Source organism: Vibrio sp. Y42_MX_L11 (assembly GCF_024181785.1).
GTDB classification, from domain to species: domain Bacteria; phylum Pseudomonadota; class Gammaproteobacteria; order Enterobacterales; family Vibrionaceae; genus Vibrio; species Vibrio diabolicus.
In genome coordinates this window covers 1-57,671 of sequence record NZ_JAMZAP010000001.1, presented here as the reverse complement: position 1 = coordinate 57,671, position 57,671 = coordinate 1, and the positions used below count along the sequence as shown (strand labels likewise).

Here is a 57,671-nt window from a genome sequence, read left to right as displayed (position 1 = left end):
ATGGCGACTGGGACACAACGCACACCACCTGTAGTCTGAATAACAGGTAGGGTAAAGTCCATTGCTGTTGCACCTGCATAACCAATTGCTGTGCACGGATAGCTGCGAATAAAGAGAGGAATGGCTACCAGCGCGACCAGCTCTCTCATCAATTCGATCAGGAAAGATGCTCCCCCAAACACGGGGCCAAAAGCGTCTCCCATCAAAATTCCTGCGAGTGAATACCAGCCAAAGCCTGAAGCCATCGCGAGGGCTTGATAGAGAGGAAGGTCCAAAAGTATCGCTGCAATAACGCCACCAAGCATACATGTTGCGATCACAACTGCCGCAATGGCCATACCCTGTTTATTTAATAGAATTTGGCGAAGAGTAAGACCACTATTGCGAAGCTGAATACCAATAAAAAATAGGAGCAGGAAGAGTATCCATTCGCTCGCTGTATCCACCCAACTTAAATCGATGGGTAACAGCAGACCAACTACTAGCCCGCCACCAACGACAACAATCAGCTTTACTGATTCTAAAGCCATCGAGGATAATGGCAGCTTCTTTTGATTCTGATTGGTCTGGAGAGGAATAATCCTATCGATAATAGGCAGCGCCAACAGATTACAGGTACTTAAACATAAAAAGAAAGTACTCGCATAGAGGAGAATACTCTGTAAGTTGCTACTTAAGTTATCGAGCGCTGCTAGGCTAAGTCCCATCAACGACAAAATGACGTAAATAAGGTAGGACGTTGATTGATTGATCTTCTCCAGTAACGAGGCTCGAGATATAGGAATTAGATACCCCACAACAAGTGGAGCGAAAATAAATAGCATCCCTGAGAACATAAAGCTCTATGATTCCTTTTTTGAGATAATACCAACACACATAAATCAAATTATTTATCGGTTGAAATTAGAGAGATATTTTACCAAATACCAAACGCTGCTCAGCCTTGAGCGAATCGTTTATCGCGAATTAGGTGTGAGAAAACGATAAATTACAAGCCGCTAGCACTTAGCACTGCACGTATTTGGTCATTGAAGTCAGTATCACTCATATTGCTGAGTTCATACAAGACCTCTGCACCTGTTAAGTTGAATTCAACTTCGTGTTCATCAATGCGCTCATCATGATTGCGGAACATCAATAAGTGATGCGCGATTCTTGCAATGTCTAAATAACTTACTTCCGGTCGCGTTTGCTCGTACTTCTCGTTTGAGGAGACCTCTCTAAAGTCATTGTCAAATCCCCAGCGCTCGAGCACCAGTTTGCTTGTTGCTGAACAACGAGTTTGGAAGATTTGCAACGCAATTTCAGGATCTAGGTAATTGCCTCTATCTAAGTACAGGTGGTACTCGTTAATTAGACAAAACAAACCGATATCGGCTAGCAGACCAACCAGCAATGCTTTTTCTTGCTCCAAGTGCCCATAAGTACCTGGCTCGTGTTTACGAAACGCTTGAACCAATATCACCATGACGGCACCGAGTTCTCGGGATACCGCTGCACTTTTCACCAAGATAGCATTACATTCTTTGGTTAAATTTACTGAATGTTTAAGTTGTTCAATCGCTTGTGCGGTAACAATATCACGCACGCGCAGTATACCAAGGCGAGATACCGCGGTGGTTAAGTCGTTGCAGGTAATGTTTCTGCGATTGAAAATTACAGAGTTTGCTACTCGCAGAACGACCGCCGCCAAGCCGGGATCTTCTAACAAACAGTTAGCAACATCTGAAATAGTGGTGTGTTCTTCGACACATAACTGCTGAATTTTAAGCACGACATCAGGAATAGGGGGTAATGAAATCTTACCCGTTGAGATGGACTGTTCTACCAGCTGAGCAAACTCGGATTCCAGTGCGTTTATAAGCTTATCTTTATTATTTGGCAGCCAAAAAAATGATAAATGTTCCATTGTGACGCTGTACTTGAGATCTTTCGTACAGTGTACCCTTACAGCGTATTCTTTATCAATTAAATGCGTATCACGTGCTCGTAATTGCCAGCGAGATCATAATGATGGCGTGTTTTGGGCATGCCGTGCGTCAAAAAAATATCACCACATGAATAATAAGTGTGAAACTAATCACGTATGCTGAATATATACTTTTTTATATGTGACCTATGTCCTAACTTATTTTTCAACGTTAAGTATGATTAAGCAAGTTGGTGAGCACAACTCACAAAAATATCGCCAACAAATCGACATTTATAATTCGCTATAAGCTGCTGTTTATCTGGTGACATCGCTAATCGGGGTAATTTATTCAGATTAAAGAGGTCAATGGACATGACAGACCAAGCTTTTTTTAAATATGTACGCAACTTTAGTGAGTATCAAAAACGTTCTATGTTCGGTGGTATCGGTTTATTCACCGATGATGCTATGTTTGCGCTTGTCAGCAATGATTGCTGCTACTTACGTGGTGGTAATGGATTGGACGAAGTGTTTACTCAACTGAATTGCGAAAAATATAAGCACGTCAAAAAACAGACGACGGCAACCGTAAATTATTATGACGTAACAGATTTGTTTGAATCCGGATATGCAGGACTCGATGAACTGGTACAAAAATCAATTGAATACTCAATTAAGGAACGAAAATATCAAAAGTCTTCTGCCAGTAGACGTTTGAGAGATCTGCCAAATATGCAGTTAACTCTTGAGCGAATGGTCAAGAAAGCAGGTGTTGATGACGTAGAAACCTTTTTAGAACTTGGACCTGTAAAAGTCTTCAACAAAGTTAAAGTGGCTTATGGCAATGACGTTGATGTTAAGTTGCTTTGGAAATTCGCTGGTGCCACTGACGGTGTTCATTGGAAACTGATTCAAGAGCCGCGTAAAAAGCAGTTACTGGCGCTGTGTGAGTAAGCAAGCTGAACGCACGATGATTGACTCGTTTTGATGGAGTTAGCGGGTCGTAAAGGCAAGTGTTGAAAGCGGAAAAAGGACATTGAAGTTTTTGACCACTTCATTGAGTTAGTCATTAGATTAGACAAAAAACCGAGGCATGGGCCTCGGTTTTTGTTTTTTAATTTGCTCTTTTATTAAAGCAAAAATCTTAAAACTTAAAACGCGTAGTGAACATTACCTGATCACCATAAAAGTCGTTGATACGCGCTTCAGCACCTAGAGAGAAAAGCTCAGTTGAGTGGAAACGAGCGTATGCTGCACCGGTCCAGTCGTCATCGTTATCAATAGAAACGTAGCCGACTTTGCCGCCTACTTCTAATTGAGGACCTAACCATTGACGAACACCTAAGTTCAGTTCCATACCTACGTCAGTGCTGCTATCGCTTGAAGGTTGTACAACGCGCATTAGCATTTCACCTGTAAGGTCAGCCCAGTTGTTTAGTGGCGAATGAAAGCCAAAACCAGCGGCTGAGTCAAAATCACTTTCAAACTCAGAGTCGATACGAGCAATAACATGTGCGTTAGGGTGAATTGATTTGCTGAATCCAGCACCAAATGTCACAGGACTTGCGCCAATACGTGCTTCGAAATAGTCGTAGCTAAAGTTGCTCATAGTTGCTGGCGCATTGCGGTCGTTTGCGGCTAGGGCATGGCTTGATGCCACTAGTAAGGCAGCGGCTAATAGTGTTTTACGCATAACTAACGATAAACCTTGTTCATTATTTCCATGGATTCAAGCAACCACTTGAACCGTAATCTGATTTGTCCGACATCATAATAAAAAGGAAGGTCCACGACCAACAAAAATGTGTCGATGTTTTGTCAATTAACTTAATAGTTAGTGGGTTTAAGCAAAAACTACGCCATATACATAACGTCTAAGAGCATCAATCGGATAAATAGTGATGCTTTTCCATACTCGCGCTATTGCGCGAAATAACGTGGATCAGCTGGTTTTGGTGACATTCAAGCTAGAGCCACGCATATTACTCCCCGAAGCTTGCTCTGCGTTCAGCCATGGCATTGAGGATCGCCTCAGAATCAAGGACTTGAGTCCAAGATAGTAAGTTATCATCATTTGCAATCATAAAAGCAGTAAGCTGAGACACGATTGCTTTTCTCAATTCTTCACCTCTCCATGGTTTGGCAATGTAATAGTCCAGACTTGCGTTATTGACGGCCTCAACGGTGTCTTCTAAGCCGGCTTGTCCTGTAAGTAAGACTTTGCGGGCTGCTTTTGTGTCACCATTTTGACTGAGTTCGATTAAGAAGCTAATCCCAGTTTGCTCCGGCATAATGTGGTCGCATAAAACGAGCGCAAGCTGAACTTCCTCTTCCGCCATCTCCTCGATCACTTGCCTTGCTTCAGTGACTGATTCCGCTCCCTCGACAATAAAATGTTCCTCAAAGGGAGCGAGATCCTGGAGCACGCTATCCAAGACTTCTCGTTCGTCATCGACACATAAAATTAAATACTTGGTCATATTTCATCTCCTTTTTCGATGACTGGTAACCAGACTGTCATTCGTGTGAACTTGTCGAGTTCTGATTCGACGTCAATCCATCCCTTATGTGCTGTCACGATTTGCTGGCAGATGGACAGCCCAATGCCTAAACCAAAGTTGCCTTCTTTTTTCGTCGTGAAGTTGAGCTCGAAAATGGCTTCTCTTTGCGATTCAGGAATGCCACACCCATTATCTTCAAACGAGATAACGGCGTAATGTGTATGATCTTTTTCTGCAAGACGTGTTTGTATTTTTAAAACGCCTTTTTCCGGAAATGCATCAATGGCGTTAGAGACCAAATTCGTCCATACCTGTTGGAGTGCGATTGGTTGACAAAGGATGGGAGGTAAATCCGCATAATCAGTGGAAACCTGATGCATTTTTAGTTTGTTTTCGAAGATCACCAAGGTGTCTTCAATACCTTCATGAATATCAGCATAGTGCTGGATCTCATCATCTGAGCGTGCGTAACCTTTAAGGCTTTTCACCATATCTGCAATTCGCGCAGCACAGACGTTAATTGAGCGAAGAGTAGAACCAGCTTTGTGGTATTGCTCAAGAGTATCGAGAACATGAGAAGATACTTGCTGTTTTTTCGTTAGTTGAGTGAGTAACTCGTGATCTGACTCTAGCCCAAGGTTCACCACTTTCTTAGCCAGTGTTCGGTCTGGAAGGGCATGATTAAGTGCTTTAACGCGTGATCTGAGCTCTGCGGTTGAAGCGGGTTTTGCGGTTTGAGCTTTGCTCAGTAACTCAATGCCTTTGATTTGTATATCGGAACTGGGTACTTCGTTAAGTAATCGTGCAAGCGTATGCGTTAAATTCTCTACGCCCCTCAATATCGCTGCTATCGGATTATTTAGTTCATGCGCCACGCCCGCAACCAACTGGCCGAGCATCGCCATTTTTTCTCTTTCAATGAGTTGCTGGTGGGCAGACTCCAGCGATTCGAGCGTTTTTTGAAGTTGCAACTTGGTATTGATGCTTCTTTGTAATCGGCGGTTGAAGTGGCGTAAGAGCAAGTTTGTAAAAAGAGGCAGCAAGTTTGAGTCGCTTTGCATCACTTTATTGAATACGTTGCGATCGAGTTTTATGACCTCTGTCTTTGTCAGCGTTAGGGCTGTCGAGAAAGAACATTCTCCAGTAACAAACGACATGCCTCCGACAATATTACCTTTGTTATGGCGTACAACCTCTCGCTGCATGCCTTGCTCATCGCGCTTGTACAGAGCCACTTCACCATCGGTGATAAACCACAAGAAGCTATTTGGCTCGCCTTCTACAGTTAATAGGTGTTCAGTTGAATAGGTGCGGCAGGCTCTTGTTTCGTCATTGTCTTTAAAAAACTGTTGGAGAGCTGAGATCACTTGCTCGGCTAACTCAGCATCAGACATCGAGTGGTAGTCGTGTAAAAAGCCCGCTTGATAATGGCTCATCTGATTATTGATGTGCGCTCGCAACAAGCTGTGATGATCCAATATCTGACTGTAACTTAGCAGGTCTTCTTTGCCATTTCGCAATATAAATTGGGTCAGCTCTTTTTGCACTGTGTTAAATAAGACGTGATCTGGCAAAGGTTTAGTGAGGCAGTGGTCGAGCCTGCCCTCATTAACGGCAGTGAGAATTGCCTCTATATCAGACGAGCAGCTAATAAGAATTTTTCTTGCTTGCTCGGTATGCGGCATCCGGTCTAAACCAATAAGAAAATCCACGCCATTAAAATGAGCGTGATGGCTCGCTATAACTAAAGCAACAGTCTGCTCTCTTTCTTCCAGATACTCTAAAGCGCTTTGAGCCTCTTCTATCGATTCGACAGAAAAAATATCAAACTTACTTGAGAAGGCAGACAGCTCCAATCGAAACTGTTCAGCACTGATTGGGTTGTTGTCGAGACACAACACAGCATAACGATTCACAGATGTTTTAGCTCCGGTTAAAACTTCGCCACGCAAACTTTAACAATAAAAGGACATGATGAGTGGGAGCCAAGTATGATTCCTGATTAATGGACTAGAATAAGCATCAATAGTCTGATTTGTCTCAATGTTTTCTCCGCAGAAGGTTTGGGGTAGACTGACCGAAAATACCTAATAAGTGACGTTATGCAAAATCTTAAAAAAATCGGCGCCATTGGTGGTGCTATCTCATTAGCGCTGTGTTGGCCATTGGCTGTCGGACAAATTGGTCAGTCCATCATTGAAGATGGTATTACCAATATGAATGATGAAATGATTAAAGGCGAAGTGGTCGAGTATCAGCGTGGCTATTTGTCTTCAGTCGTGCTGACTCGTTATTCAGTTGTTGATCCTGAGCTTAAAACGCAGCTAGAGCGTGATGGTATGCCAACGACGTTTGACGTAACCAGTGATGTTAGCCACGGTCTAACAAGCCTAACAGCAGATTCAAAATTGGTGGACAATGACTTTTTGCCTCTCACGATGCATAGTCAGACTCAACTAAATGGCAACACGGCATTCACCCTTGACCTAGACAGTTGGCATTATCGTAACGAAGCGCAAGGTGTTTCTGTTTCTACAAGCCCTGCAAAAGTGACAGGGGATGTGACGGTATTGGGTGATCTCAATTACCAAGTTTCTGTTCCTTCTGTTCAAGTGGATTTTGAAAACGGTGAAGAGCTTCATCTGAATGCATTGACAGGTCAGGGTAAAGGTAAGCAAGCAAAAGGCTATTGGCTGGGTGAGCAATCTTTTTCTCTAGAGAAGCTGGATGTGGTTGATTCGAACTTAACGCCTGTCTTTTTGATTGAGAATGCAAGTTACCGCGGCAACACTACGATGAATGAGTCTGGTGATAAGCTGAACAGTCAGCTGAACCTAGATGCTAAGAAACTGCGTTTAACTGATGGTACGGATGTCGATAACTTTAAGTTGGATTTCTCAATTGCAGATGTGGATAGCCAGTCATTTGACCAAATTATGTCTATCTATCAAAGTTCTCCAATGTTAGACGAGCAGGAAATGGCGAGCTTATTGCCGCATGTTGACACGCTGTTTAGCAAAGGCTTTGATTTATCCGTGAATGAGCTTTCACTTGCGTTTGGTGACGGTAAGTTCCATAACGAGTGGCAATTATCCATTCCTGAAGGTACTGACCACATTACTCAAGACCCAATGAAGTTGATGACGGCGACTACTGGTGAGCTCAGCACTTACTTCTCTGACGAATTAGTGACGCACTACCCATTTATTCAAGAAGGAATCGATGAGCTGCTCATCATGGAGCTGATCGAGAAAGTTGAGGGCGGTTATCAACTCAAAGCAGAAATCGGTGAAGGCAAATTGAAGTTCGAAAATGGACATGAGTTCCCATTGGTGGCGCTACTTATGCCTGCCTTGATGCAACAACAGTAGCCAAGTATTGTTGCGGAATTAATCCAATTTAACGCTTAGTCTTTAAAAAGAGGTCGTAAGACCTCTTTTCTTGTTTTTATCGCTGCGAAAACGTGATATTAATTTCGTAATATTTACATAGCAGGAGCAATGAGCATCATGGAACAAAATACGGACAACGTATTTAACTTCAGTGCAGGGCCAGCAGGTCTGCCTAAAGCAGTTATGCAGCAAGCACAACAGGAACTAATCGATTGGCAAGGCCTTGGTACTTCGGTCATGGAAATCAGCCACCGAAGCAAAGAGTTCATCAAAGTTGCAGAAGAAGCCGAGCAAGATTTACGTGATCTTCTGAATATTCCGGACAACTATAAAGTGCTGTTCTGCCAAGGTGGTGCTCGTGCTCAATTTGCTGCTGTTCCTCTAAACTTACTTGGTGATGCCGAGACGGCAACTTACATTGACGGCGGTTATTGGGCTGAAAGTGCGGTAGCTGAAGCGAAGAAATACTGCGAGCCAGACGTATTTGATGCAAAAACAGAAATCGACGGAAAAGTAGCCGTTCTACCTGCAAACGAATGGAAAATTGCTCCAGAAGCGGCTTACGTGCATTTCTGTCCAAATGAAACCATTGACGGTATCGAGATTAACGATCTTCCAGTCACCGACAAACCAATCGTTGCTGACATGTCTTCGACGATTCTTTCTCGTGAGATTGATGTATCGAAATACGGTGTGATTTATGCGGGCGCTCAGAAAAACATTGGTCCTTCAGGCATTGCTATCGCTATCGTGCGCGACGACTTGTTAGGTATGGCGAAGCAGGTACTGCCAAGTATCTTGGATTATACTGTTCTGGCTGAGAAAGAATCAATGTTCAACACGCCACCAACCTTTGCATGGTACCTGTCTGGTCTTGTTTTCAAATGGTTGAAGGCGCAGGGTGGGGTAAAAGCGATCGAGCAAGTGAACCGCGCTAAAGCCGCACTACTGTATGATTACATCGATCAGTCTGATTTCTACCGTAATGGCGTGCACTCAGCAAACCGTTCTTTGATGAATGTGCCATTCCAACTTGCGAAACCTGAACTGGATGCGACGTTCCTTGAACTAGCCGATGCCAAAGGGCTGAAATCACTAAAAGGACACCGAGCCGTTGGTGGTATGCGAGCTTCCATTTATAACGCCATGCCGCTAGAAGGTGTACAAGCGTTAGTCGATTTTATGCAAGAGTTTGAGAAAAACTACGCATAAAATCAAATTCACTGTTATTCATGAAAGCGTCGCAATTGCGGCGCTTTTGTTTATCTCAACTCACATCACTCCAGGAAGGTAATATGACCAAGGCGAATATTGAAGCGCTGATCAAGCAGTTCCCACTCTTGGCGCCACTTATCGATCTTAAGGAGGTTTGCTGGTTTAACCCAAACATAACCTCTTTAGCAGAAGGTTTGCCCTATGTGAGGCTAGATGAGAAAGATATTCAAGCTGCGAGTGAACGGCTAGCACGATTTGCGCCTTATTTGATGAAAGCGTTTCCCGAAACGGAAGCTTCGCATGGAATCATTGAGTCTTCTGTGGTGGATGTTCCCAAGATGAAATTGCGTTTGGAGCAGCAATACGACACGCCAATATTGGGCCGTTTAATGCTCAAAAAAGACAGTCATCTGCCAATTTCTGGTTCTATCAAAGCGAGAGGTGGCATTTATGAAGTGCTCACCCATGCAGAAAAGTTGGCGTTTGAAGCTGGCTTACTCTGCGAAACCGATGATTACAGCAAATTGTTCAGCAATGAGTTTCGGCAGTTTTTTAAGCAGTACAGTATTGCGGTTGGGTCAACGGGTAACCTCGGTATGTCCATTGGCATCATGAGTGCAAAGCTTGGTTTTTCAGTCTCAGTTCACATGTCTTCTGAGGCGCGGGAGTGGAAGAAAAATAAGCTCCGGTCACATGGCGTCAAAGTGGTGGAGTACCAGCAAGACTATGGTGTTGCCGTTGAGCAAGGTCGTAAAGAAGCTGAGCAAGATCCTAATTGCTTCTTTATTGATGATGAAAACTCGCAGACGTTGTTTCTAGGTTACTCTGTTGCAGGTGAGCGTCTTAAGCAGCAGTTTGATGACTTGGGAATCGTGGTTGATGAGCATCATCCGCTCTTTGTTTATCTACCCTGTGGTGTTGGCGGTGGGCCTGGTGGTGTGGCATTTGGTTTGAAAGTCGCGTTTGGTGATCATGTTCATTGTATTTTCGCAGAGCCAACGCACTCTCCGTGCATGTTGTTGGGCGTGCATACCGGCTTGCATGACGAGATTGCGGTACAAGATTTGGGTATCGACAACATGACCGCTGCTGATGGATTAGCAGTAGGGCGTGCGTCGGGATTTGTCGGTAGAGCGATGGAAAGGCTAATTGATGGCTTTTACACCATTGATGATGCTCGTATGTATCACCACTTGGGTGAGTTAAGTGAACTAGAAGGCATTAACCTAGAGCCTTCTGCATTAGCTGGTATGGTTGGGGTAGTGCATGTCTCGAATAATCATGCTTATCAGTCTCGAATGCAATTTGACGAAGAAAAACTCAGAAACGCCACGCATCTTGTTTGGGCAACAGGTGGAGGCATGGTTCCGGAAGATGAAATGGCGGCTTATCTCAAAAAATCAGGTCGGTAAATCAGCCCTGTATACGTACTTAACTAGGCAATTGACAATACAGGAATAGCAAAAGGGCTCATCGTTTGATGAGCCCTTCTCGTCACAGAATATTGAATTATAGAGACTGTAATAGCTGGTAGTAACGACCTTTCTGAGCGAGTAGCGTTGGATGATCGCCTTGCTCGATGATCTCACCTTGTTCCATCAAACAGATGCTATCCATGTTTTCTAATTCTATAAGTCGGTGTGTAATGAATACCACTGTCTTATTAGCAAAGTGCTCATTGAAAAGCGCCATCACTTTTTGTTCCGTACGCTTATCGAGGCCTTCAGTCGGTTCATCTAAGAGTAGGATTGGGGCATCACGTAGCAATGCGCGAGCGATACCGATTCGGCGTTTCTCTCCACCAGATAACTGACGACCACCGTCGCCTAACCAAGCGTCTAACCCTGGATCCTCAAGAAGGCCACCAAGTTCGACTTTTTGAAGAATCTCAGACAGTCGCTCATCACTTGCTTCTGGAGCGGCCATAAGTAAGTTGTCACGCAGTGTTCCATTCAGTACATCAACGCGTTGACTGACCACTGTCATTGCTTCTCGCAGGTCAGACTCGCTCCAATCTTGCAGTCTTGTACCACCGATTCGAACTTCACCTTGGTTAACATCCCAGTAGCGACAAAGAAGCTGAATTAGTGTTGATTTACCTGAACCTGTTTGACCTACAATGGCTGTTTTAGTGCCCAACGGTAGTGAGAGTGACAAGTCTTTCAGCACCTTTTGCTGACCGTCAGGGTAAGTGAAGTCAATGTTGTCGAATTCAATGTCTAACGTTGTGCCTTTATGTTTCGATTGCTCAGGGAAGACAACGTCAGGTTCAGCCAAAATTACTTCATTTAAACGACGAGCAGAAGTCAACGTTTGCCCCAGGTACTGGAACGCGCCCGCAATAGGCATCAAAATTTCAAAACTTGCCATCGTTGCAAATGCAAACAACGCAATCCAAGGATCAGGAGCACGACCTCCTACGCCGTCTGCAGCAAACCAAAGCATCACAACCAGTGTAAGACCGTTCACAAGCATAAGCAGGCCTGAAGCCATGCCCGTTAAATTCGCGTTCACAAACTGATTAGACAACAGCTGCTTTTGCTTCTCTAGAATGAGATTGCGATAACGCTCTTCTGCTCCAAAGATACTCAGTTCGCTGTAGCCTTGAAGCCAGTCCAGTGTCGCTACTCGTAATTGCGCTTTATGATGAGTGAGATTCTCGCCATTGTTTTTACCCAGTTTATAGAACAGTACCGGCCATACAAACAACATGACGGTAAGAATCGAGCCAAGCAGTAGGGCGAGATGCCAATCAAAGAACGCCAGGACAGCCGTTAAACTCATTATGCCAAAAATACCAATCACGACAGGGCTGATAAGTCGAAGGTAAACGTGATCCATCGCATCTACGTCCGCCACTAGGCGGTTGAGCAGATCGGCATCACGCATCGTAGAAACACGACCCGGAATCAGTGGTGCAAGTTTCTTAAAGAAGAAGATACGTAAATCGGTAAGCAGCTTGAACGTTGCATTGTGGCTAACGACACGTTCTCCCCATCGACCTGCGGTTCGAGCCATTGCAGCGCCGCGTACCCCGGCACCTGGTAACATGTAGTTGAAGGTCTCACGAGCAACCGTCAAGCCTGCCACCGCTGCGGCTGAAATAAACCAACCCGATAGCGTTAATAAGCCAATAGATGCAGCTAAGGTCAGAAATGCCAATAGCATACCTAGCGAAAGACCAAACCAATGTTTCTTATAGAGTTTTAGATAAGGGAGTAAATCACGCATCTAAGTTCCCCTTGTCTGTTTCACGTTGTGCGAGGTTCGCTTCCAACATGTCTTTAAATAAGCCATCTTCTGTCGACAGTGTGTCGTAATCACCACGTTGAACAATCTGGCCGTCCTGCATAACAAGAATTTGCGATACGCTTTGTAAAGGTGCCAACTGGTGAGTAATCATCAAATTCGTTGTGGCATGTGCGTACTTGTTAATGCCTTCCATGACGAGTTTTTCACTACGAGCATCTAAGCTTGCGGTCGGTTCATCTAATAACCAAAAACGACCATTTTGTAGCATAGCGCGAGCCAACGCTAAACGCTGGGCTTGGCCGACAGATAAACCACCAGAGCGGTCAGATATCGGGTAATCCAACCCATGCATTTCAACAAATTCAGCAGCATGAGAGTCATTCAAAACAGAATGAACGTCTGCATCTTGAATGTTGTGTTTGCCTAACGTGACGTTATCTCGAATGCTGCCATGTAATAGCATCGGGTTTTGACCAATCCAGCTTACGGCCTCTCGCCATGTGGCTAGATCCAGTTGTGACAATTCACAACCATTAATCTTCAAGCTACCTTGATAAGGCATGAAACCGAGGATGGTGTTGACCAAGCTTGTTTTACCTGCGCCACTTGGTCCAACCAAAGCCGTACTTTTGTTGGCTTCAAGAGAAAAGGATAGGGGACCCGCGAGCTGCTTACCTTCCGGACTAAAAATGGTTAACTCGTCTGCTTCAATATGGATAGGGCTGTTTTTATCTAACGCTTGGGTGCCATCTTTGATTTGATCGACTTCCAAATCTAGAAACTCGACAATACTTTCTGCTGCGCCAACCGCTTGCTGTTTCGCATGGTAGAACGTGCCCAAATCACGTAATGGCTGATAAAACTCTGGCGCAAGAATCAGAATGAACAAACCAGCAAATAGCGTAACACCTGTGCCGTAGTAGCCGAAATCGAGCTCTCCGATATAACTAAAGCCAAAGTAGACGGCGGTAATTGCGATAGAAATGGAAGTGAAAAACTCTAAAACCGCAGAAGATAGAAACGCGATTTTCAGAACGTCCATGGTGCGAGTACGAAAGACTTCCGAAGCACCCTTCAGAGTTTCAGTTTCAGATTTTGTTCTATCGAATAAGCGAATGGTCGTCATTGCTTGCAAGCGGTCATAAAAGTGACCGGACAAACGCTGCATCGCTTTAAAGTTTTTACGGTTTGCTTCTGCGGCTTTCATCCCAACCAGTGCCATGAAAATAGGCACCAGTGGTGCAGTGACGAGGAAGATCAAGCCTGCCGCCCAGTTTACTGGGAATACGACAACCAAAATAATGAAAGGCACTAATACCGATAATGACATCTGAGGCAAGTAGCGAGAGAAGAAATCTTGCATATCTTCTACCTGCTCTAAGATGAGCGTCGCCCAGCTGCCGGCAGGTTTGCCTTTGATGTAAGCGGGCCCAAGTTTATGAACTTTATCTAAAATGAGTTGGCGAATATAAACTCGAATTTGCTCACCGCAACGGTAACCGGCAAGCTCTCGACCCCAGGTACAAGCAGCTCGACCGATAACCGTGCCACCAAGCCCAACAAAATGCCAAATGAGGTCGGCTTTGTCGACTTGGTCAATGATTAACTGGTGCAGAATGGAGGCGAGCAGGGCTGCTTGAGCCAATAAAAACACGCTTGAAAGTACGCCTAGGCCTATCGCAATCATAAGCCAGCGCTTGGCTAACTTACTTTGTTGCTTAAGCCACTTATTCAAGCTGCTTTGCTTTTTCTTATCCATCGTGAAGGCTTAATGATAATTGTTTTAATGAGGCGGTAGTATACAAAAGAAAACCCAGCGGGAATACCGCTGGGCTTTAAGGATATGACACAAATGTGAAAAGTTATTTGTCACCAAGTGAGTCTAAGAAACGCTCAGCATCTAATGCCGCCATACAACCTGTACCTGCAGATGTGATAGCTTGACGGTAGTTATGGTCCATAACGTCGCCAGCTGCAAATACACCTTCAATGCTAGTTTGTGTCGCGTTGCCTTCTAGGCCAGACTTAACGATGATGTAGCCATCTTTCATGTCTACTTGGCCTTCAAAGATTTGTGTGTTTGGCTGGTGGCCGATCGCAATAAACGCGCCCATCACTTCAAGGTCTTCAGTCGCACCTGTGTTGACGTCTTTAATACGAACGCCAGTTACGCCCATGTCGTCGCCAAGTACTTCATCGAGAGTTCGATCAGTATGAAGAACGATATTACCGCTTTCAACTTTATCCATCAGACGTTTCACAAGGATCTTCTCTGCACGGAATGAATCGCGGCGGTGGATCAGGTGAACTTCTGACGCAATGTTAGATAGGTAAAGTGCTTCCTCAACAGCAGTGTTACCACCGCCCACAACTGCAACTTTCTGATTACGGTAGAAGAAACCGTCACAGGTTGCACAAGCAGAAACGCCGCGACCTTTAAATGCTTCTTCAGACTCAAGGCCAAGGTATTTTGCTGATGCACCTGTAGAAATAATCAATGCGTCACATGTGTACTCGCCAGAATCGCCTTTTAAACGAAATGGGCGTTGTGATAGTTCTACTTCGTTGATGTGATCAAACACGATTTCAGTTTCGAAACGCTCGGCGTGCTCTTTCATGCGATCCATCAATGCAGGACCTGTCAGACCTTCAGCGTCGCCGGGCCAGTTTTCAACTTCAGTAGTGGTGGTTAGCTGACCACCTTGTTGCATTCCCGTCACAAGCACAGGGTTTAGGTTGGCACGCGCTGCGTACACGGCAGCTGTGTATCCTGCTGGACCAGAACCAAGAATTAATAGTTTACAATGTTTTACGTCGCTCATTATGGCTCCAAAAAGGGCTGAACATTTCCCTCGATTGTATGGAAATTCTTAGTGCTTTAAAAGCATAAACAACGATTGTGATCGAATAATTGGTTATAGATTAGAACCCACTAAAGATTGATAAAGAACGTTGACTTCTAGCATAAAATTCTATTCGTAGTAGAGAAGTCTAGTTTCAAATATCGCCAAAGCGCAAAACTGAAACATGGCTCTGTATTTTTGCTTTGGATTGGTTTGTTATGTTGTTTTTGTTGTTTTGTTGAAGCTATCAACGTTAAAAGCTGGCAATTGCAGAATATTTGCGTAACCTAGTGTGTAAATTAAATGTTAATTAATGTGCCTCATTAAAGGAGACAATGATGTTACATTCACGTGAGAATACTCTGCATTTAACACAGCTCAGCATGGCAGCAATAGAGCAGCTTTCCCCATCGTTTGAAGAACTGCCTCGTACCGAGCATGCAGATGGTCAGTATCGACTAAGACGTTATTCTGTGGTTGGTTTTGATAATGGCAAAGTCATTGACTTAAACAAAAACAGCTTTGTTCAATCGTCTGATATCAACCGATTCCAAGGTGATGTTGTAAGACAGTTTGAGCCGATTGAGAAGGATATTCTCACCAGTGATGGTTTCCGAGAAATGTGCGAATTGTTTGTTAATGCGAATCATCTGCCTAACGGTCAGGAAATAGAAATTCACCAAATCCGAATCACAGCGCTAGAAGAAGAAACTCAAGTGGCACCTGAAGGTGTACACCAAGACGGTTTTGATCACATTGCAATGGTTGGCGTGGGACGTCATAACATCATTGGTGGCGACATCATGCTGTACAGCAGTCATAATCAAGCCCCATTTTTCCGTAAGGTGTTAGAAACGGGTGAGGTTGCAATATTGGCAGACAGTAAACTGTGGCACAACGCGTGCCCAATCCGTTCTGTCATTGATGATGAAGCGGGTCATATGGATGTGTTTGTACTCACGGCTACGGATAAGCGCAATGAACTTCAATCTTAATCTGATCAGGGAGCAGTTTCCGGCGCTCGCTCAATACCATAACGACAAACCTGTGACGTTTTTTGATGGTCCAGGCGGGTCACAGGTACCTCAATCAGTGCTAGACAGCATGGTGGGATATTTAGGTCGTTTCAACGCCAACTTAGGCGGGCATTATTTTTCTAGCCAAAAGACGGTTGACGTGATGCAAAATGCACGCGAGTCAGCGCAAGCTCTGCTAAACGCGCCGTCGTCTGGCAATATCGTCTTCGGCGCGAACATGACATCGTTAACCTTTCAGCTCAGCCGTGCGATTAGCCGAGATTGGCAAGAGGGAGATGAGATCATTGTTTCTGCTTTGGACCACTATTCGAATGTGTCTAGCTGGCAGCAAGCGGCAGAAGATAAAGGCGTTACGGTTCATCAGGTTCGTATCAACGAAGATGATTGTACGTTGGACTTGGAGCATTTAAGCAGTCTTCTTTCTGATAAAACGCGCCTTGTAGCGGTGACCTATGCATCGAATACGACTGGTTCTATCGTGGATGTGCAGCGAGTAGTAAGCATGGCGCACAACGTTGGGGCACAAGTTTATGTGGATGCCGTTCATTATGCGCCGCATCACTTGGTTGATGTTCAAGCGTTGGGGTGTGACTTTTTAGCGTGCTCTGCTTACAAGTTTTTCGGCCCGCACGTTGGTATTGCTTACATTGCCGATCAGTGGCTGCACAGTATTCGTCCGTACAAAGTCGAGCCTGCAACCAATATTGGCCCAGGCCGATTTGAAACGGGGACGCTAAGTTTTGAAGGTCTTGCTGGTGTCGTTGCTGCGGTTGAGTATCTGGCTCAATTTGGTGAAGCCGGTTTACCTCTTCGTCAACGATTGGAGCAAAGTTACCAATTGTATGAACAACATGAGCAACGCTTGAGTGAGCGTTTCTTACAGCGTCTGAGTGCACTAGATGGTGTCAATCTATTTGGCATTGCGAAAGAAGATAGCCAACTCCGCACACCGACTTTTGCGCTAACATTCGACCGATATTCTCCAGAATTTATCGCGAAAACGCTGGGTGAACACAACATCTGTGTTTGGAACGGCCACTTTTATGCGCTGGGCTTAGTTCGTCAACTTGGTCTAGAAGAGTCGGGTGGTGTAGTACGAATTGGTTGCATGCATTACAACACAATAGAAGAAGTCGATATGTTGTTCGATGTACTAGAAAACATCCTTGATGCGTAACTGATCATATCTTCCTGATAGAAAAACAAAAGCTCGAGTCAAACTCGAGCTTTTTCGTTTTTATTTCAATAAACCAGCTACATATAAAACTAGGCGTTTACTTCTACTTCATAGGAAGTGAATTTTCTTACGTTGATCACGCCAGTGTCAAAAATGAGGTATTGACCTTTGATGCCTTGCAAAGTGCCAGTAACAACCGGGTTTTTATCGAAATTATGCGAGGTGATCTTAGTTGGGTGCTGTTGCACCGGATAGCTAAGGTCGGTAATGCTTTCGCTCAATACTTCAATTGCATCTTCACCGAATTTCTGTTTTATCTCAGCAATCTTATCTTCGACCAACGGCAATAGCTCAGCAAAACGATCTTGCAGTGCCATTGGTTCACCGTCGCCTTTCAGCAGTGTGCGCCAATTGGTTTTATCTGCGATATGTTTCGCCAGTTCAACTTCAATTAAACCGGAGATATGGCGAGTTTTTACCTTAAAAATTGGCAAACCCTGAGTCGCACCTTGATCAATCCAACGAGTTGGGATTTGCGTATGACGAGTGATACCAACTTTTAAGCTGGATGTATTGGATAGGTAGACAAAGTGATCCACCATGCAGTTCTCTTCGCCCCATTGTGGCTCGCGACAAGTCCCTTGGTCGTAGTGACAAGTCTCTGGCTTCATGATGCACATATCGCAGCTTGCTAGCTTTTTCATACAGACAAAACAATGGCCTTGCGAATAACTCTTTTTCGTTTTCTTACCACATGAGCAACAAAAAATATTGCCCGTGTGAGTCAGTGTGAGCGTTTTACCCAGAAACGGCGATAGATCAATTTCTTCCTCACCAACAGGTAGACGGTAACTGACAGCACCGTCCAGAGATGCACGCATTTTATTTAGCGTACCAGTTGCAATTAATGACATGACATTACTCATTATTGTGTTTTTGCACAGTATATCCGAAGTGGTGATGAGATGCAGGGTTGACAGGCACATTAAAGCGAAATGTATCGCTCTGAAATGTTATGCACTGGCCTTCATGGGTTAGGAAATACGGCTGTGAAATGCTTCGCAAATAACAAGTGAACCGCATTTTTGAGAGATTTAAAAACGTGATAACGGTTCAAAACACGTTACCATGTATCGAAAGTAAGAACGAAGACTAAAAGTAATTTTGTTTCTTGATAAATGACTTTGTTTGAAGTTCGAGAAATCATTGAGTACATTGTGTTGTATATAAGCTGAGCAGGTCACTCGCCCATGAAGTGGATCCATAAATTTATCTTTGCCCTCTCTATTTGCACTATTAGTTTGGTTGCGCTTTATAGTGTTCTTGGCGATACACGAAAGCTGACCATTACACCAGAACATTTCAATATCTATGCGACTAAAGACGCCAGCGAAGGTGGCTTGAGTGAGGCTGATATTATTTACGATAAGCAAAGCCTAGTTCTCAGCTGTGACTTAAAGCAAAGCTCGTATGCTTGGCCTTATTGCGGAATCTCTGTTTATACCGATTCCACAACGCCAACACAGGGGATTGATCTTTCCAACTACCATACGATTCGATTGAAAGTGAGATATGAAGAGGCGGGGGTGGGGCCCAATCCGAGCCATGATTTGCGTTTATATCTGCGCAACTATAACCCTGAGTATTCCAAACCAGACGACGAGTACACGATTAAATACAATGGCATGCAGTTTTCTCCGTCCGGTTCAAACGACATCATCGAAATTCCGATTAAAAATTTACAGGTGATGACGTGGTGGTTAGTAGACAACAAAGTCGCAATTGAACACTCAGCACCTGAATTTTCAAACATCACACGTATTGATATAGCGACCGGATCTGGTGCGGCACTTGGCGAGCACAAAATTGTGATTGATAAAATTGAGTTTGAAGGCGCTTACCTTGCACAAGAAACGTTACTGTATGCGCTCTTACTCTCTTGGATGGCGCTTGGACTGGCATTTTCGCTGCACGAATTACGAAAAAATCGAGTCGCTTATGAAAAAGCGAAAAAACGTCATCGTCATTTAGAGAAGGTGAATGGTACGTTGCGAGCTCAAAACTATGAGTTTGCAGAGTTGGCGCATCGCGATGCGTTGACGGGAGCGATGAACCGTCACGCAGTTCAGCACTGGCTTGAGCAGCAATCACGGCAAGTTCGCTGGGGGCATAGTACATTCAGTATCCTTTATATGGATTTGGATAAATTTAAGAAGGTGAATGACAAATTTGGGCACCAAATGGGGGATGACATATTGCGCGAATTTGTCATGGTGGTGGCAAGTTCCATCTACCCAGATGACCGACTTGTTCGTTGGGGGGGAGAAGAATTTGTTGTATTTTGCCCTGACACCAATATTGATCAAGCTGTGAAGAAGTCGGAAATGATTCGCAAAAATGTGGAGAGTCATTTGTGGGTACACGGTGAATCATTAACATGCAGCATTGGCGTCGCCCAAATGCAAAATGAACGCGTCTCAGAAACCATGGCGAGAGCAGATGAAGTGCTCTATCAAGCGAAGCGCAATGGTCGTAACCGGGTCGAGGTTCATTATGGTTTGCTTGCCTGCGAAAAGAAGCAAGCCTAACGATTCGTCACTCAAAGGAATAAAAAAAGGTGGCCAACTGGCCACCAAGAGGGAAACTGCTGAACACCACTTAGGGGGAAGTTTAGGTCATCGATATGATTACCGTGAGCAGCAGTGTAGTGCTAATCGAACTTGTTATTTTTTACCAGAACAACCAAGCGAAAAGCGTTAGTGCAGCAATACAGGCAATGTTTAAGACGAAGCCAATTCGCATCATTTCTTTTTGCTTGATATGACCCGTACCGAACACAATCGCATTTGGAGGCGTCGCAACTGGTAACATAAATGCACAAGAAGCGGCGACGGCAATCAATGCAGAGAGAATGACCGGAGACATGCCTAAGGCCTCTGCGATGGTTGCAAATACAGGGACCAGTAGTGCAGCACTAGCGGTGTTACTTGCAAACTCAGTCAAGAAGACAACAAAAGCAACTACAGCAAGAATCGTCAGAAGGATACCAGCTTGCTCAAGGAAGCCCGACAAGCTATGAGCCAAAAATACGCTTGTACCGGTTGCTTTTAGGACGTTACTCAAACAGATGCCACCACCAAATAGGATTAACACACCCCAGTCGGTTGTTTTCTCAATATCTTTCCACTCGACGGCGCGAGAAGCCCCAAGCAGAAGGATCGCACCTATTGCGACAAGGGTATCGAACTTAGCGAAGCCACCTAGCATAGCGTTAATAGGCTTACTGAAAATCCACAACGTGACCGTCAGTAAGAAAATCGCCAGCGTAATCATTTTGCCGTTTGTCCACTCGACTGGTTGATGGTCAAGGTCAAACTTGTGGCTAAGGTCAGGCTTAGTCATGGTGTACAAAACGAGAATAGCGATTGGCATTAGTACTAATGAGATAGGCACACCGAGCTTCATCCACTCAGTAAAACTTAGGCCGACTTCAGCTGCTGCAATGGCGTTTGGTGGGCTACCAACCAGCGTTGCAATACCACCAATCGAAGCGCTGTAAGCGATGCCGAGCAGAACAAACAAAAAGGTATTGTGATTTTTCTTCGCGTCTAGCTTTGTCATCACACCCAGTACAAGGGGCAGCATCATAGCGGCAGTGGCGGTGTTTGAAATCCACATCGACAGGCCAGCACTAACACCAAATAGCATGAATACAGCGACAGACATTTTGCCTCGTGCGAGTAACAGCACTTTATCAGCAATAGCTTGGTCTAACTTCTGTTTATGCAAAGCCGCAGCAAGTGCAAAACCACCTAAGAATAGAAAGATGATGGAGTTGGAGAAGTTGTTCAGCGCGGTCTGAGTGTTAAACACGCCTAAAAATACCGCAAGTAATGGTATAAGCAGCGCGGTTATGCTGACGTGAATCGCTTCGGTTAGCCAAAGAATAGCAACAAAAACTAAGATGCTTAGGCCGGTTACTACTTGTGGCTCAAAGGGTAGGGTATTAAACAAGATAATGAACAATACGATATTCGCGTTCAAAATCATGCTGTTGCGAGTGAAGAACCAGTTCTTCAATGTCACAGCGAGTGCGGTCATGGGTAGTGCTCCTTTTGCATTGCCTTTTGTCGGTTTTTTTATGGCAAAGTAACTGACTTGTAGTTATTTATTGATTAAATGTTACTTGGAATGCAAAAAAGAGTTTTGCCTGAATCGTAGAGCAAATTAGAAAATGTGATGTTGAGAATTGGAAATGGGTAGAAAACTACCCATTTGTTTTATAGAAATGTTATTAGCCTTGTGAGCTGCGTTGTTCCTCTATTCGACGGGAACTTGCAGAGGCTCATTAGAGATTTTTTCAGGCTCTTTTACTGCAACGATAGGCTCTTGAGGACCAAGAAACTTGGGCTGCGTATTAATAATGTAGAGGTCTAAAAAGGCTTTCACACGGGCGAGCAACTCTCGAATACGCATTGATGTTTTTTGTTTGTTTGTCGTAGGTCCTGCTACCGCAAGACACTGCGCATCAATGTTGTAAGCATCGGCAATAAACAGCGCTCGCTCACAATGAAAGCGCTGAGTCACAATCAGAAAGCGCTCCGAAGCAAAAATCTTTTTCGCCCTCACAATCGAATCTAGAGTACGAAAGCCAGCATAATCAAGGTGAATCACTTCCTCAGGCACGCCGGCTTTAAGTAAGTCGCGTTTCATCGTCCACGGTTCGTTGTAGGAGCGATGGGCGTTATCGCCACTCAATAAAAACTGTTTTACTTTGCCTTGGTTGTAAAGCTCAATCGCCGCATTAATACGATGAGTGTAGTAAGTGTTGAGGATCTTACCGATGTATTTACTGGTACCGAGAACCACAGCAACCTCATGTTGAGGTATTTGTTCGTATTCAGTGAAAATGCTTTCTTTGGCTTGTAAAACCACCCACCGGTCGATGGCAATAACAGAAACAAGCAGACTAAGTACAGAGATCGACAAAATCAAAGCAAGCCGCTTCCAGGAAAATTTCAGCTTCCACTTTGATCTTATGCGAGAAAACAACAAAACGTTTTATATCCTTAACTAAAAATGTAGTTCTCATCATATCTGATAGAAACAAAAAGAGAGAAGCCCATTTATGCCAAAATCTGGTTAGGATGATAAAAAAATAAAAGCCCCTACATGGTAGGGGCTAATTATTAAACGAAATGTCTCAAGCTTAAAACGCAGTGCGTTTGTAACGACGGTAAACCGGTTGCCAGAACGATTGTTCAATCGCTACGTTTAATGCTTCATCAGTAATTTCTAATGCCACACCTTGTTCGATTGCCTTCTTACCAACAGCAAACGCGATCTTTTTCGATACCGAGTGAATCTCTTCCAACGGTGGAAGTAGTGCACCACGACCGTTGATTGCTAGAGGAGAGCATGTTGCGAGCGCACGGCTCGATTCCATTAGCATTTCGTCGGTGACACGTTTTGCGTTTACAGCAAGTACACCAAGGCCAATGCCAGGGAAGATGTAGCTGTTGTTACATTGTGCAATAGGGTAAGTGCGACCTTCATGAACCACAGGCTCAAATGGGCTACCTGTTGCAACCAGTGCTTCACCATTTGTCCAACGAATGATGTCGTTCGGTGTCGCTTCCACGCGGCTTGTTGGGTTAGACAGTGGGAAGACAATCGGACGCTTACAGTGTTTATGCATTTCTTCGATGACTTCTTGGCTAAATAGGCCAGGAGCACCAGAAACACCAATCAGTACCGTTGGTTTGGCGTTACGCATAACGTCGAGGAGTGAGAAGCCATTTCCTTCATTTTCCCACTCTTTCGTATTGGTATGTTTCTGCACCAGGCGTTGTTGGAAATCAAGAAGGTTAGGCATACCTTCTTGTAACAGACCCCAACGGTCAACCATGTAAACTTGTGAGCGAGCTTGCTCGTCAGAAATCCCTTCCGATACCATTTGTGCGATGATCGCTTCTGCGATACCGCAACCAGCAGAGCCAGCGCCCAAGAAGGTGATACGCTGTTTAGACAGCTGAGTGCCTGCTGCTTTACAGGCGGCAAGTAGAGAGCCAACAGTAACGGCCGCCGTGCCTTGAATATCATCATTGAAGCAGCACACGCGATCTTTGTAACGCTCAAGAAGAGGCATCGCATTTTTCTGAGCAAAGTCTTCGAACTGGATCAAGGCATCAGGCCAACGGCGCTGTACTGCTTGAATAAACTCTTCTACAAATGCATCGTATTCTGCACCCGTAATACGAGGGTGACGCCAACCCATGTACATCGGATCAGCTAAACGTTGCGGGTTATTGGTACCCACATCAAGCACGATTGGTAGCGTGTAAGCAGGGCTGATACCACCACACGCGGTATAAAGTGACAGTTTACCAATAGGAATACCCATGCCGCCGATACCTTGGTCACCCAAGCCAAGGATACGTTCACCATCTGTCACAACAATCACTTTAACGTTGTGGTTTGCTGCATTATTCAGCAAGTCGTCAATACGGTCACGGTTCGGATATGAAATGAATAGACCACGACCACGGCGGTAAATGTTAGAGAAGTTTTCACATGCTGCGCCGACAGTTGGCGTGTAGATGATAGGCATCATCTCAGAAATGTGGTTTTGCACTAGGCGGTAATACAGTGTTTCGTTGGTGTCTTGGATATTACGCAGATAAATGTGCTTATCCATATCGCTTTCGAAACTCTTGTATTGCTGGTAGGCACGTTCCACCTGCTCTTGGATTGTTTCGGTAGACTCTGGAAGCAAGCCTTCTAAGTTGAATGAACTACGTTCTTCAGCAGAGAATGCACTGCCTTTGTTCAAAAGAGGGGTTGCTAAAAGAGCCGGACCCGCATATGGAATATATAGTGGGCGTTTATCGTTGTTCATTGGGTGCCTTATGTAGGGTTGAAGGATGCGCACCAAATTTTAACGGGTTCACCATTTAGTTGTAAACATGCGTTGATGCACATCAATGTAATGTCGCAAAAAAACTCAGATACCGCCGAAAATATCGGCAATATTGGTTGTTTAGAGATACCTAAAGCAGGATTTTTTTACTTGGGTATAATGTTCTGCATCATCAAATCAAATCCAATTTCTATGTTTCAACTACCTATCGACAGCCTGCAAGCTGAGTTTGACCAACATGTGAACCAAAACCATCTCGTGGTGGAAGCCGAAACCGGGTCAGGTAAATCTACCCGTTTGCCTATGTGGGCGGCAAAACACGGACGCGTGCTGGTTATTGAACCACGTCGAATTGCTTGTACCTCGCTGGCTGAATATCTTGCGGAGCAATCTGGTGAGCCAATAGGTCGCAAAGTCGGTTACGCGATCAAGCTTCATGCCTACTTTGATGAAAAAACCGAAGTTGTATTTGTGACTCCGGGAGTCGCACTGCGTTGGTTTGCGGAAAACAAGCTAGCAGGCTTCGATATCGTGATAGTGGACGAATTTCACGAGCGACGCTGGGATATTGATCTATTAACCGCAATTTTGAAGCAAGAAAATCAACATCGGTTGATCGTCACTTCCGCTACGCTGGAGGGCGAAAAGCTAGCGCGTTACCTGAATGCGAAGCGTCTGCGATCTGAAGGGCGTTGCTTTCCAGTCACGGTGACACATCGTTCCACAGACAGCCGCTATTTACCGAACAAAAAGGGATGTGAACAGGAGGTTGTCGGAGCGGTAAAAGAGGCACTGAAAGATGAAGATGGCGATATTCTTGTTTTTCTCCCAGGACGTAAAGAGATCACCCAATGTGCGCAGATGCTACAAAGTTGCGGCGATGTCATGGTGGTCAAACTTCATGCCTCGGTTAGTGATGAAGAACGGCACTGCGCGTTAACTACGCAAAAACAACGAAAAGTCGTATTGGCAACCAATGTTGCGGAAACCTCCTTAACGATACCTAACATCCGAGTTGTCATTGATAGCGGCTTAGAGCGTCGAACCATTCAACGTAACGGTCGCACAGCGTTAACGCTGACCCACATTTCTAAGGCCAGCGCCGCGCAGCGAATGGGGCGGGCGGGCCGTGTTGCTGAAGGGGCTTGTATTCGTCTATATGGTGAACACGCGCCTTTAGAATTAGTGACGCCTCCAGAATTGCACAGAGAAGAGCTCGTCGAGCCCATGCTGGCAGCGGCTTGTTGTGGATACCGTCTTTCAACACTCGATTTTCTCGACTCAATTCCTCCAAAGTCGCTAGAGGCATCTCATTCGACGTTGTTATCTATGGAAGCGATTGATGAGGATGGCAATGTCACGCAGCACGGGAGAAAAGTATATCCACTACCCATTGATGCACTGTTTGCCGATCTTGTTACCAGAATTCAAGCGAAGACAGAGAAGGAAGCAATGATTGACTTGGCAGCAGCATTATCTGTGCCTGCGCAACTCTATCAGCGACAAAGTGGCGAAGTCGCCGAGCTTCTATCTCAAGAGGAGCCATACGGATGTGATGCCTCTTTGCTTATCCGTTTGGTTCGGGGGGAACGACTTCCGGGCATTGTCATTGATGCCAGCGCACTCGAAGAGGCACAAGGTTTAGCGAAACAAATGCGAGAAGTATTTGAATTACCGGAACTTGACGTTGCCTCTCGATATAAACGTGAAGCGCTCTTTTTCTCCATCGCCTCATTGCACCCTGAGCTTGTGTTTGTCCGACGAGCTCGTCGAAGAGATGCTCTAGGAAATGGCGTAGTCGAGATGCTGGTTGGGCGTAACAGCCGCTTTCCTGATAAAGAAGAAGCGGCCATCGTGCTAGATAGCCATAGCGTGCCAGGACGAGGTGTTAAGCAAACACTAAACCTCGCATCGGTCATGATGCCTATCCCGCTGACGTTGTTACGCGAACTTGAATTTGGGGAGTGGCAACAAGGTGAGACTAATTATGAAGAAGAGACGCCAAGAGCAACAATGCATTTGGTCTACGCCGGGCGAACAGTCTGTTCTGAACACCAAGCGTTACAAGGTGATGTTGCTGTTCAGTCTATTGTCGAAATGATAGAAGACGAGACACTGTTACCAGGTTTTGCTTCTCAAAGAAAACAACAAATCCAACACTGGAAACTCTACAACGCATTGGGCCTTAATGTCGAAGAAGAAGAAGAAGAGGTTAACGACTTGGCCTCCTTGACATTTTCTAGCTGGTTAAAGGATCAGTTGGAAACATTAGGCGTTGAAAATGTCGATGATATGGCGTTGTTTGAACCGGAAGACTTAACATTTAACGGTGTTCCAGAATGGGAATACGACGATTTCACGGAGCAGTACCCTTTAGAACTTTCGCTGCCAGAACTCCAACTGGATGTTGAGTATTATGCGTCTCGCAAACTGGTACAGGTCGTTTATCGAGAGGGAAACCGTAAGGGGGATCCAAAGCGTTGGGAGCTGCCACGCTGGGCTGGTTGGAAGATACAGTATAAAAAGGCCAGTCGAGTGATTGATGTGAAGTAGGTAGGCGGATGACGTTGTGACAAGAATTGATATTTTCTTGGTGAATCTATAATGATTTCATATTGATAGCGTTACTTACGTGTTGTTTTTAGTTTCTTAATTGAAATATTAATCAATTGAATGCTTATATATGGCGAAGCTGTACATCAGTTGTTACAAAGCTGGTTTTAATATTTCCTTTTGCATGTAAATTAGTGCATAAAAGACGAATGTTTTATATCCCATTGCTATATCAAAACAGTTGAACGATATTTGGTATATCTCATTTTCGAGTGTCGGGGGCATAGAATGGATCAACAAGGAAAGACGTGCATTGAATTCGACTACACTAGCTTTTTAGGGGCGACAGGTAGTAAAAAATGGACCTTCTTAGAGGCATTTGCCACCATCGCGCCCATTTTCGGTTTGATGTGGAAACAGAACATTGCGGAATTGAGCAAGCCTGAAGATCGGCTGTGGGATGCCGCATTAAAATCGATGTCTTCTCGTAAAAGTGATGAATCCAATTTGGTCCGCTTAACCCAGCTAGCTAAACATGAAGGGATCAATGAATTGCGAGTCGTTATGCCATATTCGCTCGATGTTCAGCAAATCGAGTACATAGAATCTCGCAGTCAGTTGAAAGTGGACACGTCAGAACAAGATGTTCTTAACATCAAGTTTTAGGCTGAGTATTTCCACTTCATCGATGTACTACTTAACAATAGTGCAATGAAAAGCGACCTCAAAGTAGGTCGCTTTTTTATTTTGAGGTTTTTGTCACAGGTCTTAGGAAGTGTGATGAATATAGAGTATTTGCACTTAAATTAACAAAAATGTAACGTTTGGAAATGCAATTGTCATAACTAGCTTCTAACTTTGTGTTTTTAGGACAAATTACCGACTAAGTGGTTGGTACTGTAAGTTCGAATTAACGTCCCTTATTGGCATACAAGGATGATTGAGTCACCACGTCATTTGGGCATAAAAACAAACACAATAAGAAAGGAAGTCAATATGTCTTTGTCTCGTCGAGACTTTATGAAAGCTGCCTCTTCAACGGCGATTGTTACCGGGCTGGTGGGCTGTGGTAGCGATGCTAGTGAATCTGTTGCGGTTACCTTTGAGCACGGAGTGGCGAGTGGAGATCCTACTCAAACACAAGTAATCATTTGGACTCGTGTTACGACCTCAGCAAGCTACGCAGATGTAAGCTGGCAAGTTTCATCTAACGAAAATTTTACTGATATCGTGCAAAGTGGCACTTTTGCCACAGACACGAGCCGAGATTTCACGGTAAAAGTCGATGTTCAAAATCTCAACGCAAATTCTCGCTACTACTATCGATTCATGGTTGGAGATGTCACTAGCGAAGTCGGGCAAACTCAAACATTACCAAAGGATGGTGTAGAAAAGGCATCCATGGCGGTTGTTTCTTGTGCAAACTATCCTGCAGGCTATTTCCATGTGTATCGAGAGATCTTAAATCAACATGAACAAGACCCGTTTGATGTGGTGCTTCATCTCGGTGATTACATTTATGAGTATGGTGCTGGTGGCTACGCTAGTGAAGATGCTGAGGCACTAGGGCGAGAGCCAAGCAAAGGCACTGAATGTATTACCTTAGATGATTACCGAAAACGGTATGCGCAATATCGCCAAGATGCTGATCTGCAAGCGTTACATGCGAGCCTACCAATGATTGCTGTCTGGGATGACCATGAGCTTGCAAATGATACTTGGAAAAATGGTGCGGAAAACCATCAAGAAGAGGAAGGCAGCTTTAATGATCGTCGTGCAGCTGCGGCTGCCGCGTGGACAGAATGGTTGCCCGTTCGTGAAAACACTTTCTCAAATATGCTGATTTACCGTCAGTTTTCGTTTGGAAGTTTAGTCAATTTGATGATGCTCGACACGCGACTTGTGGGGCGTGATAAACCGTTGGATTACTTCTCGCTCAGCTCACCAACGATGGAAGCGATTGGCGGTTTAGTTGCTCAGTCGCGCAGTGAAGACCGAGAGCTGTTAGGCGCTGACCAACTCGCTTGGCTGATGGATGCGTTCAGTACGCACGACGCAACTTGGAATGTGCTAGGGCAACAAGTGTTAATGTCTCGTATGGAGCTGCCAAGTTCGGTTATGACCGCTATGTTTCAATTGTTTACTGCCACTGAAGAACAAAAAACAGAGGCGTTATTAGCAGTAAACTCTGCGATTACGGGTTACCTCTCTGACCCAAGTTCAGATACCATTTCTCTCCCGTATAACCTAGATGCATGGGATGGTTACTACGTTGAGCGAGAGAAAGTTTATCAACTGGCCAAAGCCAACAGTGGTAACTTTGTCTGCTTGGCAGGAGATACGCACAACGCATGGGCAAGTGAGCTGAAAGACGTATCTAAGCATCCTATCGGGATAGAGTTTGCAACTAGCTCGGTGAGTTCCCCTGGGCTAGAGGCCTACCTAGCGTTAGATCCTGTTGCGATCGCTCAAATGGAATACACGTTGCCGCACTTAGTGTCAGAATTACAGTGGGCAGACATCAAACAGCGTGGCTTTATGCGCGTTACTTTTACGCCCGACAAGGCAGAGTCGACCTGGTATTTCGTATCAACGATTAAAGACAAAACATATCAGGTGACGACTAAGTCAGCCTCTACAACAGATGGCACTACGTTAAATATCGGCTAAACTGAGCCTAATACGAAAAAAGTCCGCAAGCTAGTGCGGACTTTTTATTGGAAAGCGTTTAGCAATCTAGCGACAGTGCTAGTCAATCAATCCGTATTCTTTGCTCAGAACTTCGATGATTTCCGCTTTCGGATTCTCACTCAAATGAATCGGCTTGCCTGTAATCTTCTCGGCAATACCAATGTAGGTGCTCGAAATCGCCATCAAAGATTCGACGGGTAAAGCATTATCACGAGCGAGTGCTTCGCGCTCTGGCATACGTTCTTTGTTTAGCAAGATATCTGGGTCAGGGAAGTGGTTAAGTAGGAACTGGCGGAAACCTTCTTTTGAGTTCTCTACGATGTGACCTGCTTGGTACTCTTTAGCATCCCATATACGAGACGAGTCTGGTGTACCCACTTCATCCATGTAAATCAGCTTCTCATTGCCAGCAGCATCATGAACATAACCAAATTCGAATTTGGTATCGACAAAGATTTGGTCGATTTCTTCTAACGCTTGGCTGATAACGTTAAAGCCTTCTTTCAGCAGTTTTTCGTAGAGTGCGATATCGTCAGCGCTTGAGAAGTTAAATTCTTCGTAGTTGTCTACGATATTTTGACGAGTAATATTAACGTCATCCGCTTCTAGCACACCGGGAATACCTTTTAGAATGCCTTTTGTGGATGGGGTCATGAGCAACTCTGGCAGTGCTTTGTCTTTTCCTAACCCTTCAGGAAGTTGGATTCCACAAAACTCGCGCTCGCCATTTGCGTAAGCGCGCCACATCGAACCCGTGATGTATTTGCGGCAGATGGCTTCGATTTTTACCGGTTTGGCTTTTTGTACAATCCAAACAAAAGGGTGAGGAATGTCTAGAATGTGGCTATCTGCTAAGCCATTTTCTTTGAATAGTTTGAACCAGTGATTAGAAATCGCATTAAGCGCAGCCCCTTTACCAGGGACACCATTAAGACCACCTTCAGCATGCCAAATACAATCGAATGCAGAGATTCGGTCGCTAATCACCATGATAGCCAAAGGCGCATCTGGAGCGACATCGTATCCTTTTTCTTTGATCAGTCGGGCGCTGTCTTCTTCAGTTAACCAGTAAACTGAACGAACTTTTCCGCTATGAACGGGTTTATGGGTGCGAATTGGCAGGTCGTCATTGACGGCAAGTACTTGATTAGCAAGGCTCATTGCGACATTCCTATCATCTTAATCAAACGTCAGAAAGAGAAGATATTCAGCAAAATGTGGGCGCTGAATAAATCGAATGTGGGCATCATACCAGAACTATTTTAACTCGCCAGAGAAAAAGCAAACGTTTGCCTGTTTTCTTTAATACAAAAAAAGCCCCCTTAAAAAGGAGGCGAGATGCAGGATGGATAACGTCGAACTTATTAGTGGTACTTATTAACTCTGCCTTCGACGAAAAAGACTTCACACTGATAGCGTTGCGCCATGTCGTGCAACATCGATTGATTCATAAGTGCAATTTTATTTGATGCGACAACAGCACTGGCATTACCTGATCGGATGGCTTTGATCACGATCTCGACTTCTGAAAGCTGTTGAGAAGGCTTCATTTGAATCACGTTTCTACAGCAAATATTAGAAGCAGTGAGTTGTTCAAAGTCTGGGCGAGGGCAGTCTGCTGTAAACAAAATCCATTGTTTCTGCTGCGATAAAACTGCCAGCTTAGATAGAAGCTGATCCGAAACGGCCATGGGCTGAGTTGCTTGTGCCAATACGTTGTAACGAGAGTATGTATGAGATTGACTTTGTAACTGCATCTTACTGTTCCTTTATACATGCTGTATGTGTATACAGTAGTTTGTTTTAACGACCTGATCAACCCGTTTCTCAAAAGTTATTTGCGGTTTTTTGAGAAGAAAATAAAAAGATTGTATTTTAAGTGTTTGAATTTATTTGGTTATTTTTTATTTCTGATATGTCTAACATCAATTTAAAAATGTGAGATGAGTAGAAAATTGGACGAGATACATACAGGGGTTCACTACTGTATATACAGGTGTTGTTTCACGGACAGTGGTTTGTATACAGTAGGAGAGGGGCTGATAACCGATGCGACATGCTATGTAGGATAGGAGGGAATACGAGATAGAGATTGGAAATAGGCTTGGGCGATCAAAAAAGCGCCTTAAAAGGCGCCCTTGAAAATCAGTTCCGTTGATTCCGTCTTGCTTAGCTCGCTCGTTGCAATCGTTCGCGCATTTGCAATTCGCCTTGGTTAAATAGGCGCACGTCGATTTTTGCCATGTCGTAACAAGCTTTACATGAGTAATGGTGCTTGCCATCTAAATAATCGTGACGAGTTACAAGACTAGGTTTTTTACACCAATCACAGGTGCCTTCTTCAGTGAACATTGATTTTCTCCCCACCTAGATTAATTTGAGTCGTTAGGTGTTATTTTGCGCTGAGCATTATGGCATAAAAGCGAGACTTAAGTTAAATGTCTGTTAATTTGTTTGAGAGGGAGATCGATTGCGGCGCTTGATTATATAGGTCTAAAAGCATGCTAGCCAAAGTATCTTGACCTGTTTTTACTGTTTTGTAACATTTTGTGAGACAAGCTTAAAGGCATGATTGAGTCGCTTCATTTCTTCTTCACTGCCTCTTGTGTCCGGATGATAAAGCTTTGATAGCTGTCTATAGCGTAGCTTTATTGCTTGTAAATCAGGGATGTGTTGTGGTGTGTAGCCAAACATGGCGCATGCGACGCTTAGCTTATGGTTCTCTGCCTGGGTTTTGGATTTCTTAAATTCTTTGAATACTTTCTCTAACTGACGCTTCAGTTGCTTATTCGTAAACTCTAGCTCTTTAACTTTTGCCGCCATTCTCTGATTTTGGCTTTCCTCTTTGGCTTCAAGCGCTTTTCTATTCTGCTTAAGTTTCTTGATTACGAGAAAACTTAAGCCGCTGATGATGAGTATCGCCGCTAGCCAGATCAGCCATAAAAACTGCGAGTATTCTACGTTGGGTTTTGCAATTGTTGTGCTTTTCTCTTCTTGTGTTTGCTCCGCCTTTTTATCGAGTGATTTTATTTGTGAGACTTGTTTAGCTCGTAGTTGATTGAAGCGCTGCTCTAACAGTTGATTATAAGCCTGTTCTGCTGCTGGATTATGCTGAGAAGCCATTTGATACAAAGCTTCAGTCAATTGAGAAGCTGTGACCTTGTCTTGATTGTGCTGAATAAAGTTAGCGAGAAGAAAGCCACGATCGGTTGGGTCATTGAGTGCGATAGAGGTCAGCCAATATAACGCTTGTGTTTCATTTTTTTCGCCATTTATCCCTTTAGCAAAGTCGTTCGCGAGCTGTTTTTGCGCAGGGAGGTAACCTTGGTTGGCGGATTGCTCTAGCCAGTAACGCGTTTCTGGTGAGGCTTCAGCTTTGTTTGATGCCAATAATTGCTGTGCATACTCATATTGTTCTATGGGGTCATTTGGAGCTTGAGAGGCAAGCGAGTAACCAGAAAAGCTGAGGCTAAATAAGCAGAGTAGGGCAGACGTTTTGACAGACATTGATATGTCAGGCCTAACGATTATGGTTAGGCCTGCTCCGGTAATTTTTTATTATTACCGCTATGGTGCAACCAAATTACTTCAGTGGCAAGATCTGGATTTCAACACGACGGTTGCACGCACGACCTTCAGAAGTTTGGTTTGAGCAAATTGGGTTACGTTCGCCGTAGCCACGTGCAATTGCACGACCAGGTGCAACGTTTTGAGATACTAGGAATTGACGTACGGACTCTGCACGACGCTCAGACAACGTTTGGTTGTATGACTCACTGCCCGTGCTATCAGTGTAACCGTCGATAACAAGGCTGGTATCTGGGTATTCAACCAAGATGCGAGCAACACCGCGTAGCGTATTATGAATGCTAGCATCAAGCTGGTAAGAGCTTGAAGAGAAGCCGATACCATTTTCCATACGCAGTAAAAGCTGGTTCTCACCAACACGCTGAACTTGTACACCAGAGTTTAGCAAAGCGCGACGCAATTCTGCTTCTTGTTGGTCAAAGTAGTAACCAACGCCAGCGCCAGTCGCTCCGCCTGCGGCCGCACCAATGAGTGCATGCTGACGACGTTCTTTAGCGTCATCGCCCGTTGCTAGACCGATTGCTGCACCAGCGATAGCACCAATAAGCGCGCCTTGCGTGGTTGAGTTAGTTTCGTATTCACCCGTTGTTGCATTTTGGCGTTGAGTGGCTTGACAGCCAGTAAGAGCTAGCACTAGAGCTAGTGCAATAGGCATCTTTTTCAAGGGAAAATCTCCGTATAAAACTGAGGCGAAACCATGCCTCATAATGGGATGCAAATTATGAATAAGTAAGCATTGATATTTGTTATGAGAAAGTAAGATTGATAAGAGTTTCTGTAAGAAAATTCTTATCGTTACTATCACAACTTCAAAAAGTAGGTCCCAATAACATTGGAATATTGGAACCTACGTCAATCAATTGCTGCTCTGGTTATTTAGATGGATTGCCCAACATTTTACGCGCTTGCTCGCCGCCAACACCACGGTTAACGGAGACTCTTCTACCTTTTTTCAAGCCCACTTCGTAGTCTTCGGTTAGGTTTTTCATCGCTTCTTTCAGTTGCTTCTTGAAGGTTTCGCGGTCAATGTTTTGGAATTCTTTATCAATATAATCATTGATTTTGTTGGCCGACTCTTCGTCTGGAGAAATGACTGGAAGTTTCTCTATCGCACCCTCTACCCAGCCAGATACAAATGAGTTCACGCGGCGAGTCACTTCTTGAGAAGAGGTACCCGTACCTGCGAAGCTATTTCGGAATTGTCCGGTACTTTCGTTCATCTCGCGATAAATAATATCGAAAGCAAATGCAGCAAAAATCGCGCGATCTGCTTCACCGATAAACTCGACACGTTTGAGCCCTTTGTGATTCAACAACACCGCTTCAACACCGAATTTAGTGTTAATGCCGCGAATCACTCGCAATATGGTAGAACTGATATTCGCTGGTAGTAGGTGGGAAGACTGTGTTTTCCCCATTCTGATAAACTCAATATCGTCTTTATCCAGACCATATTTGAGCATGAGGCGATGTGCCATTTTGATAGCATTGGCAGCCTCATTAACATTAGCGGAATTGCCCAGTTCTAAGCACTTGGCGATTTTTTTCAGAGCTTTTTGTTTATCCATCGACAACCAGTAACGAAAGCAGAAAATTTATGAAGTCAGACATATTACCTTTTTTGACATAAAAACGAAATACAAGGTGGGAGTGAAGGTGGTTTGTGGGCATAAAAAGAAGCCCCGCAGAAGGCGAGGCTAGGCGTTTTAGTTCGTCATAATCAGCATGAAGTCGTACTTGTGTCTAAGAAGCCATTCTTCATTAAGATTAGCTGGAATTACAATCCGAGCTGGTTGAGCAAGTCATCGGCATCATCGTTTGATCCCGACGATTTAGATTCTTTCTCAGCCATATTTTTACGTGTTGCTTCTAAAATATCGTCTGGATTTTCGTCTTCTGCGATTTCAAACTCTTCTAGTTGGATGAACTCAGTTTTGTCCATCGCCAACTCTAGATAGAAAATGTTGTTGTTTTCGGTGGAGAACGTCACTCGGCGAGCTTGAGGGCGGTCAAGGTTGGTGTCAACTTGTAAGATGACTTGCTTATTCAGCGCCATCATTTTGGGCTGGTTTTGTGTGATGTTCGTTTGCAGCTCTTTACGAATTTTATTGGTGAAATCTCCAACCAGTTGGTTCATTAGCTCACCCAGAACATCTCCCACCTCGTCAGAAGTATGAGATATTGCCAGTTCTTCTTCTGGCATACCCATATTACGCATGTAGTTGGTGTAGATCTCTAATGCGGCTTTTGCCGTAAAATTAATTACGACCAGCCCGGTAAACCCGCCATCAAACAGAACAAAACAGCCAAAATCTGGCTTGAGGCTAGTCTTGTGGATTTTTTGCACCATTGCAGAGTAATTTACTTGAGAAGATGTCGCCGAAGTTAGGACGCCAGAAACAGACTGGCAAAGTTTGAGAAGGATATCTTCAGTGGTCACAATTTTATTTTTTTTCATTCTGAAAACTCATCTAGAAACGCGATTCGTTCCCCAATGTAAGGCATCAAGCGTGAAAAAATAAAGCATAAGTTTAATTATTGTATCGAGATTCTGATTTGCTCGTCTTTTTAAATGTTGTAAAGTGACGAAATTCAAAGAATATTACTTCACTTACTCTTTTGTGGTGTTTTGTTTCGCTGAACGCCAACTTGTATGAGAAGTGAGCAAATAATTACATAACCCGCAGCTGATCGGATTCAGCGTCGTAGGGGCAGGAAGCAAATGTTACCAAGATTACACTCGCAAACTGATGTCGATCCTCTTGTTCTTAGTTTTCTGAAAGAGCTTGAGCACGCCGGATTCACTGGTGATATCGAAAGCCAATATTCAAGCCGACTCGCGGTTGCCACTGACAACAGTGTTTACCAGCAACTTCCTCAGTCTGTCGTTCATCCCAAAACGACAGAAGATGTTTCTCTCCTCGGGAAACTGAGCAATAAAGAAAAGTACGAACGAATTACCTTTTCACCTCGTGGTGGCGGCACAGGGACCAATGGTCAGTCGCTAACCAAAGGTATTGTGGTGGATATGTCTCGCCACATGAACAAAGTACTTGAGATTAATGAGAAAGAAGGCTGGGTTCGTGTACAAACTGGTGTAGTGAAAGACCAGTTAAATGACGCTGTTCGCCCTTATGGCTACTTCTTCTCTCCAGACTTATCTACCAGTAACCGTGCAACGATTGGCGGCATGGTCAACACCGATGCTTCTGGTCAAGGTTCTCTGAAATACGGAAAAACATCCGATCATGTTTTGTCGCTACAAGCGGTGTTTGCTGATGGCTCAGTTTTAGAATCAGATCTGTCCAACGGCTACCCCAAAGAAGGCGAGTTTGCTGCCAAGGCGCTACGAGTGACGGAATCCGTATGTCGTGAAAAACGCCAGCAGATCGTGGATAAATTTCCTCCTCTCAACCGCTTCCTAACGGGCTATGACTTAAAGAACGCGCTAGATGAAGACGATGATCGTTTCGAGATCACACGAGTGTTGTGTGGTGCGGAAGGTTCATTGGCATTTATTACCGAAGCGAAGCTAAATCTGACGCCAATTCCGAAAGCACGTACTTTGGTTAACGTTAAATACAACAGCTTTGACTCTGCGCTCCGTAATGCACCGTTGATGGTCGAAGCGAAAGCGCTATCTGTAGAAACCGTTGACTCGAAAGTGCTTAATCTCGCGAAGCAAGATATCGTCTGGCACACCGTGAGTGATTTGCTTACCGATGTTCCAAATAAAGAGATGCTTGGCATCAATATGGTGGAATATGCGGGTCAGGACGAAGAAGAAGTTGCAGCGCAGGTTGCAGCGCTGACCGCCAAGCTCGATACCATGCTGGAAACAGAAGAAGCGGGCATCATCGGCTACCAGGTTTGTAACGATGTAGCGAGCATTGGGCGTATTTACAACATGCGTAAAAAAGCGGTGGGTTTGTTAGGCGCAGCAAAAGGTCGTGCTAAACCGGTCGCATTCGCTGAAGATACCTGTGTGCCACCAGAAAACCTGGCAGACTTCATTGTAGAGTTTCGAGAGCTGTTAGACAGCAAGTCTCTGAATTACGGCATGTTTGGCCACGTCGATGCCGGGGTGCTGCATGTGCGTCCTGCGTTGGATCTGTGTGACCCGCACCAAGAAGCATTGATGCACGAAGTTTCTGATGAAGTGGTTAAGCTGGTGGCGAAATACGGCGGTTTGATGTGGGGTGAACACGGCAAAGGTTTCCGTTCAGAATATGGCCCTGAGTTTTTCGGTGATGAGTTGTTTACTGAGCTGAGACGTGTGAAGGCGGCATTCGATCCACACAACAAAATGAACCCGGGCAAAATCTGTACGCCGCTTGATAGCGATGCAGAGTTAGTAAAAGTTACCGATACCAAACGTGGTTACTTCGATCGTCAGATTGACGTTCAAGTACGTGACAGCTTTAAGCAAGCGATGGAGTGTAACGGGAACGGTTTGTGTTTTAACTACGATACCAGCTCGCCAATGTGTCCATCGATGAAAGTAACAGCCGATCGTCGTCATTCACCCAAAGGTCGTGCGGGTTTGGTTCGCGAGTGGCTGCGTCAGCTTACTGAGCAAGGTATTGATATTCTTGACTTAGAAAAGCAAACGCTAGAAAAAAAAACATCAATCAAAACCATGATTGACCGTGTACGTCATTCTATCAATCGTCGTCACGAATACGATTTCTCCCACGAAGTGTATGAAGCGATGAATGGTTGTTTAGCGTGTAAAGCGTGTGCGAGCCAGTGTCCGATTAAAGTCGATGTTCCGAGCTTCCGCTCACGGTTTTTAAACATTTATCACTCTCGTTACCAACGTCCAGCAAAAGATTATCTGGTTGCGAACATAGAGACTATGCTGCCGATGATGGCGAAAGCGCCAGGTGTCGTAAACGGTGTTTTGAAGCAGTCGTGGGTCAAGAGCTTAACGGCTTCAACAGTTGGGTATGTCGATGCGCCGTTGTTATCAGTACCTACATTGAAACAGCGAGTAGAGTCGCTGACAACGCCTTATGATCTGCAAGCGCTCAGCGGTTTGTCTTCGTCTGAAAAGAGCAAGCATGTTTTAATTGTTCAAGACCCATTCACTAGCTACTACGACGCCGATGTTGTAGAAGACTTCGTTAAATTATTGAAAAAGCTGGGCATGCATCCGGTGCTTCTGCCATTTAAGCCGAATGGTAAAGCACAACACATTAAAGGCTTTCTACGTCAGTTTAAGGATACAGCAGCCGATACAGCGAAGTTCTTGGCGATGGTAGCGGATTTGGATATTCCATTAGTTGGTGTCGACCCTGCATTGGTGCTGTGTTATCGAGATGAATACGCTGAAGTACTTGGCAGTAAGCGAGGTGATTTCGATGTACTAACGGCCCACGAATGGCTTTACCCAAGACTAGAAGCGTTTGAAAGCGGAGAGCATAAGGCGCAGGAACCTTGGTATCTGTTTGCGCACTGTACTGAAAAAACCAAAATGCCGAATGCGGAAAAAGAGTGGGGCGCTATTTTTGCTCACTTTGGTGCGGTTTTAAATACGGTACCGGTTGGTTGTTGTGGTATGGCGGGTACGTTTGGTCACGAGGTCGATAAGTTGTCGATGTCGAAAGACATTTACAATTTAAGCTGGAAGCCAAACCTAGATAAGTTAAATAACGAGAGATGTTTGATTACTGGCTACTCTTGCCGCAGCCAAGTGAAACGCTTTGAAGGAACAAAGCCCAAACATCCCGTTCAAGCATTGTTAACTTTGTTGTAATCGGGCTAAATCAAGCCCAGTTTTACTGAGCTTTTTAGAAACCGTATTTAGACCCTTTCAAAGGATATGAATCTTGAGAAAACTTGAACTCAAAGTCCCACCTGTTGTGGTGTTTTTGTTAGTCATACTTTTGATGTACGGACTTAAAGTTTTGACGCCGAGCATGAACATTCGAGTACCCTTTGTTGAATTTGTAGTAGGTGTATTAACTTTGTTGTCTGGTTACATGGGCATTGCTGGTGTGTATGAATTTCGCAAAGTAAAAACCACAGTGAACCCAGTAAAACCTGAAGCGGCATCTTCTGTTGTAAGAACTGGTGTGTTTGCCTTTTCACGCAACCCTATGTACACGGCATTATTGCTTCTAATCATAGCAACTGGTTTGTGGTGGCAGCACTTGAGTGTGGTGCTTTGTGGCGTGATATTTGTCAGTTATATGAATCGGTTTCAAATCAAGCCTGAGGAACGTGTTCTAGAGCGATTGTTTGGTGAAGAGTATGTGGATTACAAAAACCACGTCCGCCGCTGGATTTGAGCGTCGAGTTCGGTTTCATTTGGATAAGAAGTAAAAAGAAAGCCCAACGATCGACGTTGGGCTTTCTTTTAGTAAACACGTTTTTTGTGCGCTTCTGATAGGGCAGTCGACTAGGCTGCCTTAACGAACTTTGCTAGGAATGCATCCTTACGTTCATTAAAGCGGCGTACAAGGTCGTCAACCGCTTCTTGGTCATATGGTTTCAAGCCGCTTGCAACCATGCGTTTGATGCCTTTGCCAACGACTTCACCGTCTTCTTTGAACGCAAAGTTTAAGGTGACTACCCCACGTTTGCCTTCCACGTCGAACGTTGCGCCAGTGAAATCCACTTCAGGATGCGTAAGGTCTAAGCGTGAAAATTCAACTTCCATGCTTTCATAAATAACTAATGGACGTTGGCAGTTGATCATCATTTGCTTCTCTTCCATAAGAGGAACCATGATGTGAGGGAAGTTCATGCCAGAGAATTGCACGTAATTTGTTACGACATGCTCAATAAATGCGGGATCGTGGTTAGTCTCACCTTCACGGGACATGTGTAAGTATTCTTTACCTGCCTCGTCAACAACGGCGCTTTCTTTTTCACACTTATTTTCAATATGAAGTGCTACACCATCGTTTACCATGCCAGAGAAGTTAAAACGCATCTTTTGGCTGACGCCTTCTTTACTAAGAAGCACTGCAAAAAGTAAGTCCCCAGGGACACAAAAGCGTTTGTTGTCTTCATCGTGGATTGGGTTGTAGTCACCTGCGACACGTTTTGCAAAGTGGCTTGCTTGTTCGCGAGTGAACTGAAACTGGTGATTAGTGTTTGAAAAATAAGGTGTTAGAAACATAATTTTTACGTAGTAACCAAAACTGTGTGGGATTATATGCGAATATCTGCGTAGCAATGGTCCATCCAGTGAAAACTTCACCGTATCCTAACAATAAGACACTATTTCGGCGGATAAATCGTTAAAAACGCATACTTTAGCAACGCTTTTATTTGTGAAAGCAATAACAGCGACTTTATTACGTCGGCTATTTTTAAAAGTATAGCAATAACAATATGCAAGTGTTCATAAAGATCGCTAGGAATACGTTTAATGAGGAGATAAAAAAGCTCCACGCGAAACGTGGAGCCTTCAAGTTATCATCCGGTTTTTAGGTTAAGTGCTAGTAATGCTGGATTACTGAACACTTGGTAACAGGCTCTCTGGCATGAGCGTGTTGTGAATAGCCAGCTTAAGCAGAGTATTGGCCTGTTCAATGTCCGGCGCAAAGTAGCGATCTTTATCGTAGAACGATACTTTTTCACGCAACATTTGTTTGGCAATCTCGATACGCTCAGAGGACTTGTTTGGTGCTCTAAAGTCTAGGCCTTGTGCTGCTGATAGGTATTCGACCGCTAGAATACCGCGAGTGTTTTCTCCCATTTCTTTCAATCTGCGAGCCGCGAAGGTTGCCATTGAAACGTGATCTTCTTGGTTTGCTGATGTTGGCAAGCTGTCTACTGACGCTGGGTGAGCGAGCGTTTTGTTTTCGCTTGCTAGCGCAGCAGAGGTGACTTGGGCAATCATGAAACCAGAGTTCACACCACCATTATCGACTAAGAACGGTGGTAATTTTGATAATGCGCTATCGATAAGCAATGCCATACGACGTTCAGACAGGCTGCCGATCTCAGCAATCGCCAGTGCTAGGTTGTCAGCTGCCATTGCAACAGGCTCAGCGTGGAAGTTACCGCCAGAGATGATGTCGTCATCTTCAGTAAACACCAACGGGTTATCTGATACGGAGTTTGCTTCTACTTGCAATACTTCTGCAGCGTTGCGGATTTGCTGCAAACACGCCCCCATTACTTGAGGCTGACAGCGCAACGAATACGGGTCTTGCACTTTTTCACAGTTAGTATGCGAATCACCAATGTCACTTGATGTATCCAATAGATGACGGTAGGCCAGTGCTGCGTCCATTTGGCTGCGATGACCACGTACACGGTGAATGCGTGGATCGAATGGACGTCGGCTGCCGAGAGCGGCTTCGACAGACATTGCGCCACATACTGTAGCCGAAGCGAAAAGATCTTCCGCGATAAACAGACCTTCTAATGCGAACGCTGTTGATGCCTGGGTACCATTTAGCAGCGCTAAGCCTTCTTTCGGCGCCAGAGTAATGGGTTCTAGACCTGCGATTTTTAACGCTTCTTGCCCAGAAATGATGTTACCGTTGTGACGAGCTTGTCCTTCACCTAGTAATACTGTGCTCATATGGGCCAGAGGAGCTAAGTCACCTGATGCGCCGACAGAGCCCTTTTTAGGTACGCAAGGGTAAACTTGTGCGTTAACTAGGTCGGTCAGCATATTAATGACTTTTAGGCGAATACCAGAAAAACCACGAGACAGACTATTGATTTTTAATACCATCATCAGACGAACCGTTTCATCTGACATAAACTCACCGATACCTGCCGCATGAGAAAGAACGATACTGCGTTGCAGTGTTTCTAAATCTTCTGGTGCTATTCGTGTGTTAGCCAATAGTCCAAAACCAGTGTTAATTCCGTAAACCGTTCGATCTTCCGCGATGACTCGGTCTACGACCTGTGTGCTTTCTTCAATGGCCGGAATGGCTTCAGGATCCAAAGTAAGGTTGACTGGTGAACGGCTCACTTGGCGTAGTTCGTTTAAGCTAATATGACCTGGCTTTAGCGTTAAATTTAACATCTCTTTCATCCTTACTTGAGCTTCTTCAGTTCTTCGTTGAGCATTGGCAAATCTAGCCCTTGCTCTGCTGCACATTGTTTAGCAATATCGTATCCCGCATCAGCATGACGCATCACGCCTGTTGCTGGGTCGTTATGCAGCACGCGGGCAATACGTTTTGAGGCATCTTCACTGCCGTCACAGCAGATAACCATACCTGAGTGTTGCGAGAAGCCCATACCTACGCCACCACCGTGGTGCAGTGAAACCCAAGTTGCGCCGCCCGCCGTATTGAGTAGTGCGTTTAATAGTGGCCAGTCTGATACGGCGTCAGAACCGTCCATCATGCCTTCTGTTTCTCGGTTCGGGCTTGCTACGGAGCCAGAGTCTAAGTGGTCACGACCAATGACAACAGGCGCCTTAAGTTCGCCATTTTTCACCATTTCGTTGAATGCTTGACCAAGACGCTCACGATCTTTAAGACCAACCCAGCAAATACGTGCAGGTAAACCTTGGAACTGAATGCGCTCGCGCGCCATATCTAGCCAGTTATGTAAGTGTGGATTATCTGGAATTAGCTCTTTTACTTTTTGGTCGGTTTTATAGATATCCTCAGGATCGCCAGAGAGAGCGGCCCAGCGGAAAGGACCAATACCTTCGCAGAATAGAGGGCGAATGTAGGCTGGAACGAAGCCAGGGAAATCAAATGCGTTTTCTACGCCTTCTTCCAAGGCCATCTGGCGGATGTTGTTACCGTAGTCGAGTGTTGCGGCGCCGCGATTTTGTAGCTCTAACATGGCTTGAACTTGCACTGCCATGGATTTTTTGGCTGCTTTAACAACCATTGCTTCATCTTGCAAACGCATTTCTGCAGCGTGAGACATGCTCCAGCCTTGTGGTAAGTAGCCATTGAGCGGGTCGTGTGCAGATGTTTGGTCTGTTACTACATCAGGCGTGATATTACGTTCTACCAACTCAGAGAAAACGTCTGCTGCATTACCTAGTAGACCAACCGATACTGGTGTGTCCGATTCTTTGATGATAGCAAGCGCTTCATCTAAAGATGTCGCTTTCTTATCGACATAGCCTGTACGTAGGCGGTAATCGATACGCGATTCATCACACTCTACCGCAATCATGGAGAAGCCCGCCATCGTACCAGCTAGAGGCTGAGCACCACCCATACCACCAAGACCGCCAGTTAGAATCCATCGGCCTTTTGCTTCGCCGTCAAAGTGCTTTTTCGCAACAGACACGAATGTTTCGTATGTGCCTTGGACGATGCCTTGTGAGCCAATGTATATCCAGCTGCCAGCGGTCATTTGGCCGTACATCATCAAGCCTTGTTTATCGAGCTCGTTGAAGTGTTCCCAGTTTGCCCAATGAGGAACGAGGTTTGAGTTTGCGATAAGCACGCGTGGGGCGTTTTTATGGGTAGGGAAAACACCAACAGGCTTGCCTGATTGAACTAAAAGCGTTTGGTCATCTTCGAGTCTTTCAAGTACTTCAACAATCTTGTCGTAACATTCCCAGTTTCGTGCCGCACGGCCAATGCCGCCATATACAACCAGCGAATGTGGATGTTCTGCAACATCAGGATCGAGGTTGTTCATCAGCATACGAAGAGGGGCTTCGGTTAGCCAAGATTTTGCGCGCAGTTTATCTCCGTGAGGTGCACGAATTGTTCTGCTTGTATCAAGTCGTGGATCTTGTCCCTGGCGCTGTGTCATTTCAGACTCCTTTAGTTTCTCGTGATGACCAAGTACTTGCTTGGTCGTAATAATAAGTGGCATCTAGGATGCGTTATGGTTTGTGTTGCTTTTCCGCCATCGCGTTGGCGATATCCCAACACAAACGGGCAGCTAAGCGTGCAGTTTGACTATCGACGTCATAATTAGGGTTGTATTCGGCGATATCAGCCAGCATGAGCTTATTTTTGTAATGAAGAATTCGATCTAAAAATGGTGCAATTGTGTCGTAACTTACTCCTCGAGCCGCAGGGGCGCTCACCCCAGGTGCGGTTGCCGCAGGAAATACATCCAGATCAATGGTCAAATAGAGGTAGTCGCAGTCGTCAATAAAATGTTGAAGCTGGGTTAAGTGATAACTGTGGTTTAGGTAGCAAAGCTGATTGTCTTCTACATACCAAACATTTAACGCATCTGCTTTTTCAAATAGCGCTTTAGTGTTGCTACTGCGGCTTACACCGATGCAAGCGTAATGAAAGTCCCAATCGTTACGTTGGCAAAAATGATGAATTTGGTTGAAGGGGGTGCCAGAGCTTGGTCTGATGTCGGCGATGCTGCTCTCGAATGCGCGTAAGTCGAAATGCGCATCGAAATTGATGATACCGATTTTAGGCTTCTTTTCTGGATGGTGTGCTTTAAAATACTCCGCTAAGCCGGAAAACGAGGCCCACGCAATCTCATGCCCGCCACCTAACACGATGACAGGCGTATGAGGTAGTGCGCTTGAAATGGTTGCCGCACATAGAGATTGGCTCTCTTCCAGTAAGTCGTCTTCGCACACCACGGTGCCTAAGTCATATAGTGGGACGTCTTGGTGCCATGCTAAATTAGCGAGTGCTCGTCGGATTAAATCTGGCGCTTTTTTCGCACCAATGCGTCCTTTGTTTCTGGCTACGCCAGCGTCGGTAGCAAAACCCAGTAATGAGACGCCATGCGCAACTGCCCCTAACTCATCTGCTTTCTGGCGTTGAACCACGTGATGAATTCGCTGACCAAGTTTGCCGTCCTCGGCATCATGACGGCCTTGCCAATGAAATAGGGGAGAGTGTAAGTCGAATTGAGACATATTATTGGCCTCCGTGTGAAATGTATTCACCATTTACTATACGACCTACCAGACGTTTTGCTCCGACTTGATAGCTTAAATCTGCAGGACTTTCGATATCCCAGATAGAGAAGTCCGCATCAAACCCTACTTTGATGGTGCCACGTGAGTTTTGATAACCCAGAGCTTTGGCTGCATGTTGCGTTACGCCACGCAGTGCTTCTTGCGGCGTAAGGCGAAATAGTGTGCACGCCATATTCAGCATGAGTGTGAGATCAGAAAACGGTGATGTACCTGGGTTGACGTCCGTAGCAATTGCCATCGGCACGTTATGCTCTCTCAACAACTCAATCGGTGGTAACTGAGTTTCTCTTAGAAAATAAAAAGCGCCAGGCAATAGAGTGGCGACGGTGTTTGATCGAGCAAGTGCTTTAACACCTTGCTCATCTAAAAACTCGATGTGATCCGCTGACAGACCGTTGTATTGCGCAGTGAGGGCTGTACCACCGAGATTCGAAAGTTGCTCTGTATGCCCTTTAACCTTTAAGCCGTGGCGTTTTGCAGCTACAAACACTTTTTCTGTTTGTTCAAGATTGAAACCAATCGATTCACAAAAAACATCGACACTCGTGGCTAATTCTTCCTTTGCGACAACAGGGATTATGTCCTGACAAATGTGCTCAATATAGTCATCTGCACGGCCTTGGAACTCAGGCGGAATGGCGTGAGCGGCAAGAAGTGTAGTGGTGATTTTAACTTTGCGCTCTTGTTCAAGCATCTTGGCTGCACGGAGCATTTTTACTTCGTCATTCAGTGTCAATCCGTAGCCTGATTTCACTTCGACAGAAGTGACGCCGCTCGCGAGTAGCCCGTCTAAACGTGGCAACGCTAACTCAACTAATTGCGCTTCGGTTGCTGAACGCGTCACATGCACCGTTGAAAGTATCCCACCGCCTTGTTTGGAAATTTCTTGATATGGCACGCCGTTTAAGCGCATTTCAAATTCGTTGGCACGATTGCCCGCATAAATAAGATGAGTGTGGCAGTCGATCAAACCTGGCAGAACTAACTTGCCTTGAAGGTCGATACTCTGAGCGTAATGTTGGGCAGACAGCAGAGACTCGGTTTGCGGTTCGTCTTCACCAATTGCACAGGTGCTGATCGCAACGATTTTTCCAGATTGAATGCCAATACGAGCAGGAGACGTAGGCAGATAACCGCGCTCTCCCGGTTGCATGGTGACCAGACGTGCGTTTTCAATCAGCAAATCCATGTTTGTGTCCCTGTGTTTATTTGTATCATTAAATGTATATACAAATAAATAGAGCAAAATAAGAACACTGACAAGATTGATGTTGCTAAAATGTGATCAAAACGTAGATCTAGAGGACCGATATTGTCATTAAATGAGCACTTTTGAGCTCAGCTTATATTTGTTACCAGGGTGATAAAGTAGGGCGGTACTGACTAACTTATCTTGGCTCCACGTTCTGCGATTCAAGAGAAGGCAAGGCTCATTGGCTTGCATTTTTAAGTCTTGCTTAATACGGCCGTCAGGCACAATTGCCTCTACAGTATGTTCAATAGCGTTGAGTGGGCAATTATCTGACAGGTATTGATTCGGAGTGATTTGTGTGAAGTCTTGATTTAAATAACTCGGGGCATATTGGCTGTTCACCCAGCGGAGTTCTAATTGAATAGGCGTTTGGTCTTCATAGTGAATGATTTCACTGTAAAACACCGTTGTGCCAAGCATGACGCCGAGTTTTGTCGCAATGCTGTCATCTGCTTTTATGGCAACTTGTTTGAGCACTTTACTGCTATATTGTCGCCCTCGGTCGCTGACTTCTTCGGCAATGTTTCGAATGTCTAACAGAGGAGATTCTGACTTTTCACCAGGATCACACACAAACGTACCTAAGCGTGGGCGACGTTGTAATCGGCCCTCATTAACTAAGTCCCGAATTGCTTTGTTCACTGTCATTCTACTGACACCAAATTGCTCGGTAAGCTCAATCTCTGTGGCGATACGATGACCGACTATCCACTCTCCAGCATCAATTTTATCGAGGATAAATTGTTTGATTTGAATGTAGAGTGGTGCAGACATAATGATTCCCTTTTATTTGACTATACAAATACTGCTTAATTTAGGTACAAATTGCAAACATTTCTAGACGAATGCTCCACTTAGTGACAGAACAATCCTATTGTGGGGCTGAATGACTCTTGCTGCTGAGTATTATTTGGATTGATGATGGAATTCGAACATTTTCTTGTGGTCTATTGCTTGCAGAGTATAAAACAATTGTGTAAACAAACGATTATTAGAAGAAAAGTCGTTAAAAAGGAAAAACATGTTTAAAAAATTGAAAGCATCACTGGGGATCGGTTCTGCAAAAGTAGATACGATTTTAGACGAAATGAGCGTGTTTCAAGGAGCGACGCTGAAAGGGCATGTTCATATCAAAGGCGGAGACGTCGAACAACAAATTGATGCTATTACTATTAAGTTGAACACAGAGATGAAAGTCGAAGTGGATGATAGCGTAAGTTACCAAACGTTCACTATTGATCAGCTGAAGGCGGTAGACCCCTTTGTGATTCAACCTAATGAAGAGAAGCAGATTCCGTTTGAGCTAAAACTGCATGATGAAACGCCAATTACTGCGGTTAGCGCACTTAAGAATCAATGCCATGTTTGGGTTGAAACGACGTTAGATATTGATTTTGCGATTGACCCGCGTGACCGTGACTATATTGAAGTGAAACCACTACCAGTAGCATCTCGGGTTATTCAAGCGATCGAGCAAGCTGGCTTCACTATGGTTAAAGCCGATGTTGAAAAAGGCTTTTTGCGCGGTGGCTCGTTTGCTTCTCGCTCTGGAATTTATCAAGAGCTAGAGTTCCGAAATAACGGCTTTATCTCATCAAAAGAAATTGAGCTTTCTTTTATTCTGGAAGGGCAGGTCATGCATTGTTTGGCGGAGGTTGACCGTTCGCTCAGCTTGGCTGGGGACCAGTATCGCTCGTTTACGTTGCCGATCAATGCAACTGATGCTCAAGTCGCTGCCGCGGTTGCACCAACGCTAAATCTATAGTTCTCATCAACTTGATGAGAATATGTACCGATATCCTATTGTGAAAGCGATATCGGTACTGTTATCCATGTTTCGTGCGTTCTCTACGGCTAAAAACTCAAGCGCGGAGTTTTCCATTAGATATCGATAGCCTAATACCAGTTCATTAGAGGCATCAGCAAACTCTGCGGGTCCTTCTGTTGAGCCTTGATACCAATGGTATTCAAACATCAGGTGGTGGTTATCTTCCAACGCATAACGGTACCCAGCCGCAACGGCAATCGTATTATGCCGATAGGGGAGATCCAGCAAGGCGCGATCATCTGAGCGAAAAGTCATGCCAACCATCGAATAAAATGCGTGGGCGTCACTTAAATAACTGTAATTTAGTTGGAAACCTTGCTCGAAATTACTGCCTTGAAAAGTCCCGTGAGCAACATCATTAAAATATAAGCTGCCACCAATAGATAGGCCGTGATGTTTATTCTGAAACACTTGATATTGCAAATAAGTAGATAAGTTGTTGGCAAGCGTTTGTCCTTCGAAATCATCTTCTAGCACATCATATTGCGGCATTGATATGTAAAAACGATCTCTGTCTACTTTGTCTCGGCCATTCTGTCCGATACCGAAAAGGTTATGGAAGCTTTTAGTCAGTCCATCTAAATGGTTATCAGCGGCAAAAACCCACCGATAATTGAGTTCCCATTGCCAACTGCTATTGATTTGCCACTTGCTGCCAATTTCGATTTGGTTGTGGTAATAATCCAGTGCGTATTCATCAGTATGAGCCCAAACACTGGCCACGGTTCCTGAGCCATAGGTTTCGACAAAATCAGAGGGAAGGCTATGCCCTGAGCGCAGTATATTGGTATGGCTAACCACTTGCATCGGAGATTGTGCGTAAGAACGTAGCGGCCCATACAGGTCATTTGATGCCATGGCTGGTACACAGCATATCGAAGTGCTTAGAAGCCCCATAAAGCGAGATTTGAAATAGATCATGATGAACACCTACATGCAAACTACTCAATAAAACAACTATATACCTAAATTGCACTTTGAGGTGGAACTAGGTGTGCTGGGTCCTGTGTTGGTTAATATGTATCAGGAACTATTATACCAGTTGTGTATTCAAGTTCTATTGGGAGGGGGGAACTCTGTTTACAAGTGATGTGAGCCCTTAAGAAGAATCATCAGATTGTTGCCACGAGTTGTTGCCACGAGGGTTGAGGTTAAGTTCTTATGATAAAACAAAATCGCGCTTTGCAATCTAAATGTGAGCTAGGTACAATCCCACTTTCGATAACGGTCCGGTATTCGTGTTACCGAGAGGCCTTTATTGACTCTCAACTATTTTCAACAAATAGCTTCTAATTTGAATAACATGTGTTGCTTGGTGTGCAACACCACTGTAAAGGACATAGCATGCCTATTATTACTCTTCCTGACGGCAGTCAGCGTCAATTTGACAACCCAGTTTCTACTATGGAAGTTGCGCAATCGATCGGTCCTGGTCTTGCAAAAGCAACGATCGCTGGTCGTGTAAACGGTAACCGCGTTGATGCGTGTGACCTAATTGAAGAAGACGCAAGCCTTGAAATCATCACCGTAAAAGATGAAGTAGACGGTCTAGAAATCGTTCGTCACTCTTGTGCTCACCTTCTTGGTCACGCTCTTAAGCAGCTTTACCCACAAGCTAAAATGGCGATTGGTCCAACCATCGACAACGGCTTCTACTACGATATCGACCTAGATGAGTCTCTAACGCAAGAAGATCTTGAAAAGATTGAAAAGCGTATGAAAGAGCTAGCGAAAACCAAGTACGAAGTTGTTAAGAAAAAAGTAAGCTGGCAGGAAGCGCGTGATACGTTTGAATCACGTGGCGAACCATACAAAGTGGAAATCCTAGACGAAAACGTATCTCGTGATGATCGTCCAGGTCTTTACCACCATGAAGAATACATCGACATGTGTCGTGGTCCTCACGTTCCTAACATGAGCTTCTGTCAACACTTCACCCTATTGAATGTGGCAGGTGCTTACTGGCGTGGTAACAGCGACAATAAAATGCTTCAACGTATCTACGGTACGGCTTTCCACGATAAGAAAGCACTGAAAGCGCATCTAACTCGCCTAGAAGAAGCGGCGAAGCGTGACCACCGTAAGATTGGTAAGCAACTAGACCTATTCCACATGCAGCAAGAAGCACCGGGTATGGTGTTCTGGCATCACAATGGTTGGTCTATTTTCCGTGATCTGGAAGTATTCATCCGCGCTAAGCTAGATGAGTACGGTTACCAAGAAGTAAAAGGTCCGCTAATGATGGACCGTGTTCTTTGGGAACGCTCAGGTCACTGGGATAAATACGCTGATGCAATGTTCACAACTTCTTCTGAGAACCGTGAATACGCAATTAAGCCAATGAACTGTCCAGGTCACGTACAGATCTTCAACCAAGGTCTAAAATCGTACCGCGACCTACCGCTACGTATGGCTGAGTTCGGCTCATGTCACCGTAACGAACCATCTGGTGCACTACACGGCATTATGCGTGTACGTGGCTTTACTCAGGATGATGCTCACATTTTCTGTACTGAGAGCCAAATCCAAGAAGAAGTAACAAACTGCATCAAGATGGTGTACGATACGTACCAAACATTTGGTTTCGACAACATCGTAGTGAAACTGTCTACTCGTCCAGAGAAACGTGTAGGTTCAGATGAAATCTGGGATCAATCTGAAGAAGCATTGAAGCAGTCTCTTGAATCGATGGATATCCCATACGAAATTCAAGAAGGTGAGGGTGCGTTCTACGGTCCTAAGATTGAATTCACACTATACGATTGTCTAGACCGCGCTTGGCAGTGTGGTACTGTCCAGCTAGACTTCAACCTACCAGGTCGCCTAGGCGCTACTTATGTAGGTGAAAATAACGAACGTCTTGTACCGGTAATGATTCACCGTGCGATTCTAGGTTCACTAGAGCGCTTCATTGGTATCCTTATCGAAGAATATGCTGGTTTCTTCCCAACTTGGTTGGCGCCAGAACAAGCAGTTCTTATGAACATTACTGATAAACAGTCAGGTTATGTTCAAGAAATAGTACAAAAACTACAAAAAAGTGGAATTAGAGCTAAAGCGGACTTGAGAAATGAGAAGATTGGCTTTAAAATCCGCGAACATACTTTGAAGCGTGTACCGTATATGCTTGTTGTTGGTGACCAAGAAATGGAAGCTGGCGAAATTGCAGTACGTACTCGTAAAGGTAAAGATCTTGGTAAATTTAAAGTGGATGATTTTATTGCATACATCCAAGACGAGATCTCTAGCCGTAAGCTCAATCTGGAGGAATAAGCTATTAAAGGCGGAAGACGTGGCCAACAGCCGGTAAAACAAAACCCGCACCGTATCAACGGTGAAATTCGTGGTATTCGTGAAGTTCGACTAACAGGCGCTGACGGTGAATCAGTTGGTGTTGTATCGATTCAAGAAGCCATTGCAGCTGCTGAAGAAGCTGGTATGGATCTCGTTGAGATCAGTCCTAACGCCGAGCCACCTGTTTGTCGTGTGATGGACTATGGTAAGTTCCTCTTCGAGAAGAGCAAAACTGCTAAAGAGCAGAAGAAGAAGCAAAAGCAGGTCCAGATCAAGGAAGTAAAATTCCGTCCTGGAACTGATATTGGAGACTATCAGGTAAAACTACGCAACCTGACGCGTTTCCTTGAAGAAGGCAACAAAGTGAAGGTAACAATTCGCTTCCGTGGCCGAGAGATGGCACACCAAGACATCGGTGTTGACGTTCTAAATCGTCTTAAGGAAGATACTGCAGAACTTGCTGTAGTTGAATCTTTCCCTAAGAAGATTGAAGGTCGCCAGATGATCATGGTGCTAGCCCCTAAAAAGAAGTAATTAACGGCTCATCAAGTAATTAAAACCTAGTCGCTTTCCTTTCGATAAAGGCATAACGGCTGGGTTTTGTTCGCCCTAATTACGTTGTTTATTAAACCTACTCAATGCGGAGTTATTCATCATGCCTAAGATGAAAACCAACAAAGGTGCTGCTAAGCGTTTTAAGAAAACTGCTGGTGGTATTAAGTACAAGCACGCTACAAAACGTCACATCCTGACTAAGCGTACTACTAAGAACAAGCGTCAACTACGTCCGAATGCAATCCTTCCAAAATGTGAAGTGGCTGCAGTAATCCGTATGTTGCCATACGCTTAATTCTTTTTAGTTATCAATCGTTTAGTTTAGGAGAAGCATAATGCCTCGCGTAAAACGTGGTGTACAAGCTCGTGCACGTCATAAGAAAGTTCTAAAACAAGCTAAAGGTTACTACGGTGCGCGTTCACGTGTTTACCGCGTAGCTTTCCAAGCAGTTACTAAAGCTGGTCAATACGCTTACCGTGACCGTCGCGCTAAGAAACGTCAATTCCGTCAACTATGGATTGCACGTATCAATGCGGCATCTCGTCAAAATGGTCTATCTTACAGCCGTTTCATCAACGGTCTTAAGAAAGCATCTATCGAGATCGACCGTAAGATCCTTGCGGACATCGCAGTATTCGACAAAGCTGCATTTGCAGTTCTAGTTGAAAAAGCAAAAGCTGCTCTTTAATTAGCAGTTTAGGATTAAGAGAAGGAGAGCATTAGCTCTCCTTTTTTATTGCTAAAATATATACCCAAATGACTTTTAGCTTGGCTATTTAGAGTATTGTTTATCAGTCTTCTCAACTTATTGGTTAGCATCTTATGTTAGTTATAAGGTAGCTTGGGTATAAATTTTTACGTTTATAAGGGATTAAAATTGATCTACACAACGACCGAAAGCATTCCAGGCAAGCAGATCTCTGAAATCAGAGGGGTTGTAACTGGTAATGTTGTTCAATCAAAGCATATTGGCCGTGACCTCATGGCGGGTATCAAGAGCATTGTTGGCGGCGAAATTCGTGGTTACACGGAAATGATGACCGACGCGCGTGATATTGCTATACAGCGCATGGTAGCAGATGCTGAATCCAAAGGTGCAGATGCGATTGTAGGGATTCGATTTACCACGAGCTCAATCGTAGATGGTTCTTCGGAAATTTTGGCATTTGGTACTGCAGTGAAACTTGCGGACTAATATACGAGGAAAAGCGTTGCTAGGAATGGTGAATTTTTATTCATTTTTCGTTTTTTCTTTTTAGGTTAATTATTCTAGATTTTCGCAGAGCGAATAGGCTTATATTCTTAACTTTACGTTACCATTAAAATTAATCCCAATAATTTAGAGTAATTGCTTCACTTTTGTTTTGTGTATCATTTTATATTCATAATGAAATTGAATTCATATTGAATTTTCCATTTATCTTGTGAATTTTGATTTCGATATATTAATTCATATTTTTCTTATAAAAATATGAACTTATACCTTGCCAAGCGGTTCTAAATTGTTACAAATACTATACAGCTGTAACATTGCCAAAAGGAATTGTAGATGAGAGATCTGACTCCCGAATACTTGCTAGCCGCATTACGCCAAGCGATTAAAACAAAAGGGCTAACATATCGAGAGCTATCTGAGAAAATGGGCATGCCGCTGTCCACTTTTAAGAGACACTTAACAAGCACAAATCTCGCTTTGGATAAACTGCTTGAATATTGTAGAGCTGTTGATTGCACGTTAGATGAGCTACAAAAGCTTGCGAATCAATTACAAGGTGAAGACGAGGATTACTTTAGCCGTACGCAAGATGAAGTCTTTTTTCAATTTCCCCATCTTTACGATTTTTATCGTGAATTGAGAATGCTGCGAGGCAAAGATGGATATTCCATTTTAAAGAAAAAGTATGATTTGTCTGAGCAGAGCATGTCTGATTACCTAAAAGCTTTGGAGTTATTGGATCTTGTTTACGTTGATGAAGATAAAAATATAACGTTGCACGGGCCGTTATATTACAGCTATGCAGAAAACTCCAAGCTCAATGATAAATATACGGAAATCATAAAAGAACAGACAACAACCCACGATAAATGCGTTCGTGTGGCTTTGGCACGCATGAAAATTACCGAAGAGCAGCTTTTGCAATTGGAAGATCAAGTCGCAAAAACGGTTATCGATTTTCATTCCCAAAATGTTGTGGCAGAGAACTTCAACGTCTCTGATTTTACTAATATTGTTCTACTTGCAGGGCCACATCAACCAGTCACATTCTCTGATGGAATTATCGAGACAGAAGGGCGATTTATTGACGATATTCGTTATGCCATTGCATCTGCAGGTGATAAACCAAGCCTCTCGATTTAGAAATTCAGTCTTTTACTTAAAGAGAATCGCTTTCTCACTATGTTATTGAGTTTTGCAGCTCTAATATTGAAAGGAAGCAGTAAAAGAAAAGCCCAAGACAGAGCACACTTTGTAAATAGAGCATCTATCAGTTGCTGTTTTGAATCCAAACTTTAAGTGTTTTGGGCTTTTTTGAATAACATCATTTCAATATCACTCGTTGTCCAATTTTTAAGGTTCTGATTTTTGGGGTTATGTCCCCGCACTCCACTCTAGCCTTTCCTTACAATCAAATCATTCTCGCTGAACCAAGCATCTTGATGTTACTTGGTTATATATAATTAAAGCTTATTTTTCGGTTAGCTATAAATTCACACTTGCAATGTTTGTTTTTTGATCTATTATGACGAAGTGTCATTTATGACGGTTCGTCAAATTTAGTGGCGTTCCTGTATTCAAGAATCGTGTTACAATTATTGGGAGTGTGTTGGTATACGGATCAAAGGATTATGTTTAACTTTCGCTGTAAAAAAGATAGCAAGCAAGACGGATGTCGTACGTCTTCAGGGCTAACTAAAAAACAACAGGCGATTGCTGATCGTGAAATAGAGCTTATTCAATTGGCTAAGTCTCTGGTTCAAGAGCAAGGCTTTGCCAACTTAACGATGGACAAGCTCACAGCGGCAAGCCCTTACTCGAAGGGAACGATCTACAATCATTTTTGCAGCAAAGAAGATGTGATTCTTGCGCTTTGTATTCACTCGCTGAGAAGCGAGGCAATATTTTTCGAACGTACCGCTAAGTTCAATGGCAATACCAGAGAAAAAATCATTGCTATGCATGTAGGTTATCGTATTTACGCTCGTATGGAGCCTGTACTATCAACCTGTGCGATTGTTGCAAAGACGCCTTGGGTCCTAGAGAAAGCTTCGCCTAAGCGTGTGAATGAATTGAACAACTTAGAAGAACAAGTAATAGATGGTGCTGATGCGTTGGTGAATAATGCGGTGGAATGTGGAGACCTTAAGTTCTCTCCCGCAATTGGTTCTGATGCCATCGTATTTGCTAACTGGTCTATTGCCTTCGGTTCAAACGCTCTAGCGCAAAATGCATCGAACAGTCGATGTATTCAGCGAATTCAAGATCCATTCTCAGTACTGCATAACGCGAATATGTTACTTGATGGTTTAGGGTGGTCACCTTTATCGACAGAGTGGGATTACCGTAAAACGTGGCGTCGAGTGGAACAGGAATTGTTCAGCGAGGAGCTTGCTTATTTAGAGTCTGTGAATCGCTAATCGTTATAGAGGCCATCTAATATTTTAGTTGGCTTTTTTATTACACCATTGTGACGAATCGTCAAAAAATAGAAATTGGTACTCAAGTTACCGATCTCGAGAAGTATAGGAAGTTACTCAAAAACTAACTTATATAACCAAATAAATTCGATCTGATTTTTATATGTTGAAGTTATCTGGTTATCACAGCATTCGCTGTTTTTTTAGTTTTTAAATTTGACGAAACGTCACAAAAGGAGAGTGTGATGCCACATCACAACGTTCAACAACAAGCCCGAATGAGCTGGGTCAAGCTACCAACGAATTACAGTGTGTTGGTTGTGCTTGCTACCGTTTTATTGATTGTTATAGCAACTATTGGAGGAAAAAATCTTTACTTTAGAGGGGATTACGACATCTTTTTTGATGGAACAAATGAGCAGTTACTTGCGTTTGATGAAATTCAGACTACCTTTGCAAAATCTGACAGTCTTGCTTTGGTCATAGCGCCAAAAAGTGGCACTGTTTTTACTCCTAACACCTTATCTCTTATTCAGCAGATCACTGACGAGGCGTGGCAAGTCCCATACTCCACCCGTGTTGATTCCCTTGCCAACTACCAGCATACCGAAGCGTTTGAAGATGATCTTCTTGTCGAAGATTTACTGTATAGCGAATATGAATTGACGCCTCAGCGAATCGAGAAAGTCAAAAGTATTGCGTTGAGTGAGCCGGTTTTGAAAAGTTCACTGATTTCCGAAAAAGGGGATGTCACGGTCGTGAATATTACGGTCCAACTCCCTGAGGTCGATAAAACCGCTGAAGTACAAGAAGTGGTTGCCTACATAAACGGAATGATTGAGCGTTATCAGCAAGTGTACCCGGATACTGAGTTCCACAAAGCCGGTATTATTGCAATGAACTACGCGTTTATGACTGCAGCTCAAGATGACAGCGCGACGCTAGTGCCGACCATGCTACTAGTGATATTGGTTTTCCTGACTCTCATGTTGCGCTCATTGCTTAGCGTCATCGCGACACTCATCGTTATTATCGGCTCAGTTATGGTGACAATGGGATTATCAGGATGGGCTGGTATGTTCTTAAGCACGGCGACAGTTAATGTGCCTACCTTGGTGATGACGCTTGCCGTCGCCGACTGTGTACACATCATAGCGACGATGCGTCAGTCAATGCAAAACGGCTTTAGTAAAGCCCATTCTATTGAACGAAGTATTGCGCTCAATTTCATGCCCATCCTGATTACCTCCATTACCACCGCGATCGGCTTTTTAATGATGAATATGTCGGATTCTCCAATTCTGAGAGATTTCGGCAACCTATCAGCCCTTGGCGTCATGATTGCTTGTTTCCTGTCCATCACATTACTTCCGGCGTTACTTCATATCCTTCCTGTTAGGATGAAGTCAGACACTGCTGATGAAAGAAAGCACTTTATGGATCACTTAGGGGATTTCGTGGTGTCAAAGCGACATGCGTTATTGCCGTTGTCTGTGCTTGTTATTGTCGCGAGTGCGAGTTTGATTCCGCTGAATAAAGTCAACGATGAATCCGTCGAATATTTTGGTCATAGCAATGAATTTCGTCGAGCGGCTGATTTTATGGAAGAGCGAATCAGTGGCATGGCGAACATCAGTATCGCGATAAAAACTAACGAATCGCAGGGCATTGCGGATCCTAATTTTCTCAATACCGTGGGTAAATTTACTGACTGGCTAAGGTTGCAGCCAGAAACGGACCATGTTGCGACCTTGAGCGATGTTTATAAGCGTCTAAACAAGAACATGCATGGAGATGATCAGGCTTATTACTCGCTCCCTCAAGACAGAGAATTAGCAGCTCAATATCTGCTGCTTTATGAAATGTCACTACCGTATGGCTTAGATTTGAACAACCAAATTAATGTTGATAAGTCGTCAATCAAGATGGTTCTCACCGTGGAGAACTTGGGCAGCGTCGAGCTTGTTGATTTGGAAAATCGTATTTACCAATGGTTTAACGAAAACGCGCCTCAGTATGATGTTGTTGCTTCTAGTCCATCACTGATGCAGGGAAAGATTACGAAACCCCTTGCCCTGCAAGGACTTGCGAAAGGTAGCTGTTGCTACGGTTCGCTTTTTTCTGCTTTCTTTTGATCCCAGCTTTGAAGCTGGTTTCTTCCGTCAGCA

The 57,671-nt window shown here is 44.3% G+C and carries 46 protein-coding genes and 1 pseudogene (1 of these 47 running past the window's edge); 21 read left to right on the top strand and 26 right to left on the bottom strand.

Annotated features, from left to right (window positions below):
• Together NL643_RS00235 and NL643_RS00230 are read right to left on the bottom strand one after the other, a co-directional pair.
• Positions 1-836 carry the 5' portion of a lysine exporter LysO family protein gene (locus NL643_RS00235; protein WP_006742620.1) on the bottom strand. It extends 70 nt beyond the left edge of the window, so the window shows 836 of its 906 coding nt (coding positions 1-836); the start codon lies at positions 834-836; its stop codon lies off the left edge, out of view.
• 152 nt (positions 837-988) lie between these two features.
• Positions 989-1,909 (bottom strand): HDOD domain-containing protein, encoded by a 921-nt coding sequence (locus tag NL643_RS00230; protein WP_005393212.1) that lies wholly within the window; start codon positions 1,907-1,909, stop codon positions 989-991.
• A gap of 369 nt (positions 1,910-2,278) precedes the next feature.
• Here NL643_RS00230 and NL643_RS00225 point away from each other — a divergent pair, with 369 nt between their 5' ends.
• Positions 2,279-2,866, top strand: a complete 588-nt coding sequence (locus NL643_RS00225; RefSeq protein ID WP_005393210.1) for a TfoX/Sxy family DNA transformation protein — start codon at positions 2,279-2,281, stop codon at positions 2,864-2,866.
• A 190-nt stretch (positions 2,867-3,056) separates the two neighbouring features.
• Here the strand turns inward: NL643_RS00225 and NL643_RS00220 are convergent, their stop codons facing one another.
• The 3 genes from NL643_RS00220 to NL643_RS00210 all read right to left on the bottom strand — a co-directional run bounded on the left by NL643_RS00220 (position 3,057) and on the right by NL643_RS00210 (position 6,329).
• Positions 3,057-3,605, bottom strand: coding sequence for a hypothetical protein (locus tag NL643_RS00220; protein WP_005393208.1), 549 nt, complete (start codon positions 3,603-3,605; stop codon positions 3,057-3,059).
• Positions 3,606-3,894: 289 nt separating this feature from the next.
• Positions 3,895-4,392, bottom strand: a complete 498-nt coding sequence (locus NL643_RS00215) for a response regulator (protein ID WP_145532238.1) — start codon at positions 4,390-4,392, stop codon at positions 3,895-3,897.
• Positions 4,389-6,329: an ATP-binding protein gene (locus tag NL643_RS00210; RefSeq protein WP_253643704.1), complete on the bottom strand. Its 1,941-nt coding sequence runs from the start codon at positions 6,327-6,329 to the stop codon at positions 4,389-4,391. The genes NL643_RS00215 and NL643_RS00210 overlap by 4 nt, the downstream gene beginning before the upstream one ends.
• Positions 6,330-6,515: 186 nt before the next feature.
• On the opposite strand from NL643_RS00210, the gene NL643_RS00205 reads away from it, so the two are divergent.
• The 3 genes from NL643_RS00205 (at position 6,516) to NL643_RS00195 (ending at position 10,432) form a co-directional block, all read left to right on the top strand.
• Positions 6,516-7,784: a DUF945 family protein gene (locus tag NL643_RS00205; protein ID WP_253643703.1), complete on the top strand. Its 1,269-nt coding sequence runs from the start codon at positions 6,516-6,518 to the stop codon at positions 7,782-7,784.
• A 138-nt stretch (positions 7,785-7,922) separates the two neighbouring features.
• Positions 7,923-9,017, top strand: coding sequence for a 3-phosphoserine/phosphohydroxythreonine transaminase (gene serC, locus NL643_RS00200; RefSeq protein ID WP_046874819.1), 1,095 nt, complete (start codon positions 7,923-7,925; stop codon positions 9,015-9,017).
• An 83-nt stretch (positions 9,018-9,100) separates the two neighbouring features.
• On the top strand, positions 9,101-10,432 hold the full coding sequence (locus NL643_RS00195) for a D-serine ammonia-lyase (protein ID WP_253643702.1): 1,332 nt from the start codon (positions 9,101-9,103) through the stop codon (positions 10,430-10,432).
• Between the two features lie 97 nt (positions 10,433-10,529).
• Here the strand turns inward: NL643_RS00195 and cydC are convergent, their stop codons facing one another.
• From cydC to trxB, 3 genes are all read right to left on the bottom strand, one after another.
• A complete protein-coding gene (gene cydC / locus NL643_RS00190) occupies positions 10,530-12,251 on the bottom strand; it encodes a cysteine/glutathione ABC transporter ATP-binding protein/permease CydC (RefSeq protein ID WP_253643701.1) in 1,722 nt (573 codons plus the stop codon).
• A complete protein-coding gene (gene cydD / locus NL643_RS00185; protein WP_170902127.1) occupies positions 12,244-14,031 on the bottom strand; it encodes a cysteine/glutathione ABC transporter permease/ATP-binding protein CydD in 1,788 nt (595 codons plus the stop codon). Before cydD ends, cydC begins: the two co-directional genes overlap by 8 nt.
• Positions 14,032-14,134: 103 nt before the next feature.
• Entirely contained in the window at positions 14,135-15,094 is a 960-nt protein-coding gene (gene trxB, locus NL643_RS00180) for a thioredoxin-disulfide reductase (RefSeq protein ID WP_005393195.1), read from the bottom strand.
• A gap of 359 nt (positions 15,095-15,453) precedes the next feature.
• Between trxB and NL643_RS00175 the strand changes: the two genes are divergently transcribed.
• Both NL643_RS00175 and NL643_RS00170 read left to right on the top strand, forming a co-directional pair.
• Positions 15,454-16,110: a 2OG-Fe dioxygenase family protein gene (locus NL643_RS00175; RefSeq protein WP_005393193.1), complete on the top strand. Its 657-nt coding sequence runs from the start codon at positions 15,454-15,456 to the stop codon at positions 16,108-16,110.
• Positions 16,094-17,329: a cysteine desulfurase-like protein gene (locus NL643_RS00170; protein WP_253643700.1), complete on the top strand. Its 1,236-nt coding sequence runs from the start codon at positions 16,094-16,096 to the stop codon at positions 17,327-17,329. Before NL643_RS00175 ends, NL643_RS00170 begins: the two co-directional genes overlap by 17 nt.
• An 89-nt stretch (positions 17,330-17,418) precedes the next feature.
• Here NL643_RS00170 and NL643_RS00165 read toward each other — a convergent pair whose 3' ends face one another.
• Positions 17,419-18,243, bottom strand: coding sequence for a DUF2797 domain-containing protein (locus NL643_RS00165; RefSeq protein ID WP_104969321.1), 825 nt, complete (start codon positions 18,241-18,243; stop codon positions 17,419-17,421).
• Positions 18,244-18,579: 336 nt separating this feature from the next.
• On the opposite strand from NL643_RS00165, the gene NL643_RS00160 reads away from it, so the two are divergent.
• Positions 18,580-19,917 carry a GGDEF domain-containing protein gene (locus NL643_RS00160; protein ID WP_114322450.1) on the top strand — a complete coding sequence of 446 codons (1,338 nt, stop codon included), beginning with the start codon at positions 18,580-18,582 and terminating at the stop codon, positions 19,915-19,917.
• Between the two features lie 142 nt (positions 19,918-20,059).
• On the opposite strand, the gene NL643_RS00155 is transcribed toward NL643_RS00160, so the two are convergent.
• The 3 genes from NL643_RS00155 to NL643_RS00145 all read right to left on the bottom strand — a co-directional run bounded on the left by NL643_RS00155 (position 20,060) and on the right by NL643_RS00145 (position 24,227).
• Entirely contained in the window at positions 20,060-21,430 is a 1,371-nt protein-coding gene (locus tag NL643_RS00155) for a DASS family sodium-coupled anion symporter (RefSeq protein ID WP_005395853.1), read from the bottom strand.
• Between the two features lie 219 nt (positions 21,431-21,649).
• Entirely contained in the window at positions 21,650-22,384 is a 735-nt protein-coding gene (locus NL643_RS00150; protein WP_031780501.1) for a vancomycin high temperature exclusion protein, read from the bottom strand.
• Between the two features lie 154 nt (positions 22,385-22,538).
• Entirely contained in the window at positions 22,539-24,227 is a 1,689-nt protein-coding gene (locus tag NL643_RS00145; protein ID WP_005395857.1) for an NAD-dependent malic enzyme, read from the bottom strand.
• 213 nt (positions 24,228-24,440) lie between these two features.
• Here NL643_RS00145 and NL643_RS00140 point away from each other — a divergent pair, with 213 nt between their 5' ends.
• The 3 genes from NL643_RS00140 to NL643_RS00130 all read left to right on the top strand — a co-directional run bounded on the left by NL643_RS00140 (position 24,441) and on the right by NL643_RS00130 (position 29,471).
• Complete coding sequence (locus NL643_RS00140; RefSeq protein ID WP_253643699.1) at positions 24,441-26,801, top strand: helicase-related protein; 2,361 nt, start codon at positions 24,441-24,443, stop codon at positions 26,799-26,801.
• Between the two features lie 288 nt (positions 26,802-27,089).
• Positions 27,090-27,467: a hypothetical protein gene (locus tag NL643_RS00135; protein WP_005377965.1), complete on the top strand. Its 378-nt coding sequence runs from the start codon at positions 27,090-27,092 to the stop codon at positions 27,465-27,467.
• A 330-nt stretch (positions 27,468-27,797) separates the two neighbouring features.
• Positions 27,798-29,471: an alkaline phosphatase gene (locus NL643_RS00130; protein ID WP_253643698.1), complete on the top strand. Its 1,674-nt coding sequence runs from the start codon at positions 27,798-27,800 to the stop codon at positions 29,469-29,471.
• A 78-nt stretch (positions 29,472-29,549) separates the two neighbouring features.
• Here NL643_RS00130 and NL643_RS00125 read toward each other — a convergent pair whose 3' ends face one another.
• The 7 genes from NL643_RS00125 to NL643_RS00095 all read right to left on the bottom strand — a co-directional run bounded on the left by NL643_RS00125 (position 29,550) and on the right by NL643_RS00095 (position 35,538).
• Positions 29,550-30,653, bottom strand: coding sequence for a phosphoribosylaminoimidazolesuccinocarboxamide synthase (locus NL643_RS00125; protein ID WP_253643697.1), 1,104 nt, complete (start codon positions 30,651-30,653; stop codon positions 29,550-29,552).
• Between the two features lie 203 nt (positions 30,654-30,856).
• Entirely contained in the window at positions 30,857-31,249 is a 393-nt protein-coding gene (locus NL643_RS00120) for a SulA-like leucine-rich domain-containing protein (protein WP_109168452.1), read from the bottom strand.
• 412 nt (positions 31,250-31,661) lie between these two features.
• Positions 31,662-31,844 carry a hypothetical protein gene (locus NL643_RS00115; protein WP_005377960.1) on the bottom strand — a complete coding sequence of 61 codons (183 nt, stop codon included), beginning with the start codon at positions 31,842-31,844 and terminating at the stop codon, positions 31,662-31,664.
• Positions 31,845-32,021: 177 nt separating this feature from the next.
• Entirely contained in the window at positions 32,022-32,999 is a 978-nt protein-coding gene (locus tag NL643_RS00110; RefSeq protein WP_253643696.1) for a J domain-containing protein, read from the bottom strand.
• A 76-nt stretch (positions 33,000-33,075) separates the two neighbouring features.
• Positions 33,076-33,735, bottom strand: coding sequence for an OmpA family protein (locus tag NL643_RS00105; RefSeq protein ID WP_005377956.1), 660 nt, complete (start codon positions 33,733-33,735; stop codon positions 33,076-33,078).
• Between the two features lie 217 nt (positions 33,736-33,952).
• Positions 33,953-34,648: a DUF2786 domain-containing protein gene (locus tag NL643_RS00100; RefSeq protein ID WP_005395879.1), complete on the bottom strand. Its 696-nt coding sequence runs from the start codon at positions 34,646-34,648 to the stop codon at positions 33,953-33,955.
• A 209-nt stretch (positions 34,649-34,857) separates the two neighbouring features.
• Positions 34,858-35,538 carry a DUF3334 family protein gene (locus tag NL643_RS00095; RefSeq protein ID WP_005395880.1) on the bottom strand — a complete coding sequence of 227 codons (681 nt, stop codon included), beginning with the start codon at positions 35,536-35,538 and terminating at the stop codon, positions 34,858-34,860.
• Between the two features lie 264 nt (positions 35,539-35,802).
• Between NL643_RS00095 and NL643_RS00090 the strand changes: the two genes are divergently transcribed.
• Both NL643_RS00090 and NL643_RS00085 read left to right on the top strand, forming a co-directional pair.
• Positions 35,803-38,838: an FAD-binding and (Fe-S)-binding domain-containing protein gene (locus tag NL643_RS00090; RefSeq protein ID WP_253643695.1), complete on the top strand. Its 3,036-nt coding sequence runs from the start codon at positions 35,803-35,805 to the stop codon at positions 38,836-38,838.
• A gap of 73 nt (positions 38,839-38,911) precedes the next feature.
• Positions 38,912-39,373, top strand: coding sequence for an isoprenylcysteine carboxylmethyltransferase family protein (locus NL643_RS00085; RefSeq protein ID WP_253643694.1), 462 nt, complete (start codon positions 38,912-38,914; stop codon positions 39,371-39,373).
• 110 nt (positions 39,374-39,483) lie between these two features.
• Here the strand turns inward: NL643_RS00085 and NL643_RS00080 are convergent, their stop codons facing one another.
• From NL643_RS00080 to hutC, 6 genes are all read right to left on the bottom strand, one after another.
• Positions 39,484-40,209 (bottom strand): DUF3581 domain-containing protein, encoded by a 726-nt coding sequence (locus NL643_RS00080; protein WP_005395883.1) that lies wholly within the window; start codon positions 40,207-40,209, stop codon positions 39,484-39,486.
• A 336-nt stretch (positions 40,210-40,545) separates the two neighbouring features.
• A complete protein-coding gene (hutH, locus tag NL643_RS00075; protein WP_253643693.1) occupies positions 40,546-42,081 on the bottom strand; it encodes a histidine ammonia-lyase in 1,536 nt (511 codons plus the stop codon).
• An 11-nt stretch (positions 42,082-42,092) separates the two neighbouring features.
• Positions 42,093-43,790, bottom strand: a complete 1,698-nt coding sequence (gene hutU / locus NL643_RS00070; RefSeq protein WP_005395885.1) for a urocanate hydratase — start codon at positions 43,788-43,790, stop codon at positions 42,093-42,095.
• A gap of 73 nt (positions 43,791-43,863) precedes the next feature.
• Complete coding sequence (hutG, locus tag NL643_RS00065) at positions 43,864-44,874, bottom strand: formimidoylglutamase (protein WP_253643692.1); 1,011 nt, start codon at positions 44,872-44,874, stop codon at positions 43,864-43,866.
• 1 nt (position 44,875) lies between these two features.
• A complete protein-coding gene (hutI, locus tag NL643_RS00060) occupies positions 44,876-46,126 on the bottom strand; it encodes an imidazolonepropionase (protein WP_253643691.1) in 1,251 nt (416 codons plus the stop codon).
• A gap of 129 nt (positions 46,127-46,255) precedes the next feature.
• A complete protein-coding gene (hutC, locus tag NL643_RS00055; RefSeq protein ID WP_046874833.1) occupies positions 46,256-46,963 on the bottom strand; it encodes a histidine utilization repressor in 708 nt (235 codons plus the stop codon).
• A gap of 247 nt (positions 46,964-47,210) precedes the next feature.
• On the opposite strand from hutC, the gene NL643_RS00050 reads away from it, so the two are divergent.
• Positions 47,211-47,954: a sporulation protein gene (locus NL643_RS00050; RefSeq protein ID WP_046874834.1), complete on the top strand. Its 744-nt coding sequence runs from the start codon at positions 47,211-47,213 to the stop codon at positions 47,952-47,954.
• Between the two features lie 6 nt (positions 47,955-47,960).
• Here NL643_RS00050 and NL643_RS00045 read toward each other — a convergent pair whose 3' ends face one another.
• Positions 47,961-48,938 carry a DUF3187 family protein gene (locus NL643_RS00045; RefSeq protein WP_253643690.1) on the bottom strand — a complete coding sequence of 326 codons (978 nt, stop codon included), beginning with the start codon at positions 48,936-48,938 and terminating at the stop codon, positions 47,961-47,963.
• A gap of 423 nt (positions 48,939-49,361) precedes the next feature.
• On the opposite strand from NL643_RS00045, the gene thrS reads away from it, so the two are divergent.
• The 8 genes and pseudogenes from thrS to NL643_RS22770 form a co-directional block, all read left to right on the top strand.
• Positions 49,362-51,290 carry a threonine--tRNA ligase gene (thrS, locus tag NL643_RS00040; RefSeq protein ID WP_005395892.1) on the top strand — a complete coding sequence of 643 codons (1,929 nt, stop codon included), beginning with the start codon at positions 49,362-49,364 and terminating at the stop codon, positions 51,288-51,290.
• A gap of 3 nt (positions 51,291-51,293) precedes the next feature.
• Complete coding sequence (gene infC / locus NL643_RS00035) at positions 51,294-51,845, top strand: translation initiation factor IF-3 (protein ID WP_074191168.1); 552 nt, start codon at positions 51,294-51,296, stop codon at positions 51,843-51,845.
• Positions 51,846-51,966: 121 nt separating this feature from the next.
• Positions 51,967-52,161, top strand: a complete 195-nt coding sequence (gene rpmI / locus NL643_RS00030; protein WP_005377932.1) for a 50S ribosomal protein L35 — start codon at positions 51,967-51,969, stop codon at positions 52,159-52,161.
• Between the two features lie 40 nt (positions 52,162-52,201).
• The gene (gene rplT, locus NL643_RS00025) at positions 52,202-52,555 is read left to right on the top strand and encodes a 50S ribosomal protein L20 (protein WP_004727974.1); all 354 of its coding nucleotides are present in this window, start codon (positions 52,202-52,204) and stop codon (positions 52,553-52,555) included.
• 189 nt (positions 52,556-52,744) lie between these two features.
• Positions 52,745-53,062: a heavy metal-binding domain-containing protein gene (locus NL643_RS00020; RefSeq protein WP_005377919.1), complete on the top strand. Its 318-nt coding sequence runs from the start codon at positions 52,745-52,747 to the stop codon at positions 53,060-53,062.
• A 354-nt stretch (positions 53,063-53,416) separates the two neighbouring features.
• Positions 53,417-54,226 carry a helix-turn-helix domain-containing protein gene (locus NL643_RS00015; RefSeq protein WP_046874836.1) on the top strand — a complete coding sequence of 270 codons (810 nt, stop codon included), beginning with the start codon at positions 53,417-53,419 and terminating at the stop codon, positions 54,224-54,226.
• A 488-nt stretch (positions 54,227-54,714) separates the two neighbouring features.
• Positions 54,715-55,503: a TetR/AcrR family transcriptional regulator gene (locus NL643_RS00010; protein ID WP_005395898.1), complete on the top strand. Its 789-nt coding sequence runs from the start codon at positions 54,715-54,717 to the stop codon at positions 55,501-55,503.
• 245 nt (positions 55,504-55,748) lie between these two features.
• Positions 55,749-57,671: pseudogene (locus NL643_RS22770) on the top strand (RND family transporter); the annotation flags it as partial.

What these genes read in the sequence shown, in the direction of transcription:
- NL643_RS00230 (WP_005393212.1), bottom strand. Translation starts at nt 1,909, where the DNA reads ATGGAACATTTATCATTTTTTTGGCTGCCAAATAATAAAGATAAGCTT.
- NL643_RS00225 (WP_005393210.1), top strand. Translation starts at nt 2,279, where the DNA reads ATGGACATGACAGACCAAGCTTTTTTTAAATATGTACGCAACTTTAGT.
- NL643_RS00220 (WP_005393208.1), bottom strand. Translation starts at nt 3,605, where the DNA reads ATGCGTAAAACACTATTAGCCGCTGCCTTACTAGTGGCATCAAGCCAT.
- NL643_RS00215 (WP_145532238.1), bottom strand. Translation starts at nt 4,392, where the DNA reads ATGACCAAGTATTTAATTTTATGTGTCGATGACGAACGAGAAGTCTTG.
- NL643_RS00205 (WP_253643703.1), top strand. Translation starts at nt 6,516, where the DNA reads ATGCAAAATCTTAAAAAAATCGGCGCCATTGGTGGTGCTATCTCATTA.
- serC (WP_046874819.1), top strand. Translation starts at nt 7,923, where the DNA reads ATGGAACAAAATACGGACAACGTATTTAACTTCAGTGCAGGGCCAGCA.
- NL643_RS00195 (WP_253643702.1), top strand. Translation starts at nt 9,101, where the DNA reads ATGACCAAGGCGAATATTGAAGCGCTGATCAAGCAGTTCCCACTCTTG.
- cydC (WP_253643701.1), bottom strand. Translation starts at nt 12,251, where the DNA reads ATGCGTGATTTACTCCCTTATCTAAAACTCTATAAGAAACATTGGTTT.
- cydD (WP_170902127.1), bottom strand. Translation starts at nt 14,031, where the DNA reads ATGGATAAGAAAAAGCAAAGCAGCTTGAATAAGTGGCTTAAGCAACAA.
- trxB (WP_005393195.1), bottom strand. Translation starts at nt 15,094, where the DNA reads ATGAGCGACGTAAAACATTGTAAACTATTAATTCTTGGTTCTGGTCCA.
- NL643_RS00175 (WP_005393193.1), top strand. Translation starts at nt 15,454, where the DNA reads ATGTTACATTCACGTGAGAATACTCTGCATTTAACACAGCTCAGCATG.
- NL643_RS00170 (WP_253643700.1), top strand. Translation starts at nt 16,094, where the DNA reads ATGAACTTCAATCTTAATCTGATCAGGGAGCAGTTTCCGGCGCTCGCT.
- NL643_RS00165 (WP_104969321.1), bottom strand. Translation starts at nt 18,243, where the DNA reads ATGTCATTAATTGCAACTGGTACGCTAAATAAAATGCGTGCATCTCTG.
- NL643_RS00160 (WP_114322450.1), top strand. Translation starts at nt 18,580, where the DNA reads ATGAAGTGGATCCATAAATTTATCTTTGCCCTCTCTATTTGCACTATT.
- NL643_RS00155 (WP_005395853.1), bottom strand. Translation starts at nt 21,430, where the DNA reads ATGACCGCACTCGCTGTGACATTGAAGAACTGGTTCTTCACTCGCAAC.
- NL643_RS00145 (WP_005395857.1), bottom strand. Translation starts at nt 24,227, where the DNA reads ATGAACAACGATAAACGCCCACTATATATTCCATATGCGGGTCCGGCT.
- NL643_RS00140 (WP_253643699.1), top strand. Translation starts at nt 24,441, where the DNA reads ATGTTTCAACTACCTATCGACAGCCTGCAAGCTGAGTTTGACCAACAT.
- NL643_RS00135 (WP_005377965.1), top strand. Translation starts at nt 27,090, where the DNA reads ATGGATCAACAAGGAAAGACGTGCATTGAATTCGACTACACTAGCTTT.
- NL643_RS00130 (WP_253643698.1), top strand. Translation starts at nt 27,798, where the DNA reads ATGTCTTTGTCTCGTCGAGACTTTATGAAAGCTGCCTCTTCAACGGCG.
- NL643_RS00125 (WP_253643697.1), bottom strand. Translation starts at nt 30,653, where the DNA reads ATGAGCCTTGCTAATCAAGTACTTGCCGTCAATGACGACCTGCCAATT.
- NL643_RS00120 (WP_109168452.1), bottom strand. Translation starts at nt 31,249, where the DNA reads ATGCAGTTACAAAGTCAATCTCATACATACTCTCGTTACAACGTATTG.
- NL643_RS00115 (WP_005377960.1), bottom strand. Translation starts at nt 31,844, where the DNA reads ATGTTCACTGAAGAAGGCACCTGTGATTGGTGTAAAAAACCTAGTCTT.
- NL643_RS00110 (WP_253643696.1), bottom strand. Translation starts at nt 32,999, where the DNA reads ATGTCTGTCAAAACGTCTGCCCTACTCTGCTTATTTAGCCTCAGCTTT.
- NL643_RS00105 (WP_005377956.1), bottom strand. Translation starts at nt 33,735, where the DNA reads ATGCCTATTGCACTAGCTCTAGTGCTAGCTCTTACTGGCTGTCAAGCC.
- NL643_RS00100 (WP_005395879.1), bottom strand. Translation starts at nt 34,648, where the DNA reads ATGGATAAACAAAAAGCTCTGAAAAAAATCGCCAAGTGCTTAGAACTG.
- NL643_RS00095 (WP_005395880.1), bottom strand. Translation starts at nt 35,538, where the DNA reads ATGAAAAAAAATAAAATTGTGACCACTGAAGATATCCTTCTCAAACTT.
- NL643_RS00090 (WP_253643695.1), top strand. Translation starts at nt 35,803, where the DNA reads ATGTTACCAAGATTACACTCGCAAACTGATGTCGATCCTCTTGTTCTT.
- NL643_RS00080 (WP_005395883.1), bottom strand. Translation starts at nt 40,209, where the DNA reads ATGTTTCTAACACCTTATTTTTCAAACACTAATCACCAGTTTCAGTTC.
- hutH (WP_253643693.1), bottom strand. Translation starts at nt 42,081, where the DNA reads ATGTTAAATTTAACGCTAAAGCCAGGTCATATTAGCTTAAACGAACTA.
- hutU (WP_005395885.1), bottom strand. Translation starts at nt 43,790, where the DNA reads ATGACACAGCGCCAGGGACAAGATCCACGACTTGATACAAGCAGAACA.
- hutG (WP_253643692.1), bottom strand. Translation starts at nt 44,874, where the DNA reads ATGTCTCAATTCGACTTACACTCTCCCCTATTTCATTGGCAAGGCCGT.
- hutI (WP_253643691.1), bottom strand. Translation starts at nt 46,126, where the DNA reads ATGGATTTGCTGATTGAAAACGCACGTCTGGTCACCATGCAACCGGGA.
- hutC (WP_046874833.1), bottom strand. Translation starts at nt 46,963, where the DNA reads ATGTCTGCACCACTCTACATTCAAATCAAACAATTTATCCTCGATAAA.
- NL643_RS00050 (WP_046874834.1), top strand. Translation starts at nt 47,211, where the DNA reads ATGTTTAAAAAATTGAAAGCATCACTGGGGATCGGTTCTGCAAAAGTA.
- NL643_RS00045 (WP_253643690.1), bottom strand. Translation starts at nt 48,938, where the DNA reads ATGATCTATTTCAAATCTCGCTTTATGGGGCTTCTAAGCACTTCGATA.
- thrS (WP_005395892.1), top strand. Translation starts at nt 49,362, where the DNA reads ATGCCTATTATTACTCTTCCTGACGGCAGTCAGCGTCAATTTGACAAC.
- rpmI (WP_005377932.1), top strand. Translation starts at nt 51,967, where the DNA reads ATGCCTAAGATGAAAACCAACAAAGGTGCTGCTAAGCGTTTTAAGAAA.
- rplT (WP_004727974.1), top strand. Translation starts at nt 52,202, where the DNA reads ATGCCTCGCGTAAAACGTGGTGTACAAGCTCGTGCACGTCATAAGAAA.
- NL643_RS00015 (WP_046874836.1), top strand. Translation starts at nt 53,417, where the DNA reads ATGAGAGATCTGACTCCCGAATACTTGCTAGCCGCATTACGCCAAGCG.
- NL643_RS00010 (WP_005395898.1), top strand. Translation starts at nt 54,715, where the DNA reads ATGTTTAACTTTCGCTGTAAAAAAGATAGCAAGCAAGACGGATGTCGT.